Source organism: Bacteroidota bacterium, from assembly GCA_016715945.1.
GTDB lineage: Bacteria > Bacteroidota > Bacteroidia > Bacteroidales > F082 > JALNZU01.
Genome location: JADJXJ010000003.1, coordinates 346,029 through 403,699, shown reverse-complemented (window position 1 = coordinate 403,699; position 57,671 = coordinate 346,029). Strand labels below are relative to the sequence as shown.

General features: G+C 51.1%; 44 protein-coding genes and 1 tRNA gene (2 of these 45 cut by a window edge). 21 read left to right on the top strand and 24 right to left on the bottom strand.

Going from position 1 to position 57,671, the window contains the following annotated elements:
* The 3 genes from IPM52_11965 to IPM52_11955 all read right to left on the bottom strand — a co-directional run.
* On the bottom strand, positions 1 to 5,013 hold the 5' portion of the coding sequence (locus IPM52_11965; GenBank protein ID MBK9292325.1) for a fibrobacter succinogenes major paralogous domain-containing protein. It extends 2,310 nt beyond the left edge of the window; 5,013 of the gene's 7,323 nt are visible here — the first part of the coding sequence; it begins with the start codon at positions 5,011 to 5,013; the stop codon falls past the left edge of the window.
* 300 nt (positions 5,014 to 5,313) lie between these two features.
* Positions 5,314 to 5,928 (bottom strand): response regulator transcription factor, encoded by a 615-nt coding sequence (locus tag IPM52_11960; protein ID MBK9292324.1) that lies wholly within the window; start codon positions 5,926 to 5,928, stop codon positions 5,314 to 5,316.
* Positions 5,909 to 7,735 (bottom strand): tetratricopeptide repeat-containing sensor histidine kinase, encoded by a 1,827-nt coding sequence (locus IPM52_11955; protein ID MBK9292323.1) that lies wholly within the window; start codon positions 7,733 to 7,735, stop codon positions 5,909 to 5,911. Before IPM52_11955 ends, IPM52_11960 begins: the two co-directional genes overlap by 20 nt.
* A 992-nt stretch (positions 7,736 to 8,727) precedes the next feature.
* Here IPM52_11955 and IPM52_11950 point away from each other — a divergent pair.
* The gene (locus tag IPM52_11950) at positions 8,728 to 9,315 is read left to right on the top strand and encodes an aminodeoxychorismate/anthranilate synthase component II (GenBank protein ID MBK9292322.1); all 588 of its coding nucleotides are present in this window, start codon (positions 8,728 to 8,730) and stop codon (positions 9,313 to 9,315) included.
* A 12-nt stretch (positions 9,316 to 9,327) separates the two neighbouring features.
* On the opposite strand, the gene IPM52_11945 is transcribed toward IPM52_11950, so the two are convergent.
* Positions 9,328 to 9,714, bottom strand: coding sequence for a RidA family protein (locus IPM52_11945; GenBank protein ID MBK9292321.1), 387 nt, complete (start codon positions 9,712 to 9,714; stop codon positions 9,328 to 9,330).
* Between the two features lie 55 nt (positions 9,715 to 9,769).
* Complete coding sequence (locus IPM52_11940) at positions 9,770 to 12,460, bottom strand: LPS-assembly protein LptD (GenBank protein MBK9292320.1); 2,691 nt, start codon at positions 12,458 to 12,460, stop codon at positions 9,770 to 9,772.
* A gap of 23 nt (positions 12,461 to 12,483) precedes the next feature.
* Between IPM52_11940 and IPM52_11935 the strand changes: the two genes are divergently transcribed.
* The 6 genes from IPM52_11935 (at position 12,484) to IPM52_11910 (ending at position 18,583) form a co-directional block, all read left to right on the top strand.
* Entirely contained in the window at positions 12,484 to 13,782 is a 1,299-nt protein-coding gene (locus tag IPM52_11935; protein ID MBK9292319.1) for an N-acetylmuramoyl-L-alanine amidase, read from the top strand.
* A 97-nt stretch (positions 13,783 to 13,879) separates the two neighbouring features.
* Positions 13,880 to 14,827: an MCE family protein gene (locus tag IPM52_11930; GenBank protein ID MBK9292318.1), complete on the top strand. Its 948-nt coding sequence runs from the start codon at positions 13,880 to 13,882 to the stop codon at positions 14,825 to 14,827.
* A 943-nt stretch (positions 14,828 to 15,770) separates the two neighbouring features.
* On the top strand, positions 15,771 to 17,015 hold the full coding sequence (locus IPM52_11925) for a DUF4153 domain-containing protein (protein MBK9292317.1): 1,245 nt from the start codon (positions 15,771 to 15,773) through the stop codon (positions 17,013 to 17,015).
* Between the two features lie 2 nt (positions 17,016 to 17,017).
* Complete coding sequence (locus IPM52_11920; protein MBK9292316.1) at positions 17,018 to 17,356, top strand: hypothetical protein; 339 nt, start codon at positions 17,018 to 17,020, stop codon at positions 17,354 to 17,356.
* A 39-nt stretch (positions 17,357 to 17,395) separates the two neighbouring features.
* Positions 17,396 to 18,184 (top strand): DUF4349 domain-containing protein, encoded by a 789-nt coding sequence (locus IPM52_11915; GenBank protein ID MBK9292315.1) that lies wholly within the window; start codon positions 17,396 to 17,398, stop codon positions 18,182 to 18,184.
* 18 nt (positions 18,185 to 18,202) lie between these two features.
* Positions 18,203 to 18,583, top strand: a complete 381-nt coding sequence (locus IPM52_11910) for a hypothetical protein (GenBank protein MBK9292314.1) — start codon at positions 18,203 to 18,205, stop codon at positions 18,581 to 18,583.
* A 277-nt stretch (positions 18,584 to 18,860) separates the two neighbouring features.
* Here IPM52_11910 and IPM52_11905 read toward each other — a convergent pair whose 3' ends face one another.
* The 4 genes from IPM52_11905 to era are packed head-to-tail and all read right to left on the bottom strand — an operon-like array spanning position 18,861 to position 22,466.
* Complete coding sequence (locus IPM52_11905; GenBank protein MBK9292313.1) at positions 18,861 to 19,880, bottom strand: endonuclease/exonuclease/phosphatase family protein; 1,020 nt, start codon at positions 19,878 to 19,880, stop codon at positions 18,861 to 18,863.
* Complete coding sequence (locus tag IPM52_11900; GenBank protein ID MBK9292312.1) at positions 19,877 to 20,260, bottom strand: RNA-binding S4 domain-containing protein; 384 nt, start codon at positions 20,258 to 20,260, stop codon at positions 19,877 to 19,879. Before IPM52_11900 ends, IPM52_11905 begins: the two co-directional genes overlap by 4 nt.
* Positions 20,257 to 21,561 carry a ribosome biogenesis GTPase Der gene (gene der / locus IPM52_11895; GenBank protein ID MBK9292311.1) on the bottom strand — a complete coding sequence of 435 codons (1,305 nt, stop codon included), beginning with the start codon at positions 21,559 to 21,561 and terminating at the stop codon, positions 20,257 to 20,259. Before der ends, IPM52_11900 begins: the two co-directional genes overlap by 4 nt.
* Positions 21,562 to 21,578: 17 nt before the next feature.
* Positions 21,579 to 22,466, bottom strand: coding sequence for a GTPase Era (gene era, locus IPM52_11890; protein MBK9292310.1), 888 nt, complete (start codon positions 22,464 to 22,466; stop codon positions 21,579 to 21,581).
* A 78-nt stretch (positions 22,467 to 22,544) separates the two neighbouring features.
* On the opposite strand from era, the gene IPM52_11885 reads away from it, so the two are divergent.
* Positions 22,545 to 22,616: transfer RNA gene (locus IPM52_11885), tRNA-Met, on the top strand.
* 152 nt (positions 22,617 to 22,768) lie between these two features.
* Here IPM52_11885 and IPM52_11880 read toward each other — a convergent pair.
* The 6 genes from IPM52_11880 to fbp form a co-directional block, all read right to left on the bottom strand.
* The gene (locus IPM52_11880; protein ID MBK9292309.1) at positions 22,769 to 25,249 is read right to left on the bottom strand and encodes a S9 family peptidase; all 2,481 of its coding nucleotides are present in this window, start codon (positions 25,247 to 25,249) and stop codon (positions 22,769 to 22,771) included.
* A gap of 326 nt (positions 25,250 to 25,575) precedes the next feature.
* Positions 25,576 to 27,378, bottom strand: coding sequence for a hypothetical protein (locus IPM52_11875; protein ID MBK9292308.1), 1,803 nt, complete (start codon positions 27,376 to 27,378; stop codon positions 25,576 to 25,578).
* A 138-nt stretch (positions 27,379 to 27,516) separates the two neighbouring features.
* On the bottom strand, positions 27,517 to 31,215 hold the full coding sequence (locus IPM52_11870) for a molybdopterin-dependent oxidoreductase (GenBank protein ID MBK9292307.1): 3,699 nt from the start codon (positions 31,213 to 31,215) through the stop codon (positions 27,517 to 27,519).
* A 21-nt stretch (positions 31,216 to 31,236) separates the two neighbouring features.
* Complete coding sequence (locus IPM52_11865; protein MBK9292306.1) at positions 31,237 to 33,027, bottom strand: NADH-quinone oxidoreductase subunit NuoF; 1,791 nt, start codon at positions 33,025 to 33,027, stop codon at positions 31,237 to 31,239.
* 2 nt (positions 33,028 to 33,029) lie between these two features.
* Entirely contained in the window at positions 33,030 to 33,557 is a 528-nt protein-coding gene (gene nuoE, locus IPM52_11860) for an NADH-quinone oxidoreductase subunit NuoE (GenBank protein ID MBK9292305.1), read from the bottom strand.
* A gap of 236 nt (positions 33,558 to 33,793) precedes the next feature.
* A complete protein-coding gene (fbp, locus tag IPM52_11855) occupies positions 33,794 to 34,828 on the bottom strand; it encodes a class 1 fructose-bisphosphatase (GenBank protein ID MBK9292304.1) in 1,035 nt (344 codons plus the stop codon).
* A gap of 92 nt (positions 34,829 to 34,920) precedes the next feature.
* Between fbp and IPM52_11850 the strand changes: the two genes are divergently transcribed.
* Positions 34,921 to 36,186, top strand: a complete 1,266-nt coding sequence (locus IPM52_11850) for an aspartate kinase (GenBank protein ID MBK9292303.1) — start codon at positions 34,921 to 34,923, stop codon at positions 36,184 to 36,186.
* Here the strand turns inward: IPM52_11850 and IPM52_11845 are convergent.
* On the bottom strand, positions 36,176 to 37,702 hold the full coding sequence (locus IPM52_11845; protein MBK9292302.1) for a VCBS repeat-containing protein: 1,527 nt from the start codon (positions 37,700 to 37,702) through the stop codon (positions 36,176 to 36,178). The genes IPM52_11850 and IPM52_11845 overlap by 11 nt on opposite strands.
* Positions 37,703 to 37,859: 157 nt before the next feature.
* Here IPM52_11845 and mce point away from each other — a divergent pair, with 157 nt between their 5' ends.
* The 8 genes from mce (at position 37,860) to IPM52_11805 (ending at position 43,948) form a co-directional block, all read left to right on the top strand.
* On the top strand, positions 37,860 to 38,270 hold the full coding sequence (mce, locus tag IPM52_11840; protein MBK9292301.1) for a methylmalonyl-CoA epimerase: 411 nt from the start codon (positions 37,860 to 37,862) through the stop codon (positions 38,268 to 38,270).
* An 11-nt stretch (positions 38,271 to 38,281) separates the two neighbouring features.
* Entirely contained in the window at positions 38,282 to 39,841 is a 1,560-nt protein-coding gene (locus IPM52_11835; GenBank protein ID MBK9292300.1) for an acyl-CoA carboxylase subunit beta, read from the top strand.
* Between the two features lie 12 nt (positions 39,842 to 39,853).
* A complete protein-coding gene (locus IPM52_11830) occupies positions 39,854 to 40,222 on the top strand; it encodes an OadG family protein (GenBank protein ID MBK9292299.1) in 369 nt (122 codons plus the stop codon).
* Between the two features lie 10 nt (positions 40,223 to 40,232).
* Positions 40,233 to 40,664 (top strand): biotin/lipoyl-binding protein, encoded by a 432-nt coding sequence (locus tag IPM52_11825; GenBank protein MBK9292298.1) that lies wholly within the window; start codon positions 40,233 to 40,235, stop codon positions 40,662 to 40,664.
* 89 nt (positions 40,665 to 40,753) lie between these two features.
* Positions 40,754 to 42,025: a sodium ion-translocating decarboxylase subunit beta gene (locus IPM52_11820; protein MBK9292297.1), complete on the top strand. Its 1,272-nt coding sequence runs from the start codon at positions 40,754 to 40,756 to the stop codon at positions 42,023 to 42,025.
* Positions 42,026 to 42,120: 95 nt separating this feature from the next.
* Entirely contained in the window at positions 42,121 to 42,729 is a 609-nt protein-coding gene (gene udk / locus IPM52_11815; protein ID MBK9292296.1) for a uridine kinase, read from the top strand.
* A 10-nt stretch (positions 42,730 to 42,739) separates the two neighbouring features.
* Complete coding sequence (locus IPM52_11810) at positions 42,740 to 43,702, top strand: hypothetical protein (GenBank protein ID MBK9292295.1); 963 nt, start codon at positions 42,740 to 42,742, stop codon at positions 43,700 to 43,702.
* Positions 43,703 to 43,747: 45 nt separating this feature from the next.
* Positions 43,748 to 43,948, top strand: a complete 201-nt coding sequence (locus IPM52_11805) for a DUF1289 domain-containing protein (protein ID MBK9292294.1) — start codon at positions 43,748 to 43,750, stop codon at positions 43,946 to 43,948.
* Positions 43,949 to 44,032: 84 nt separating this feature from the next.
* Here the strand turns inward: IPM52_11805 and IPM52_11800 are convergent, their stop codons facing one another.
* The 4 genes from IPM52_11800 to IPM52_11785 form a co-directional block, all read right to left on the bottom strand.
* Complete coding sequence (locus IPM52_11800) at positions 44,033 to 44,794, bottom strand: hypothetical protein (protein MBK9292293.1); 762 nt, start codon at positions 44,792 to 44,794, stop codon at positions 44,033 to 44,035.
* 295 nt (positions 44,795 to 45,089) lie between these two features.
* On the bottom strand, positions 45,090 to 45,791 hold the full coding sequence (tsaB, locus tag IPM52_11795; protein ID MBK9292292.1) for a tRNA (adenosine(37)-N6)-threonylcarbamoyltransferase complex dimerization subunit type 1 TsaB: 702 nt from the start codon (positions 45,789 to 45,791) through the stop codon (positions 45,090 to 45,092).
* Positions 45,792 to 45,807: 16 nt separating this feature from the next.
* The gene (locus IPM52_11790) at positions 45,808 to 47,169 is read right to left on the bottom strand and encodes an efflux RND transporter periplasmic adaptor subunit (GenBank protein ID MBK9292291.1); all 1,362 of its coding nucleotides are present in this window, start codon (positions 47,167 to 47,169) and stop codon (positions 45,808 to 45,810) included.
* 114 nt (positions 47,170 to 47,283) lie between these two features.
* Positions 47,284 to 48,669, bottom strand: coding sequence for a TolC family protein (locus IPM52_11785; GenBank protein ID MBK9292290.1), 1,386 nt, complete (start codon positions 48,667 to 48,669; stop codon positions 47,284 to 47,286).
* Between the two features lie 378 nt (positions 48,670 to 49,047).
* Here IPM52_11785 and IPM52_11780 point away from each other — a divergent pair, with 378 nt between their 5' ends.
* Together IPM52_11780 and IPM52_11775 are read left to right on the top strand one after the other, a co-directional pair.
* Positions 49,048 to 51,333 carry a T9SS type A sorting domain-containing protein gene (locus tag IPM52_11780; protein ID MBK9292289.1) on the top strand — a complete coding sequence of 762 codons (2,286 nt, stop codon included), beginning with the start codon at positions 49,048 to 49,050 and terminating at the stop codon, positions 51,331 to 51,333.
* Between the two features lie 27 nt (positions 51,334 to 51,360).
* Positions 51,361 to 51,831 carry a hypothetical protein gene (locus tag IPM52_11775; GenBank protein MBK9292288.1) on the top strand — a complete coding sequence of 157 codons (471 nt, stop codon included), beginning with the start codon at positions 51,361 to 51,363 and terminating at the stop codon, positions 51,829 to 51,831.
* Here the strand turns inward: IPM52_11775 and IPM52_11770 are convergent.
* On the bottom strand, positions 51,828 to 52,931 hold the full coding sequence (locus IPM52_11770; GenBank protein ID MBK9292287.1) for an ROK family protein: 1,104 nt from the start codon (positions 52,929 to 52,931) through the stop codon (positions 51,828 to 51,830). The genes IPM52_11775 and IPM52_11770 overlap by 4 nt on opposite strands.
* A gap of 75 nt (positions 52,932 to 53,006) precedes the next feature.
* Here IPM52_11770 and IPM52_11765 point away from each other — a divergent pair, with 75 nt between their 5' ends.
* Positions 53,007 to 53,384 carry a RidA family protein gene (locus IPM52_11765; GenBank protein ID MBK9292286.1) on the top strand — a complete coding sequence of 126 codons (378 nt, stop codon included), beginning with the start codon at positions 53,007 to 53,009 and terminating at the stop codon, positions 53,382 to 53,384.
* Here IPM52_11765 and IPM52_11760 read toward each other — a convergent pair.
* The 3 genes from IPM52_11760 to IPM52_11750 all read right to left on the bottom strand — a co-directional run bounded on the left by IPM52_11760 (position 53,381) and on the right by IPM52_11750 (position 57,426).
* Positions 53,381 to 54,646, bottom strand: a complete 1,266-nt coding sequence (locus IPM52_11760; GenBank protein MBK9292285.1) for an MFS transporter — start codon at positions 54,644 to 54,646, stop codon at positions 53,381 to 53,383. The two genes, IPM52_11765 and IPM52_11760, sit on opposite strands and share 4 nt — an antisense overlap.
* Before the next feature lie 85 nt (positions 54,647 to 54,731).
* The gene (locus IPM52_11755) at positions 54,732 to 56,969 is read right to left on the bottom strand and encodes a TonB-dependent receptor (GenBank protein MBK9292284.1); all 2,238 of its coding nucleotides are present in this window, start codon (positions 56,967 to 56,969) and stop codon (positions 54,732 to 54,734) included.
* A gap of 79 nt (positions 56,970 to 57,048) precedes the next feature.
* Positions 57,049 to 57,426, bottom strand: a complete 378-nt coding sequence (locus IPM52_11750) for a hypothetical protein (GenBank protein MBK9292283.1) — start codon at positions 57,424 to 57,426, stop codon at positions 57,049 to 57,051.
* A gap of 146 nt (positions 57,427 to 57,572) precedes the next feature.
* Here IPM52_11750 and ade point away from each other — a divergent pair, with 146 nt between their 5' ends.
* A protein-coding gene (ade, locus tag IPM52_11745; protein MBK9292282.1) for an adenine deaminase crosses the window boundary here: on the top strand, positions 57,573 to 57,671 show its 5' end (the start). 1,554 nt of this gene lie beyond the right edge of the window; 99 of the gene's 1,653 nt are visible here — the first part of the coding sequence; the start codon lies at positions 57,573 to 57,575; its stop codon lies beyond the right edge, outside the window.

The window sequence follows — 57,671 nt, the reverse complement described above, 5'->3', positions numbered from 1 at the left end:
ACAACGAACGCTCAGGCCAAACCCTTTTAAGACATCATTAGCAAATACGGCATCTGAATCATACCACAAACGTAAAGCCATGGCATCGGAGGCATTAGTCGAAGTAGATGACCACCAGTAGCCTCCTGCACCCAATGCGAAATAGCCGTTGGATTGCCAACCTGCAACACCCCGTGCGCCACCCGGAAGGGCCGAAAAGCCGTAATCATTTGTGCCAACATACAGATCGCTGAAATAGTCCCAGCGTGGATGGGTTTCTGTGTCACAAGGTATACCATAAGGATTGTTTACCTGTCTGCACGATTTCAGTTGTTTGCCTCCGGCGCTGGTTCCACCGCTGATGTAGGTTGTGAGGGCAGTCCAGTCGGCCTGGCTTGGAACACGCCAACCATCGGGGCATAAGCCGGCAGGGTTGGTTACAGCATGGTAGTTGTACAAGTATCCATAGCGGCTTTCGAAAAACATATTGTTTTCATATACGGCATAAGCCCCGGAAGTATTGGTCTCCCATGCATCGAGGTCGGAGCATGGATAGTCAATGGGGCTGCCATTGGAATAAACTGTCGTGCGCAGGTTTTGCTGCATCCAGCACTGATTGCCGATTACGACGGTTTTGTAGGTGTTGCCATCAAGATCGGTGAATTCGGGCATGTCGGGGCAGGGTTGGCCATCAAGTGGGTTGGAGCCTGCTGCGAGTGTGGTAAATTGTAACTCATCCCCGTACGAAACGCCCTGACTGTTTATGGCAAATGCCCTCATATAATAAGTAGTTTCGTTGAGCAACCCGCTTATTTCGGCGGTGAAGGTGCCGGTTCCGTTGCCAACATGCACCACTTGCGCATTGATATCGGGATTGGGCGAAGTGCTGTAGCAAACACCCCTGCTGGTTACACGCGCACCACCGCTGCCAACTACCTCACCATGTGCTGTAGCCGTTGAAGAAGTTACATTTTCCACACCAACAGTTTCAACCACAGGCGTTGTAACAACAGTGGCATGTTTGCGCACACACCTTATACTGAATCCATAATTTCGGGACATCAATTCGAGTGATACTGCATCGCTGAACGAGCCCATCCTATAGGCGAGACCAGATGTATAACCCAACTGGGTTGAGTCGGACCGCGTCCACCAATATCCTAAGGCTCCCGATGCTTGCAAGGCATTGCCTGGATTGCCAACAAACACCCCATGAAAACCACCCGGAAGCGCACTAAAGTCATATGAATCAATACCGTAGTGGGTTGCGTCCTGATTCCACCGGGGATGTTCAGTGGTGCTGCAATCTCCGCCTAAGGGCGAATTTACCTGGCGGCACGACTTTAAAAAGTGTGCACCATTTACGTGGCCACCGTTGATATAATCCATAAGTTGGTAAAAGTCCTTTTTAGAAGGCACTTCCCAGCCCTCAGGGCATAGAAGTCCGCTGCTGGCAGCATACCAATTGTACAGGTAACCATAGCTTTCGTGTGCGTTGAAGGCAAAAGCGCCCGAAGCAATTGTATCCCAAAGGGCTACATCTGCGCCAGGTAAAGCCAGGGGTTGGCCGCTGCGGTATTTTGTAGAAGCCAGGTTTGCTGTTGTCCAGCATTGGTTGCCGATAACAGTGGTTGTGTATACATTGCCGCTACCATCAGTAACAGACTCAAAATCGGGGCATGGCGAGCCATCGGCCACCGGAATCCCCTGAAGTGTCGTGAAACTGAGGGTCTCGCCGAAAGAAGTTCCGAGGGCATTGGTGGCAAAAGCCCTCACAAAGTATGTGGTTCCGGCATCCAAGCCCGAAATGGTTTTTGTAAAGCTGCCATACCCCGAACCGCTGAACGACACATTGTCATTAAGGCCAGGGTTGTTGTGTGTTGCCCAAACAAAGCCGCGATCTGAAACCGGCAAGCTGCCGTCAACATTGACAACACCTTCGGCAAGCACCGAGAACGTGGTAGCATTGGTGAGGCTCACTGTGCTTACTCCGGGAAGGGTGTTTTGGCCAGTTGTTGTTTTGATGCACCTTACTGCCATGCCCTGGGCCTTTGGCAACGGGTTTTGAAAAGCACCCCCATAGCTATAACCCATGGTATATGCCCGTGCCTGGTCGTTGTTGCTTGTCTCGCTCGAGCTCCAGAAATAAGCATCCATTCCCAACACAAAGAAATTGCCCTGTTCATTGCGATGTCCACCCGGTAAAGCTGAATACCCATGGTCATCAGTTCCATAATGGGTAGCGTGGCTTTCCCAGCGGGGATGGGTGCTTGTGTTGCACTCCCCTCCCAGTGGTGAATTTACCTGACGGCACGATTTGAGCCTGTTTCCGGCCTGTGTGGTGGCATCTCTTACAAATGTGAGCAATGTGGTCCAGTCGTCGTTTGTGGGCACATGCCAGCCCTCGGGGCACAGTTTGTTGGCACTGTTCACAGCATGCCAGTTGTACAGGGCACCATAACTGTCTTTCCAGTTTGCATCATTGTTGTACCAGGCGTAAGCGCCAATGGTATTGTTTTCCCAGGCCCAATTGTTCGACCCGGGATAGTCAATCGGAACATTGTTATTATAAACAGTGGTTTTCAGGTTTTCTTTTGTCCAGCATTGTGTGCCAATTTCGATGGTATTATAAACATTGCCATCGGCATCCACGATAGTGGTAATCCCACCACATGGATTGGCACCTGCAACAGTTGTTGTAAACACAAGCTCAGATCCATAAGCTGTTCCTACGTTGTTTGTGGCATAAGCCCTTAAATAGTAAGTTGTTCCGGGCTCGAGGTTCTCAAGCTGGCTCTGGAAGCTTCCTGTTCCACTGCCATCAAAAGTCAGGTTATCAAGTACAGTTGGGTTGGGTGCGGTGCCGTAAACCACGCCGCGTTGGGTAACTGTTGCCCCACCCGAAGAGGTGACAGTACCACCGGATGTAGCGGTGGTTCCGGTGATGTTGGTGACGGTTGTTGTTTCAATTACAGGAACGCCAGCCTCACCGCTATGGTTGCGAACGCACCTCACACTCAAGCCTGCCGACTTGCCACGTGAAGGCCTCCAAATATTGGGATGATAGTCCATCGAACGGTGCCATGCTTCGCCGCTGGTGGATTCGGTTGACGACCACCACCAGCCGGTACTACCTAAAAATTGATAAGTGCCGCCGCTTTGGCGCTCACCACCGGGCAAGGCGCCAAACCCATAGTCATTGGTTCCGTAGGAGGTTTCGTGGTAATCCCAACGGGGATGGGCTGTGGTGTTGCAATCAGCACCAAGCGGTGAACCAACCTGACGGCACGATTTCAACTGGTTGCCACCATTTGTCTCTCCTCCGCTGATGTAATCGGTCAGGGCATACCAATCGTTATCGGTTGGCACGCGCCAGCCCTCCGGACAAAGCTGATTGGCATTCGACACTGCGTACCAGTTGTAAAGCGCACCATAAAGGTCTTTCCAGCTTTCATCGTTATTGTACCAGGCATACGCCCCATCGGTGTTGCTGCTCCATGCACTGTTGTCAGCCCCGGGATGTTGAATGTTGGTACCATTACGGTATTTGGTGGTTTTGAGGTTCTCTTTTGTCCAGCATTGGCCGCCAATAAGCACAGTATTGTAAATATTACCATCGGCATCGGTGATGGTTGGCATATTCGGGCAGGGTTCGCCATCAGCGGGCGTGCCACCGGCAACCTGTGTGGTAAAGCTTAGCTCATCGCCATAAACGGTTCCACTGCCATTGGTAGCATAGGCCCTGACATAATACAATGTGTTAGCCGAAAGGCCGGTAATGCTGCTGCTGAAACTTCCGGTTCCGCTGCCGTTAGTGGTGAAATTGTCATTAATTGTTGGGTTGGGCGTTGTGCTCCAGCATATGCCCCTGGCTGTAACCGCACTTCCACCATCATCTGTTACGTTTCCTCCGCCAACGGCCGAAGTGGATGTGATGGTGTGCACAGGTGATGTAATAATGGTGGCTGTGGTGGCAGGTGTAACTACCCTCATGCAACGCACTGAGGCCCCGGTTCTTTTTGGGCCTCCTGTTTCAAGGGCGTAGCCTGAGTTATAATTCAACGTAAGCGACAATCCACTCGTTGCATTTGATTCATCGCTGCTCCACCATTCACCACTAAGTCCCTGGCTGGAAAATGTTCCCCAGAAGTTGAGCACCCCACCCGGTAGCCCGCTAAAACCGCTGGCATTGGTTGCAAGGGCATTAGGTGGCATCCAGTACGTCGTGCCGACCGATTTCATTTTTCCGCCAGCGGCATTGATGCCGATTTCATCGCCCTCACCATCACCGCCAAGAAAACTTTTCAGCATAGCCCATTCCTGTTCGCCAGGCAGCTGCCATCCATTCGGGCAGAGGCCTCGTGGGTCGTTTGCTGCAAACCAGTTGTAAAATTTTCCATAAATTGCATTGTTGGACGGGTCATTGTTGTAGTACGAAAAGGCGCCTGTGGAAAGCCCTTCCCAAATGGTGTTATCGGTTACCTGTGGGATAGCGTCGCCATTTGCATAGGATGAGGTGGCAAGGTTTTCGGCCATCCATTCCGTAACAATGGTTGATCGTATCGTTGACAATTCCAAAATAATGGTGTTATAAAAATTACCATCTATGTCGGAAACGCCACCACCAACAGTAAAAAGTGGTATTACTTCAAGGGTAGTAAAATTCAATTCGTTGCCATAGGAAACACCCATTGCGTTTTCGGCAAATGCCCTTACATAGTAGGTGGTTGAAGGCGATAATCCGAGCAAAAAACCGGTAAATGAATCCGGGTCGCCGTTACCCATAACCACCATATCATCAAGCGTTGGATTGGGGGTTGTGGCATAGCAAAACCCATAATCCAACAAGGGATGGCCACCGTCGTCGGTCACACTTCCTTGCGCTTCTGCGGTTACCTCAGCTATGTTGTTGATGCCCAATGTTGTAACCACCGGCAAACCTGTCATAGCCTCCATAGCATATAGCGATGCTGTTGAAAGGCCAGGCAAGGCGATATACATACTGAGAACCGTTAAAAGAATCATTCGTTTCATGGCTGTTGTTTTATTGCGGTTAATACATTTCTTTCCTTTTGCTTAGTCCTTTACAATTGCAGGGAAAGGTTGTGGATGGCTGTAAAGCCAGGCATCCTTCCGGTTTAAAGTCTCCACGGATGTCGGCCTGAACTGTAGGATACAGACTCAGTCAACAGAATTTTGGTCTGTTTACCTTTAAATTTTCCATAACCATTACCCAGCTTGATTATTACCGCCAAAGGTCATACAAGCCTGATGCTGAGTCAATTCGGGAAAAAACAGAAATTCTGGTAGGGGATTTCCCCTATGGAAGCCGGATCAGATGAGGTGGTTTTTCAACGCAAAGCGCACAAGCTCAGTAACATTTGACAGGTTAAGCTTTTCGAGGATATGGTTACGGTGGGCTTCCACAGTGCGTGTGCTTATAAAAAGTTTCTCACCAATTTGCTTGTAGCTGTATCCTTGTGCAATGAGTCTGACGATTTCTATTTCGCGTTCGCTCAGTGTTTTGTTTTTAGGTGTGAGCAGCAATTCCCTGGCAAGCTTATCGAGGCTTTTGCCAATATAAAACGAGCCTTCTGTAACCGCTGCTATGGCTTCTTCAAGTTCTGATTGTTCACAGTCCTTGCCAATAAAACCATTTGCGCCTTCCTTAATGGCTTTGTTGAGGGTGAATGTAGTTGCGGTTCCTGTAAGCATGATTATTTTGCCGGTGTAGTTGTTTGTTTTGAGTTGGCGCAACACATCGAAGCCGTTATAATCCTCAAAGTGAATGTCGAGAAAAACGAGATCGAAGGAAAAGATGCTGCCGGACGACAGGAATTCGTGAGGGTTGTACCAGGCAACAACCTCATTTACAGATGGCAAGCTCTCCAGTTGGGCTTTGAGCGCCTGCAACACCAGCTTATGATCGTCAAGGAGTGCGATCTTCATGATACACAAAAATAGGGATATGGAGCTTTACTGTGGTGCCTTTTCCTTTTTCGCTTTCAATGTTGATGCCTATTCCGTTCTTATCGGCCAGCTCCTTGCAAAGCAGCAGTCCCAGTCCCGATTGGTGGTTGGCACCCAACTGGAATAAGGCGTTTAATTGTTGCCTGTCCATGCCTTTACCGGTATCATTAATGCTCACTTCCACCCGATCTTGCCCGGCTACACAATTGATGGCAACCCCGCCTTCATCGGTGAATTTTATGGCATTGTTCAACAGGTTACGGACGATAGTTTGAAGCGATTCCTTATCGGCAAAAACCAAAATATCCTTCGGGCAGGAGGCTTGCAGCTGTATGTTTTTAGTTGAAGCCAAGGGCTTGTAGAGTGTCACAGCCTCCTCGATTATCTGGTCAAGCAGCAAGGCTTGCGGCTTGATGACCAGTAATCCCTGTTCGTTTTTCGACCAAAGCAACAAGTTATTGAGCAGGCTGATGAGCTGTTTGGCGTAAGAATTCATTTGCTGCGCCACTTCAACATTGTTGCCTGCATTTGGTTTGGTCAACTGGTTGCTCAACCCCTCGAATGCCATCAGGGGATTACGCAGATTGTGGCTCAAAATACCAAAAAACCTATCCTTATCATGGTTAAGCCTTTGAAGCTGCTTTTCGGAAGCTTCAAGCTTTTTGTTAAGCTTACCTTTTTCGTAAAAGCGTATAACAACCAAAACCAGGATAACCAGGATAAACCCAGTGACCAACAGCATAAGATTGCGCCGGTAGGTTTCTTTTTTAGCTACCTCTTTTTGGATGGTAATGTCTTTTTCGAGCAGGCTTATCTGTTGTGCTTTTTTTTCGGCCTCATATTTCTGCGACAGTTCATTGATGGCAGCAACACGCTCAACTTTGAAAACACTGTCGTTGAGTTTGTAAAACCTTACGGCCGCCTCCCAGGCTTCCTTATAATTGCCCAGGCCTGCCAATGCAGTCGACATGAGGTCGAGCCGGTGAAGCCTCAGCATCACATCCACACCCTCGCATACTTGCTTCGAATTGTTTAAATGAACCAGGGCTGCTTTATAATCCTTTTCGCGAATATCCAACGAGGCCAGGTTTGTCTGTATGCGGCATGTTTCCAACGTATTTCCAAAATAAATCGTTAAATCAAGCGCACGTGTGTAGTATTCGCGGGCTTTGTCTATCTGCCCGCTTTTTTCATACAATACGCCCAGGTTGTTATAGTTTGAATACATTCCAACAGAATCCTGAAGCGCAAGGCTTAACTCGAGCGACTCCGTGTAGGCCTCAAGGGCTGCTTCGAAACCATCATCTTGCTTTTCGTACATGGTCCCAATATTGCCAAGTATGATGGAAAGCATAAACGGGTCCCCAACAATCCTGGCTTTTTCGACAGCTCTTTTTGTGAATTCCAAGGCAAGCTCTATCTCGGCCATGCCGTAATAAACGAAACCCAGGTTTAAATTGGTTTTAGCCATTCCGCTGACATCATTAATGGTCTCGAAAACATCTAAAGCCCTGATAAGGTACGCAATACTCTTTTCCCCATTCTCGAAATTGCTGTGATAAAGGCCCAATTGCCGATAGGCTTCACCGAGCAACGAATGATTGCCAACTGCTTCGGCAATCTCAATGACCTGCCACAAAAGAAGCGTATCGCCGGTTTCCTTAAATTTTGAAATTAAAGCATCAGGGTTATCATCGGATGAAGTGTCCGGCCCGGAATAAAGGTTGTTGATTGCCGCTAAGAAAAAAAACGCCACGAAAAACAAGAAAACAGCTTTATCTTTCATGGTATAAATATGTATATCAGGCCATTAAGCGTTTTTGTTTTTTTCAACGGGTATGATCGTCAAACATTTTTGTTCGCTGGATATATATTTCACAAAGATGCACTCTAAAAACAAAAACAATTTTATACGAAATCTTAAAATCGAAAAAATGAAAACATTACTATAGCACCACAACCAGCTTGGATTCAATTATTTATCTGTTTTACAATGTTTTAAAGCAGTTTGGAACATCTGATTTCAGTACTGCAGCGACCCCAGCATTCTGGCGACGGTAATCACCGGTGAGGGCAAAGCCATAGTGGCGGGCACTGATATAGCCAAAATAGCACATCAGGACAACACAATAGGCATAGCTATTCGCCGCCTGGTCAAAATTCCTTCAATTCACCGGAGCTGTTCCCTTTTCGGTGATTGCAGCCAATAACGGGTTGGCTTAGGGTGGAGGCCTCAAACTGGCTATGGCCTTCGATTTTGACATTGCACAGGCAAAGACCAGATTCGTCCAGCCCGATGTCAAACTTCTTCAATCTGATAATATCCTGATTGGGCTTAACATATGCCAAGTGGTCAAAACAAGAATCAACCTGAGATTATCAAAACTGTTTTTGCTAAGGGAGGAAATGGCAGTTGGTAAAGTTAGCAACGCTCAGGCATCAATTGTTTATCGAATCTAATGTAGTGAAATACTTGTGCGCATGTCAAGTCGGGGTAGAGAAGATTCATTCCAAGATTGCCTTTCGAAAATTAAAATCTGACAGACAGCGTTTTAAAAAAACTTTATTCGCCAAACGTTTGAAATGGACCAACGATTTTTTTTACGAGGATAGACGAATCCTTGCTTGCAACGGCCGGTCAGCAGCAACCAAACTTATTGACAGCCTATGCTCTCAGCCAGCCAGCAATGCGTGCAGCATAACCCCGCAGTCAACACGCACATCTCAATGCTGGCAGTTGATTGACTCCTGATACCTACTTTTGTAAAAATTTTCGGTATGCTTCGGGTGCTTCTGCTCGATAACCACGACTCGTTTACCTACAACCTGGTGCAATTGTTGCGCGAGTGCGATGTGCCTAATCAGCTGGATATCAGGCATTGCGAGGAAAACCCGGAGGAAGCCGTAGGCAGTTTCGACCGCCTGATTATTTCGCCCGGGCCGGGCTTGCCCTCCGAGTCGGGCCGGCTGATGCATTGGATAGCACATTACGCCACCAAGTTGCCCGTGCTTGGTGTTTGTCTTGGGCATCAGGCGCTTGGGCAGTTTTTTGGAGCCGAACTCAAACAACTCGCTCACAGTGCGCATGGCCAACGCAGCCCTGTTGAGGTGGAACAGACGGATCCCATTTTTTCCGGACTCCCGAAAGTGATTCATTGCGGCCGTTACCATTCGTGGGTAATTGCAAACGAAACCATGCCCGACATACTCAGGGTAACGGCCACCGATGCTGAAGGCCACATCATGGCTTTTTCGCACAGGCAATTACCGGTTTTCGGGCTGCAGTTTCACCCGGAGTCGTACATGACCGATTATGGAGCAGTCATTTTACGTAATTTCCTGACTGCAAACGGGATACATCACTAACAAGAGGCAAGGCTACGCCTTTTGCTTCACGGCAATGGTCTCGATTTCGATGCGCACGTTGAGCGGAAGCGTTTTCACAGCAAAGGCGGCACGTGCAGGCGGGTTTTCGGAGTAATACCGTGCGTAAACCTGGTTCATGGCAGCAAAGTCGGACATATCGGCCAGCAGGCAGGTCGATTTGACCACATCGGCAAAGGTGTAGCCGGCCGCCTCGAGTATGGCTCCGATGTTTTTCATCACCTGTTCGGTCTGGGCAGTGATGTCGCCTTCGACCACCTGACCTGTGTGCGGGTCGATGGGTATTTGTCCTGAAATGAACAACATGCCATTGATTTCAACAGCCTGACTGTATGGTCCTATGGCTTTGGGAGCCTGTTCGGTGTGAATTATTTTTTTCATCGAAAGATTTTTGGGACAATTTAGGCAAAAGGGCCGGATTGCCGGACAAACACACTTAAAAATCGCGGAAGTCTTTTTTGCGTGTCAGCTTGAGGTCCTGTAGCACCGACGATTTGGCATTGATGGTAAAGTTCCAGCTTTTGCGGAATCCCAGAGGTATCCAGTTGAACCGAATTTCCCAGCAGTGCAGGTCGCGATAAATATTTACTGAAGTGTACGAAAGGCCCTTTGCTTCGAAATCCCAGCCCGACTGTGCCTGGATTTTCCAACGTGGGGTAATGCTGATGTCGCCCGAGAAGCCTAAGGTTTGCACCACTTTATTCTGTCCCATGCGCACCTGACCGGCATAGTGCGGGGTATTGTTGTAACGCAGGGTATAATTGACCGATAGTGTCCAGGGGATGGACCAGTCGATAAACATGTCAGGGTTGCGGTCGATTTCGGTCAGCTCGGCCTCGGTGGCCATGCTCTGAGGCCTTTGTGGCGGGGGCTGATTTGTTTTTCGTTCAAAGTCTTTCTGGTTGAGGTTCCATTGTGCTCCCAGGCTCCAGGTGGCATTGGTTTTGCGCAGCAGGCGCCTGTTTACGTCCCATTCCCATTTGTTGATGTTCTTTCCGCTCGAATCGATGGCATAGGGGTCCCAGCTGCTGCTATATTGCACGCTCAGGTTTTTCAGCAGTCTGGTTCGGCCGTTCACACTGATCAGACTCATATTCAGCGAGTCGCGTGCAAGGTCGTAACCACCCGAAACGGAAAGGTCCTCAATAAGCACCACCTTGCGTACGCCAGTGATGGTGTCTTTGCGCGAACGCACTTTCATTTCGAGGTTGTTGCTGAACCCGAAATTGATTCGCCCCGATTTGTCGCGTGGCGGACTGCCAAACAGTGCACCTTCGTATTTTGAGTAGATCTGTTCTACGCCCTTTTCATCAATATACCGTCCGTAGTAGCCCCAGCGCGGGTCGGAAAAGGCCGGGGTGAAGCTGGCCCCAATACGGGGCGTGAACACATGCCTCACTGCCCTGACCGGACCTTTTTTGAAGCTGACCATACCAAAGACCTTGGTGCTCAGGTTGGACGACACATTGAAATCAAACACATTGTTGAAACGGTAAACCGTGTCTGTCTTCACGTAACCGATGATGGTGTCGTTGTTCCTGAAAAGGGTATCATCCACCCAGTATCGCTCAAGATGATTGAAATAGTTGCGGTTGGTGATGCTCAGCGAGTTACTCAGCGAAAAATATTTCAGGACCTTGATGGGCAGGCTCACCGGCACACTTTGCTGAATGCCGTTGCGCATCTGCCTGAGGGCATCGGGCTTGAAAAAGAGCGAATCGGGCAGGCTCAGCGTATTGCGCGCACTTAGGGTGTACCCAACGGTGAGCGCCTCGTACCAACGCGGAGTGCCGATGGCATTTTTGCGCTTGAGCGGGTAGAGGGTATTGGTATTGATGGTGAGCTCGGGCAGCGAAACCTCAACCATTTTTGTTTTGGTGTTTTGCCGGTGGCTGGCATTGGCAGTCAGAAAGACTTTGTTGTTGAAATTGGTCTGATAGGCCACCGACGACTTAAATTCGTTGCTCAGGTAGTCGGTCGAGGTGCTCGGGTTGAACGCATTGAAGTTGCTGCTGCTCACATTCACGTCGGCCGAAAAGCGCCCGACAGGCCTTGCCTTGGGGTCCTGACGGTGCGACCACCTGATCCTGAAGTCGCGCGAGCGGCGGTAGTCGGGATTTCCCTCCACGCCCAGGATGTTGATGGCATAATTGAGGTTGAGGTTGCCGTTATATTTGTAGCGTTTCACATACCTGAACACAGGCTTGATGGCCCAGCTGCCGCGGGTGTAGATGTCGCCCACCAGGTCGAGGTCCATGCGGTCGTTGATAGCCCAGTAAAATCCGCCGTTTTCGAAATAAAAGCCGCGGTTGTTCGATTCGCCGTAGGTGGGAATCCTGACGCCCGACTTGCGTGTGGTGCGGTTTGGAAACATGCCAAAAGGCAATGCCAAAGGCAGCGGCATGCCCTCGATAACCAACCAGGCCGGGCCAGTCACAATCTTGTTACCGGGAATTACCCTCGATTTGTTGAAGCGAAACTCGAAATGCGGGTGGTCGTGATCGCTGCAGGTGGTGTAAGCCCCCGAACGGATATTGATGGTGTTGTCGGCCATCTTTTTAACCTGTTGCCCGAGCAAATACCCCTGGCCGTCCTCGGTGACCACATTGCGGATGATGCCTTTCTTGCTGTCGAAATTGTAGTTCAGCTCATTCGACTCGAAAGTCTGATCCTTGTCAGTAAATCTAGGTCTTCCGATGAGCTTGCCGGTACTGTCCTGCATGCCGCGGGCAAACACCTGATTGGTCTCGAAATTGAAACGGATGTATGCCGCCTCGAGTTTGATGTCGCCATACACAACTACTGCATTTCCGTAGAGGTGCACCATACGGTTTTTCAGGTCCTGCACAATGCTGTCGGTCGCGGTGCGTTCAACTTTGGTTTCGAGCTTTTGCTTCACCGGTGCAGCCACAACCAGGGTATCCGTTGGGACAGTATCGGCAGCTTGTTGATAAGCCGAGGATAATACGTTGATTGATAAAGGATTGGCGACTGATGATGCAGAAATAGAAAGAAAAGTCACAATGAACAAAACCAGCCATGCGCACCGGCCGGATGCCGATACCCTTTTGGATGCAATCAGGCAGCTATGGCTGATATGCGTATATTTGTGCTGTGGTGCGTACAAAACTCCTGCAAATATAGCTTGTTATGAGGTATAGCCCCATGTCCGGTATCCAACGTTGGCACATCCTGTTTGTTGTGGCAATGCTCGTAGCTATTGGCTGTCCGGCATGGGCACAAAAGGGCAGCAGGATCACCACAGTGGTCATCGATCCGGGCCACGGAGGCCGTGATCCCGGTGCCATAGGCCGGAAAGCTAAAGAAAAGGATATCGTGCTCGACGTAGCCCTGAGCACAGGCCGTCTGATCCAGCAGAATCTGCCCGATGTCAAGGTGATCTATACCCGAACCCGGGACGAATTTGTGGAGCTGCATCGCAGGGCGGCCATAGCCAACCAGGCCGATGCCGACCTGTTCATCTCGATCCACTGCAATGCTTCAAAGGACACCAGAGTTTCGGGAGCCGAAACCTTTGTGATGGGTGAGCACCGCACAGCTGCCAACCTCGAAGTGGCCAAGCTCGAAAACGCATCCATTCTGCTTGAGGATAACTATAGCGCGGAGTATGGCGATTTCGACCCCAACAGTACGGCAGCCTACATCGCACTGTCGCTTTATCAGAGCGAAAACAAAAACCAGAGTATTCGTTTTGCCCAGAACGTGCAGGAACAGTTTACCAAAAGGCTTGGCCGCAAAGACCGAAGCGTGCAGCAAGCCGGTTTTCTGGTGCTCTTCCGTACCACCATGCCCAGCGTACTTGTCGAGCTGGGTTTTATCACCAATCCCGAGGAAGAGGCTTTTATGATGTCGGAGGAGGGCAAGACCTACCTTGCTTCGGCCATTTACCGGGCATTTCGCGACTACAAACTACAATTTGAACGCGAAAACGCCACCAGTGTCGTCACCCGCGAAATGCGCGAAGAAGCAGTAAGAGCCGAAAATGCTGGTACCCTCCCTGCCGGCCCGCGTGACGCAGCCAACAGCACCGGCACACCGGCCAGAAGCAGCTCTGGAAGTGCATCAGGCATTGCACCAGGCAAAAACAACAGCCAGAACGCCACGGCTTCGAAGGCCGAAACCTCACGCCCGGCAAGCCCTACCCGGAATACCAGTCAAAATAACAACGTGGTGTATAAAGTGCAGTTTGCCACCTTCCCACAGGATATTCCACTGAGCGACAAGCGTTTCAAAAACATAGAAAGCGCAGAAAAATACTTCCACAACGGCCTCTACAAATACACCTCAGGCAATTTTACGAGCTACCGCGAGGCCGTTAACCACCAGAACCGAATGCGCAGGAATGGTTATTCGGATGCTTTTGTGGTGGCCTTTCTCAATGGCCAGCGCATCGCCATAACCGATGCCCACAAATCCTCTTCGCCCTGAAACAAGTGCAAAACATTGCTCCCTGCAACGCTGTTGTATTACCTTTGCATCTGTAACGTAAGTTGACCTGCATTTAACAACCTAATACCTCCGGACCTTGAAAAGTATCAAACTCATCGTTGTAGGCATATCATTTGTTGCGGCCTTGTTTGTCCTTTTTTGGGGGTTCAACTTCCTGAAAGGACGCGACATCTTCAACCGCGAGCGCATCTTTTTTGTGGAATACACCAACGTTTCCGGACTCATCCCCTCCAACCCGGTGCTTATCAGCGGATTCAGGGTAGGACAGGTCAAGCGCATATATTTTCATCCCGCCATGAATGGACGCCTTATCGTGGAATTATCTGTGACCGAAGACGTTGCCATACCCTCCAACTCAATTGCCAAAATTATCAGTTCCGACCTGCTTGGTTCAAAAGCCATCGAACTCCTCCCCGGCAACAGTGCCTCCATGGCCAATCACAACGACACTTTACAATCGGCGGTGGAAGCCAGCCTCATGGAAGAAGTCAATGCCCAGGTGATCCCGCTGAAAAACAAAGCCGAAAGCCTCATCTCGTCGGTCGATTCGTTGGTAACCATCGTACAGGCGCTCATCTCCGAAAATGTGCAGCAAAACCTTAACCAAAGTCTGCAAAGCATCACGGGCACCATAAGGAATCTGGAAAGCGCCACCGGCAACATCGACAACCTTGTGGTGCAACAGCAGTCGCGCATTGCCTCCATCCTCTACAACATCGAGATGATCTCGCGCAATATTGAGCAAAACAACAGCCAGATCACACGCACCATCCAAAACCTTGCCACCTTGAGCGATTCGCTCGCCAAAGCCGACTTTGCCTCGGCCGTACGCCATGCCGACAGCTCGCTGGCGCAACTGAACAAACTGATGGAAGGCATCAACAGCGGCCAGGGAACCATGGGTCAGCTTATGCAAAACGACACCCTCTATCGCAAGCTGGAAAGCTCGGCCGAAGAACTCCGCAAATTGCTCGAAGACATCCGCCTGAATCCCAAAAGATACGTGAAGGTGAGTGTGTTCTGACAAATGGCTGATGGCCGACACTAACCGCGAAAAAGGATGGGGAGAAGCAATTGTTGGGGGATTCAAAGATTCAAAGATTCAATGGGTTACGGGTTACGGGTTGCGGGATGCGGGTAACGGGAGGTTGTCATAGTTATCATGGTTGTTGTGGTTGTCGGTGGTTGTCGGTGGTTGTATCCGCGCAAATCAGCCAGATCAGTGTCACCGTGTTCCGGCCTTAGACGGGATCAGCGTTCCATTGTTGACAGAACACAGGTGACGCAGATTGAACAGATGGTCACAGATTAGAAACAGCGAAAATCAGCCAGATCAGTGTCACCGTGTCCCGGCCTTAAACGGGATCAGCGTTCCATTGTTGACAGAACACAGGTGACGCAGATTGAACAGATGGTCACAGAATAGAAACAGCGAAAATCAGCCAGATCAGTGTCACCTGCGTTCCATTGATGAGGATAGTAAGATTCAGGAGTTTTGGGTTGCAGGATAGAGTGATTCAAAGATTCAAAGATTAGAGACGGGGCGAAATGAGCGAATTCAGCGATGGGGCGACCTGGCGTGGCCGTGTCTCGGAGGCGATGATAGGAGCTGACGAGAGGGCGACCTGGCGAGGGGTGTGGGTTGGTTTTGTTGTCATTGTTGTAGGTGCAGTCAATGGTTTGGGGTATTTGTTTGATTGTGAATGTTTTGCAATGAATTCAGCAGGGCCGGACGGGTTTATAATTTTTGTGTGAAAACTTGATTTTCGCTTGCTGAAACTTCGGGCTTGGGCTGCAATGCGTTTATGGGACTGATGCAGGGGTGCGTTAACTACGGGCAAATAGGGCTGGCTAGGTCTGATATAGTCTTTCTCAAAAAGCCCGTTTATATTTCACAAAGATTTCCGCATTTGAAATAATCAGCTCACTCTCAGCGTTTGATGGCCAAACAAAGAATAGCCAAAACCATGAAAGATCAGATTGTGTCTGCAATTGACCAAGCTGCCGAGCTTGAGCAACTTTACCGTTCGAACCGCAAAGCGTTTGAGCAGAGTTTCCGGCAGGTATTTCCACAACTGCAGGACAAACCGCTCGCCCAGGCCTGGTGGTATCGCCTCACCAAACCCGACAACAGCCTCAGCTTTGGCAAACAAAGCGAATGGGTTTTGCTGATTTTCCTGAGTTTGTTGGCGTGGCTGGTGGCAAAAGTTCCGGAATTTGCCGGCCTGTCCGAAGACCTCTATTTTACCAGAAATATCTCGTTTACCATTTTGCCTTTTCTGTCGGTATGGTTCTTTGTCCAAAGCAGACCTAAGCCAGCTTTTGTCCTTGCTTCAGCCCTGATTTTTGTGCTGTCGGCTGTTTATATAAACATGCTGCCCGCTAACGAGAGCAGCCAGACGCTCCATCTGGCCAACATCCACCTTGTGTTGTTTCTTTGGTTCATCACCGGAATTTCGTTTGCTCAGGATAGGTTTCGCAGCACTGCCACGCGGCTGGCATGGCTCAGGTTCAACGGCGACCTGGCTGTGATGGCTGCAGTACTTTTTATTGCAGGTGGAATACTATCGGTGGTTACCATCGGCTTGTTCGGGTCAGCAGGCATAAACATCGAGAAGTTTTACGGAAAATATATTGCCATATGGGGTGCTGTTTCGATACCACTGGCCGGGGCATGGCTGGTGCACAACAACCCACAGCTTGTTGGCAAGGTTTCTCCTGTGGTGGCACGGATCTTTATTCCGCTTGTAGTGCTCATGCTCGGAATTTATTTGCTTGCATTGCCTTTTTCAGGCAAAGACCCCTTCCATGACCGAGATTTCCTACTGGTTTTCAACCTCTTGCTGCTTGGCGTGATGGCACTGATATTTTTTGCCATCCCGGGCCGCGACGATCAAAAGGATGAAAAAGGGCAGGTGGTGGCTCTGCTCTTGCTGGCAGTGCTTACCCTGATTGTCAATGGAATTGCTTTGTCGGCCATACTGTATCGTATCAATGAATGGGGCATCACGCCAAACCGACTTGCGGTTTTGGTTAGCAATATACTGATTTTCTGCAATTTAATATTAATCACGTTAAAAATTTTCAAGGTTGTACGTCATCGCGCGTTGTTGGCTGAAGCCGGGCAAAGTATCGGCATTTTCCTACCCTTGTATGCAGGCTGGACGGCAGTGGTGGTATTTCTGTTTCCTTTGATTTTCAACTTCCGATAAGGATGAACATACTACTGGTTGACTTCTCCGGCAAGCAAACCCTCAGCAGCCTGCTCGAATTATGTCCGGAAATCAAATTGAAAACGGAAACCTCTGATGGGGCAATTGCTTACCAACTTGCATTTGCATGGCCTGCCGAGGTGGTTGTTTTCAATCTGGATGGCCGCCCTTCGCACATCCGACAAACCATGCAAGCCATTGCAGAGCGAAAAGCGGCTAAAAACATGATTTTGCTGGCAGTTTCAGCTCAACAAACCTCCCGAACCGAAAACCTACCAGAGGCTATCAGCTTTGTATCTGTTGAGCGGCTTATTGCCAAACTCTGCAACAACGACGAATAATTCTCAATCTTTATACATTTGGCAAAAACAACTCCAACCATGAAAAAACAGCTCATTCCCGCAATTTTCGCCTTGCTCATGCTGCTCAGCTGCGGTGGAGCAAACGATTACAGTAGCAGCACACCGATGTCAGGCTTAAGCTTTCAGGATGCCGGGGAGAACACAAAAGACCTGCCGGAGCCTAAAATCATCAAAGAAGGTTACCTGACACTTGAGACGCACAACATTGAGCTCACCTCGGCTTTCGTGAAGCAACAAACCGAGGCTTTAGGCGGCAGCATCTCATCCGAAGGAGCATACGACGAAAGTACGCGCACCTCGCGTAACATGGTGATCAGGGTGCCGGCAGATAATTTCGATACGCTGATAAGGGCGCTTGAACAGCATGCAAAAAGAGTGGTCAACAAAAACATCTCGCAACGCGATGTGGGTGAAGAATATGTGGATGTGGAAGCCAGGCTTGCCACCAAGAAAGAACTCGAGACGCGCTACAGGGAATTGCTCAAGCAGGCCCGTACAGTGGAAGAAATGCTCTCCATAGAACGTGAGCTGGCCAACGTGCGTGCCGAAATTGAGAGCATGACCGGCAGACTGCGCTACCTGAACGACAAGGTGGCCATGAGCACCCTGAACCTCGATTTTTATCAGACCCACAGTCCGGCAAGCCAGTTTGTTGCCAGGCTGGTCAATTCTGCGGTGAACGGTTGGTATGCTTTCCTGGGATTATTAGTCTGGTTTGCCGGTTTGTGGCCATTTGTGCTGCTGGCCATTGTGCTGGTTGGCATTTACAGGCTGCGCAAACGAGGCCGTAAAGGAGACACCAATTAACAACCGATTCCACCGGAGATGTTATTAAGCATTGCAAAATATCTGGCCCCGGCGCTTTTGGTTGTGGCGGCTGTTATCCACACCGGAGTGCTCACAGGATTGCTCCCAAAGGAAATTGTCTGGGGAAGCCGCATTCACAGCCGGCGACAGCTCTACAATCTGGGTGTGGTGTCGCTACTGGCCAATTTGTTTTTTCTGTGGGTGGTGTTGCAGACAGCACAATTCGTTCCGATGATCATCGGCGGGTTCTGGCTGAAACTACTGCTATGGTTCATGACTGGCCTCTTTGCCCTCAATGTGCTGGGCAACATCAGTTCGCCAAATAAGATAGAGAAACTGATTTTCACGCCTCTGGCATTGTTGCTTGCGGTTTCCTGCCTTGTGTTGGCAATCAGCTAGCTGGCAATGGTCATATCTTGATCAGCCTGTTCTTTTACACATTGATCAATGCACTTCAGCGCTATATGTCGCTGACAGGCGGTGGTTTTTTCACGCAAAGCACGCAAAGGAGCCGCAAAGCACGCAAAGAATCCAAGGTATTACGTTAAAGTGCTCATCCATTATTGTGGTACTTCTCTGCGATCCTTGCGAGCTATTCTCTGCGATCACTGCGTGAAAAAACTATTCACCCAAAGGAGGCGTAAAGAATATCGTTTATTACTGAGCGATCAGTTTGTTACTTGATACGACTTAACCTTAGCAAAACCGGCAGGTGATCGCTGTAGCCGCCGAAATATCTGGAGCCCGAGCGCGTGCGGTTTGGACGTTGTACGCCCCGGCTGTCGGTAAAGAGCATCCACGGACGGGTAAAGGGGCTAAAGCTTTCAACGCGCAGGCGTTTGCCATGCATCAGTTGTTGCGACACTATCATCTGGTCGAAAAAGTGCCAGCCGTCGTAGTAGAGCGTCCCTTGACCGGCTGCAAAAGCTTCCGAAGCCAGGTTGACCAGGGCCTCGGGCCGGCGCAGGGCCTCGTCGGAGGGTAAAGCCAGCAGATGTTGTACGATGCTCTCATCGGTGGGGTTGTCGTTAAAATCGCCCATGACCACAATCAGCGCTTTCGGTTTTTGTTGCAGGAGCGAGTCGTTATGCCTTCTCAGGGCGCTGGCTGCCCTGATGCGCCATGGGGCCGATATTTCCTGTCCGCCCCCACGCGAGCGCCAATGATTCACATACACATGCAGGGTATCGTTGTGCGCATTCACCAGCGCTGCATAAAGGATATGGCGTTCGGGCACACTATCCTGAAATTCAATGGCTTGATGCGAAACAGGCTTGAAATAACTGCCTCTGTAAAGCAAGGCCACCTCTATGCCACGGGGATCATCGTCGTCCTCGTGGATGATCTGGTAACCAGCTTTGGCAAGGTGTGGCTGCGCAACCAGGTCGTTAAGTACATTCTTGTTTTCCACTTCGGCCAGGCCGAGGATATGCGGAAAATCAAGGGTATCCATGGAGGCAATCACCTGCGCGATGTTGTTGAGTTTACGCATATATCGTTGTGTGTTCCAGGCCACTCGTGCGGCAGGCAGGAATTCCTCGTCGCGGGTGTGCAGGTCGTCGATGGTGTCGAAAAGGTTTTCGACATTGTAAAATGCCACGGTGTGAACGTCGGTTTTTCGCAGCCGCTTGTGCGTCTGGCACGACAACTCCAGCGTGGCCAGCACGAAAAGCAATGCAACTATTGCCCGGTTCATGATTCTGTGTCTTTGATGCGGTCGATAATGCGACGTTCTTTTTTAGTAGGTCTGCCGGTGCCCCGGGGCCGGTGTTCGGCTTTGAACTGGCGCATCAGCTCCAGGCGTTCGTATTCTTCCTTTGGGGTGAGGTCGGTCATAAAGTTTTCCACCAGGGCCGCTCCTACCCTGTTGGTTCCCAATTGTTTAACCTGTACCTTGCGGTTGATGTGGTTCCATTGGAGTTCGATGATGTCGCCCACCTTGATTTCGCGTGAGGGTTTCACCGACTGACCGCCAATTTTCACTTTACCACCGCGGCAGGCTTCGCCGGCCTGGGTGCGTGTTTTGAACAGCCTGACCACCCAGAGCCATTTATCAATACGTACATCGTCGTTCATTTCTCGCGGAAATAAATTTCAAGGGGCACGCCACAGAAGTCCCATTTTTCGCGCAACTTATTCTCAATGAATCGCTTGTAGCTTTCCTTGACTTCGCTGGGATAGTTGCAGAAAAAGGCAAACTGCGGGGTAGGGGTTTTCAGTTGGGTGACATATTTGATTTTGATGTACTGACCCCTACCGGTAGCCGGTGGAGGAGCAGCCTCAATCACGGGCAGCATGGCATCGTTGAGTTCGGAGGTAGGGATGCGCCGTTTGCGGTTTTCGTACACACGCATGGCCTCCTGCAAGGCTTTGAGCACACGTTGCTTTTCGATGACTGAGGTAAAGACCACCGGCACATCGGTAAACGGTGCCAGGCGTTCACGAATCTGATTTTCGTATTGTTTGAGCGTGTTCGACTCTTTTTCTACCAGGTCCCATTTGTTGGCCACCAGCACCAGTCCTTTGCGGTTTTTTACTACAAGTCGCAGGATGTTAAGGTCTTGTGCCTCGAGGCCGGCGGTGGCGTCAATCATCAGGATAACCACATCGCTGCTTTCGATGGCCCGGATGGAACGCATCACGGAGTAGAACTCGATATTTTCCGAAACCTTTGTCTTGCGCCGAATACCGGCAGTATCTACCAGAATGAAGTCCATTCCGAACTGCTTTACGCGGGTGTCGATGGCATCGCGGGTGGTGCCGGCTATGGGGGTTACGATATTGCGCTCGGTGCCCAGAAGGGTGTTCACCAGCGACGATTTACCCACATTGGGCCGACCTGCAACAGTTATTCTGGGAATTTCAGACAGGTCTTCCGGCTCGCCGGGTGGAAGCATCTCAACCAATTTGTCGAGCAACTCGCCCGTACCGCTTCCATTGATGGCCGAAACCGGAAATATCTCGCCCAGTCCGAGGGCATAAAACTCCTGTGCGTCGTTCAGTCGTGCACTGTTGTCGCTTTTATTTACCACCAGCATCACCGGTTTGGTAGTTTTGCGGAGCATGGTTGCCACATCTTCATCGAGTGGGTGGATGCCGGTTATGGCATCGACCACAAACAAAATCAGGTCGGCCTCGTCAATGGCCAGTTGCACCTGTTTGCGGATCTCGGCCTCAAAAATATCGTCGGAACCATGCACATAACCGCCGGTGTCGATAACCGAAAAGTTGCGCCCATTCCAGTCGCTGCTGCCGTAATGGCGGTCGCGGGTCACGCCTGCTGTTTCTTCCACTATAGCCCGGCGCGACTGCACCAGGCGGTTGAAAAGGGTTGACTTCCCGACATTGGGCCGGCCTACAATTGCTACAATACTCATATTCTCCTAACTTTCAATCACATATTGGGCTCGTAACCAAATCGCTTCAGGATTTTTTCGTTGTCGCGCCAGTCTTTCACCACTTTCACGCTGAGCTCCAGAAACACCTTTTTACCGACAAAAGCCTCAATATCCTGTCGGGCCTGAATACCCACTTTTTTGATGGCTTCGCCCCCTTTGCCTATGATGATGGCCTTTTGCGACTCGCGGGCCACAAACAGGAATGCCTTGATGCGGATGAGGCTTTCACTTTCTTCGTAGCTCTCCACAGCTACCTCAACCGCATAGGGAATCTCCTGCTTGTAGTTGAGCAACACTTTCTCGCGGATGATCTCCGACACAAAAAAGCGCATGCTTTTGTCGGTGAGTTCATCCTTTGGAAAATATGGGGGCGACTCGGGAAGGAGCTCCAGAATGTGCTGACGGATGGTCTCGATGTTGTAGCCATGTGCAGCGGCTACAGGCACAACGATTGCACCGGGCATGAGCTGCTGCCAGTGGGCGATGAGCTGTTGCACCTGCTCCTGTGTGATGAGATCCACTTTGTTGAGGGCAACAATTACCTTTACTCCTGTATCGGAAATGCGTTTAATGGTCTGGCTGTGGTCGGTCTTTTCGGTAACATCAACCACAAACAGGATGATGTCGGCATCGATGAGGGCGGTATTGACGAAGCTGTTCATCACTTCGTGCATCTTATAGGCCGGCTTGTGGATGATGCCCGGGGTGTCGGAAAAAACGATCTGGTAGTCGTCATCGTTAACAATCCCCAGGATGCGATGACGCGTGGTTTGTGCCTTTGAAGTGATTATCGACAGCTTTTCGCCAACCAGCATATTCATCAGGGTTGACTTTCCAACATTGGGATTTCCAATGATATTGACGTAGCCGGCTTTGTGACTCATGAAAAAATTTCTTAAAAAACTTGCTTTGCAAAGAAACGAAAATTAATTTTGCAGTCCCTTTTAAAAGAGGTTAAACACTGCGGGGTGGAGCAGAGGCAGCTCGTTGGGCTCATAACCCAAAGGTCGTAGGTTCGAATCCTGCCCCCGCTACAAGAAAGAAGCCCACTGCGAAAGCAGCGGGTTTTTTGTTTTTACCGGCGTTGGGATCATATCCGCCTAAGGCGGAGGTGCCCGCCAGGGGCGGTAGGTTTTCCTTCTCTTAAGCCCACCGGATCAGGATTGCGAGGGGTAATGTCCGGTTCTCAGGGAGTTGATTTTGTGCGGTTTTTCACGTACGTATCCAACCATTGCAGCCATTCCCAGTGCATATGCAATACCGATTCACGTGCGGCATAGCCATGGCTCTCGTGGGGCAGCATGACCAGGCGCACCGTGGCCCCATGTCCGCGGAGGGCATCGTAATACCTTTCGCTTTGAATGGGAAATGTGCCCGAATTGTTGTCGTCGGCACCATGAATCAGCAGAAGCGGAGTTTTCATTTTATCGGCAAACATAAATGGCGACATCTTATGATACGTCTCCATGGCCTGCCAGTAGGTGCGTTCCTCGCCTTGAAATCCAAATGGAGTGAGGGTGCGGTTGTATGCACCACTGCGGGCTATGCCTGCAGCAAAAAGGTTGCTGTGCGTGAGCAGGTTAGCTGTCATAAATGCACCGTAGGAATGCCCCGAAACGGCAATGCGGTCCCTGTCGGCCACCCCCATTTCAACCAGTTTGTTGATGGCGGCCTCGGCATTGGCCACCAGCTGCTCCACAAAGGTGTCGTTAGGTTCCTTATCGCCCTCGCCTACTATGGGAAAACTTGCATTATCGAGCACAGCATAGCCCTGGGTTGCCAACATTACCACTGAGGTGGCACCGATTCGTGTATAAGTATATGGCGAACCGCTCACCTGGCCAGCTGCATCGCCTGACTTAAATTCCTGAGGATATGCCCAAAGGATGGCGGGCAAAGGCTTGTCGGAACCGGGTTTGAAATCCGGGGGCAAATACAGCATGCCCGAAAGTGGCACCCCATCGGCTCGTTGGTAATGTATCATTTGTTTGTTCAAGCGTTTCAGTTGAGGCATAGGGTCGGAAAAGCTGGTGAGTTGCCTCAGTCTCCGGCTTTTTAGCTCGGTCAGGTAAAAATTTGGTTGCACCTCGTTCGACTCACGCCTGATTATCAGGCTACCCCTTGAGGGATTAACGATGGCTACCGGATTTTCGTACCATGGTGGCCGACTTTGCCATAACCGTTGCGATTGTCCGGTGCGCAAATCGTACTGGTCCACAAACGGACGGTCGCCCTCAGGTGAGGCTCCCTGGCCGAAAAGAAACATTTTGCCACCACTTTTATCGAGCATCAGCACCTGTTGTCCGAAAGGCCCCTGAATGGTTTGTGGTCGGCCGGGATTGTTGTACCTGTCCTCCGAACTGCGTTCCCAAATCAATCTCGGTTGCCTGGTGGGTTGCGAAGGATTGAAAGTCATCAGCCTAACCAGGCGTGTGCGTGGCCACATTTCGTTCACGAGAGCCAGGGTATCATGCCCCCAGATGATACCGCCAAAACGCCACTTTAGGGCAAAAGCCTTATATGCCTCGCCTTCAAATGGCGCTGAAAGAAAATAAACCTGATCCCTGAAATCCGTCTGGCGGGCCGGGTCACCCCCATCGAGGGCTTCTACCCAGTAAAGGCTGGCAGGTTGATCGGCACGCCACTGGTGACTGCGCGCACCGGTCCTAACAGCGCCAAAGCCAAGGGGCAGGTTGTCGGCCATCGGCACTTCGGCCAAAGTACGGACCAGATTTCCCTGTTTATCAATCAACACCACGCGCTGCGGAAAACGCTGATATGGCACAATGTAGGAGAATGGCTTTTGCAGGTATGTCAGCACAACATAGTTGCCGTCGGGAGAGGGGCTGAAACTGGTGATCAGACCTTCTTCGCCTAACTGATGTTTGTTGCCGTCAATGTCGCAAACCATCAAACGTGCGCTGGCATAATACTCAAAAATGGCTTCGTCGAACGCGTCGCGCAACATATCCTGAAAGGTGCGCACAGCAGCCTGGCGCCCGATGTTTTCCTGCACTACAGGCCCGGTGGCCACAGCCGGCCTCACTGGTGCCTCTCCCCGATTGGCAAGTGTGGCCGCGAAGAGCAACTTATTTTCGGACAACCATGTGTAAGTATCACCCATGGCGCCGTTGAGGCCATCGGCCAATCGGCGGGCAGTGGCTGTACTTACTTCAACCACCCAAAGCTCCAGCCCTGTGGAGGTTGTGTGTACAAAGGCAATGTATTGTCCGTCGCGACTCCACGAGATGTTGGTGATGCGCGCATTCTGTGGCAAACCGCCGACTGGCACCGGAGTGTTACCGGTCATATCGCCAAGCTCGAGACCGCTCGCAAAACGCGCCCTGCTGGCACCATTGGTGAGAGGATTAATACGTATGCCGGCCAGACGCAACTCCGGAGCCGCCAGCTCGTCAACCGACGCAAGCCCCGGATATTGAACAACTAGGAACCGATCGGCTTTTGGACTAAGCATTACACCCGGCGTGGCAGGTGCATCAACCAGATCAACAATTTCGTCCGGCGGCATCTGGTAAGTGATTTGTGCCCTTATCCCCCCACTTAAAAAAATGATTGCCATGGCCGCAACAAGTAAAGCATAAGGGTAAGCAAACGAGCTGGAATAAGTAGAGCTCAGAATTGTCTTTTGTTGTTCTGCTTGTGTCATGTCCCGAATCCTTTGATTAAAAGATCACTCTACAAAATGCAGCGCAAGGTAGCAGCTATATTTCACCTTGTAAATACTAAATCGTCAGAGATTGCAGATTGTTCAGTTTACGGAGGATCAGATCGTCCATATGAACACTGTTGGACTATTCTTCGGCAGCGGAAACATCAACATCGAAATATCTGGTACAGATTTAACCTGCAGCGCTCAGTAATAATTATTTCGTATGAACTTCTGCTACCGGAATCCGTCTCCTGACAAAATCAGCCATAGCCAGCTGCGAATAGTGCGGCGGCGGTGCAACCGCTGCCCGACAGATGGGGAAATTACTGATTCTTTAGCTTCCTGATGACCAGGTCGTCCATATAAACAGTGTCGGTCTCGTTGTTCCAGAGGTAAACACGGAATACTTTATTGTCGGTTTCCGGGATGGTTATTTCGAGGCGCATCCTCCCCCAGCCCTGCTGGTCAACGCTATCGGTCAGTGCCTGCAAGCGGTAAAGCGCATCTACATTCTTGCCGGCAATTACCACCACACCACTGCCAAAGGCAGGTTTCTTCCAGACGGTGATTTCGAAACGATCATCCGGATTTGCAAAAAAATCAATACCCGAAGCAAACGGATTGTCAGGATGCAAACGGGCCGAAAATCTTCCACTGCGTGCCTTGGCGCTGTCGCGGCTTTCAAAGGCCAGAAACTCGTAAAAGCGATCCGGTGAAACGTAGTGGGTTCCGGCTTCGTTGAGTTGCTCAAAATCGTTGTGAGCGCTGTCGTAAATCCAATTTCTGAGTTTCACCTTTGTGGCATACTCCCCCTTGATCAGCCGGGAATAATCAAGCGGCTCCATGAGGTCGTAATAAGTTGGATCCACCTTCAGTTTTCCGAAACTCGCCCAATAGGCCCTGCCCGACATTTCAGCAAAATGGAGGATTCCATATTTGTACTGCAAGGTCTGAAAAAGGTTGAGTCCGACCAACAGCAACATCACCATCAGTACCCCTCTGAAATACAGCATATTTCTGCGCAGCCACCACAACAGGGCAGCCAGGGGCAGGCTGAGCAGCGTATAAAACTCAATCATAGGTCGGGCGCCAAAGCTGCCCCCATATGAAAAATCCCACCAGCTGAAAATGATATAAATGTGCAAAGGCAGCATGATGACAATCGGCCAGAAGAATTCGCCGGCTTTTTTACGCAACAGTGGGATGCCGGCCAGTGCAAAAAGCATCAGGGGGGTGTAGATCAGCCAGCCTTTGCGGTAGCTGAACAGGCCGAGCCAAATGCGCGGCCGGTCGAAGAAAAAGCCTTCCTCCCCGTAAGAGTAAAAGAGCCAGCTGCCGGTGTTGGCTTTCCAGAAAAACAGCTGTGGAAGTAATACAATGAAAGCCGCGAGAAGGATGATGAGGATATGCTGCCAGTAGGACAGAAACAGCCGGATACGCGCCATCAGGCCGGCCTCCTGCACATTCCAGAGAATGAAAAACAGGGCAATGATGCCGTTGGTGGGCCGGATGAGTACTATCAGCCCGGAAACAATGCCCAGCCAGAGCGCGGCAACAGGTTCGGGCCGGCGGTGCCATCGAATGCCAAGCAGAATGAACAAACTGAACAAACTGAAATTGTAGGCATGCGACATGGCCGCCTCCAGCGTGGAATAATGAAACAGATTGGTACCCAGCACAATAAGAAGCAAAACCAGGGCTGTAATTTTCTCGTCGAAAAAATCGAGCAGCACTTTTCGCAGGGCAAACAATCCGGCCAGCAGATAAAACAATGCACTAAACTGCAGCCAAAACATGTAGGGTGGCGAGAATCCGTCCATGGGCCAGCCGCCCAGCCATGCGGTCAGGTGACCAATCAGAAAAAAAGGAAGATAAAGCAAAGCCAACCCCATGGTCATCTTGATGTAACGTCCTCCGGTGGGCGACTCGTGCACGTGAATCTTGCCGATCCAGCTTTCAGGGTCGTGACCCACAAACGAAAAGCTCAGATCGTGATGAACGAAAGCGGCCGGCAGGTAGCAATAGTAGCCAATCACATCGTGCGCCACCACGTCTTCGTGTTTCTTCCAGCGGCCGTTGTTCAGGTTGGTCAGGGTGATGGCAAATGCAATAAAGCCAATGGCCACCAAGGAAAATGGTGGGATTTTGCCGGCAATCCGGGATGATATTGTGCGGTAAAGATTTTTAAGCATAGTCAGTTCAGGCCTCCTAAGCCGAAGCGCATTTCAGCTGTTTGCCGGGCACAAAATTCCCGAATTTTTGGCTTATGACCAACCCAGCTTTTCTTGAAACATTTCGTCCACCATCTTGCTCAGCAGGTCGCAGCCATGATCGTACATGCGGTTGGTGTTGTCGGCCTTTTTATACACAAAGTGAAGGTCTTTGTATTCGCCCCGCCTGGGCACAAGCGCCATAGCCTCGGTGAAGGCTTGTTCGGAAGTACGTATGTCATTGAGGCCAAAGCGTTTGTGCAGTTGTACCAATTGCTCAAAGGCGTTGTGTAGCAGCGGGCCTTGCAGTTGTTTGCGTATGGGCTGCATACGTTTCTGCGAATTGGTAAACGTGCCTCCCATTTCCCATGGCAAGGATGCGGGCAGCACCAGATGGGCAAGCCTGGCCGTTTCGCTCATGTAGAGGTCCTGCACTGCGATGAAATCGATGCGTCCGAGGGCATCGTGCACCCGGCCTTTGTCGTATGCACAACCTGCAGGGTCTTCGCCAAAGATGAAGGCATTGCGGATGCGCCCGCTTTCGAAGTGCTTATACACACTGTTGATGGCAAAGGGCAGGTCGTCCACTTTCCAAAGCCGCCGCATGCGGTATTGCAGGTCTTCGTCAAGTATGGGCTGTGCATCCACTCCAATTTTGTGGCAAACGCCCATGCTGAAAATGCCGTGGCTGTTGGCCTTTTCTTTCAGGGCAATGAGGCCGCTGGCGGTTTTGCCCAGCTTTCCGCAAAGCATGGCCATGTTGTGCATGGCCATGCTGGCATTGGCCGACAATTCCTTTTCCTCGAAGATGAGCAGGCTGCTCATCTCGTCGTGATACTCCCTGGCGAATTTAATCACGGTTTCTTCGGTCGTTCCGGCAAAGTGTACCAGTCGGGCAAAATCGTCGGTCAGCATGCTGTCGCGATATTCTTCCCAGCCTTCGGTTCTGGTTTCGATGAACTGCCTGTCGATGAGGTTTTCGCGAATCAGATAGTGGTTCACAGCCTTGATGAACCAGAAGTAGCTTTCCACGGCCACCACCTTATCGGCTTTGGAGGCAAACCAGCAGTCGGGTTTTGTGGTAAGGAGCACAACCTCGAGTCCTTCGGTGTATTTTGTATTGAATATCAGATGGTTAATCACCGGATGATCGAGATTCAGGTTGGCTCCGGCCACAAATATTTTCGAGGCGCCGCGTATGTCGCAATACACGGCATTTTCGTTGGAATTGTGGAAGTAGCCTTCGCCCCTGCCCATGTAGTGGAAGCTGGATACATTATTGGTTTTAGCGCCGCCACGTGCGAGCTTCTGAATCATGTAGAGCTCTTCGTTGGTGAGGCGTGCACCACCGAAAAAGGCATTATCGTCGGGCCTGACTGCCCTGATTTTTTCCGCAATCAGGTCATAGGCTTCCTCAAAACTGATGGCTTTCCAGCTGTCGCCCTGTCGGAGGAGGGGAGCGGTGAGCCTGTCGGGAAGGCTAAAGAACTTATAGCCAAACATTTGCCTTCGGTTGATCAGATTCATCCTGTTGAGTGCACCCTGCCTGGGCGAAGCGCCGTAGAAACGTCCTCTGTAGTGATGAAGGTTGACTTCGTAGCCTTCGGAGCCGAACATGTCGATGGCTTCGATGGTTTCGAGGGGCAAGGGGCCGGGTTTGTAGTCGTAATTTTCCATGATGGCTCCGGTCGGACAGGCCGTAATGCACAGGCCGCAACTGTCGCAGTCAGTTTCCTGAAGCGGCTTTTCCAATGCCGGGGCCACATAGCTTTTAAATCCCCTGTTGACCAGACCCAATGCCCCGGCGCCGTTCACCTCGCGGCAGATGCGGATGCAACGCGAACAGAGGATGCATTTGTTGTTGTCGATTTCGATGAAAGGATGGCGAAAGTCCACCTCAAACTCATGAAAGTCGCCTGCAAAGCGCTTCTGGTCAGCCTGATAGGTGGTAGAATGTTTTTTCAGGTCGCAGCTGTAAAGGGCTGTGCATCCGCATTCGAGGCAGCGGCTGGCCTCCATCTGGGCAACAAACTCATTGGCATAGCCAAGCTCTACTTCGGCAAACCCATCGCGCTGATGGGCTTCGAGCACAGGCATTTCCTGCCGTTTCTGATGCGGAAAGCGGTGTTTGTAATCATCAGGCTTTTGGGTTCTGAAGTTATCCTTTTTGCTCAGGAACTCCCTGGGAGCAGGCTCCACTGGCAGTCCCATGAGGTATTGATGGCACGAGCGGGCGGCGATTCTGGCCTGGGCTATGGCCTCGATGATGGTGGCCGGTCCGCTTACGCCGTCGCCTGCAGCAAAAACCGAGGGGATGCCGGTCCGGAGGGTACGCTTGTCGGCATCAATATCGCCCCAACGGTTGATTTTGAGCTGACCCTCAGCTGCATGGGCATTGATGTCGTCGATAAAGTTGACATCGGTTTTTTGTCCGATGGCAGCCAGCACGATGTCGGCTTTTATTTCGAATTCCGAGCCGGGCACAGGCACCGGGCGGCGGCGTCCGCTGGCATCGGGTTCGCCCAGCTCCATGCGGATGAGGCGCACTGCAGCCACCTCACCCTGTTCGTTTTTGAGGATCTCCACCGGATTGGTCAGAAAGAGATACTCCACGCCTTCAATTTTCGACTCATGTATCTCGATGGGGTTGGCGGGCATCTCTTTTTCTGTACGTCTGTACACCACGTACACCTTATCGGCCTTGCAACGCACCGAGGTACGGCAGCAGTCCATGGCAGTGTTTCCTCCACCCACCACCACCACTGTTTTGCCCCGGAAATCATATTTCTGGCCGGTCATCTCCATATTGCGGAGGAACTCGATGCCCGGAAACACATTGCCGGCATCGTCGCCCGGACAGCCCACGCTGAGTCCTTTTTGCGAACCTATGGTGAGTATGGTGGCATCGAAATCATCCCGCAACTTCTTGTAGCTCAGATCGCTTCCCAGCCTTGTGTTGCAATGGATGCGCACCCCGAGGTCGGTAATATTTTTTACTTCCTTGTCGAGGATGTCGTTGGGCAGCCTGTATTCCGGAATACCGTAGCGCAGCCAGCCACCAGGGGCAGGTGCAGCCTCAAAAATATCCACCTCGTGACCTTCGAGCCTGAGGTAATATGCGGCCGACAAACCTCCGGGACCGGCGCCTATGACAGCTACTTTTTTGCCGGTTGGCGGTTGGAGTGCAGGCACAAACTTTTCAGGCGATTCGAGGTCGCGGTCGGCGGCAAAACGTTTGAGGTAGTCAATACCCACGGCAGCACCTTCGTCCATCAGGTTGCGTCGGCAGGCTGCTTCGCACGGACGCACACACACGCGTCCGCAAATGGCGGGCAGGGGATTGGTTTCTTTTATCAACGCAATGGCATCGCTGTAGCGCCCCTTGTCGATGAGCGAGATATAACCCTGCACATCCACCCCGGCCGGACAGGTTTGCCTGCACGGCCCAAGGCAATCGGCGTAGTGGTTGCTGAGCAGCAATTCAAGGGCCGTCCTGCGGGCCTCTTTTACAGCTTGTGTTTCGGTATTCACTTCCATGCCCGGAGTGATGTAGGTGGAGCAGGAAGGCTGGTGCCCGCGCATGCCAACCACCTCAACCACACACACATAGCATGAGGAGTAAGGCTCCAGACGCGGATCGTGGCACAGGGTGGGAATTTCGATGCCATGACGGGTGGCACATTCGTAAATGGTCTCGCCTTCGAAACCACTGACGGTTTGTCCGTTGAGCTTGATGTTGATATATTGACTCATAGGTAGATTGCTTTGGGTTGGTTATTCGACCACAACAGCTTCGAAACGGCACACCTGGTAGCACTCGCCGCATTGAATGCAGGCTTCCTGGTTGATATGATGCACGGTTTTGCGACCTCCGCTGATGGCCTCGGCCGGACATTTGGCGGCACATACCGTGCAGCCGGTACATCTGGCGGGGTCGATGCGATAGTGCAGCAAAGGTTTGCACACCCTGGCTGGACAACGGTGGTCGTGTATGTGGGCTTCATACTCTTCGCGGAAATACCTCAGTGTGGTCAGCACGGGGTTGGGTGCAGTTTGTCCCAGCCCGCAAAGTGAGTTGTTTTTGATCTGCACCGCAAGGGTTTCGAGGGTTTCAATGTCCCCGGCCTGGCCTTTGCCTTCGGTGATGCGCTCCAGAATCTCGAGCATGCGTTTGGTGCCCACCCTGCAAAAGGTACACTTGCCGCACGATTCCTCCTGGGTAAAATGCAGGAAAAACTTGGCCAGGTCAACCATACAGGTGGTTTCGTCCATCACCACCATGCCACCCGATCCCATAATGGCGCCGGTGGCATTCACCGAGTCGTAGTCCACAGGAGTGTGGCCAAGGCTGGCAGGAATGCAGCCGCCCGAAGGGCCGCCAAGTTGCACGGCCTTGAACGCCTTGCCGCTTTTGATACCACCGCCCAACTTGAAAATGATGTCGTTGATGGTGACGCCCATAGGCACTTCCACCAGACCTCCATTACGTATCTTGCCGGTAAGCGCAAACACTTTGGTGCCTTTGCTCTTTTCGGTGCCATAAGCGGCGTAGGCCGCCGGGCCGTGGTTGATGATCCAGGGCACATTGGCCCAGGTTTCCACGTTGTTGATGTTGGTAGGTTTTCCCCATAGGCCCGAAACAGCCGGAAATGGAGGTCGCTTGCGTGGCATGCCTCGCCTGCCCTCAATCGAGGCAATCAGGGCAGTTTCCTCGCCGCACACAAATGCTCCTGCGCCTTCCTTGACTACAATGTCGAAGCTGAAGCCGTTGCTGCCTTCGAGCGGACGGCCCAGATAACCTTTGTCGCGTGCCTGTACAATGGCAATATTGAGGCGTTTGATGGCCAGCGGATATTCGGCCCGGCAATAGATGTACCCTTTGGAAGCGCCAATGGCATACCCGCCAATCATCATCCCCTCGAGCACCGCATGGGGGTCGCCCTCAAGCAGGCTGCGATCCATGAATGCACCGGGGTCGCCTTCGTCGGCATTGCAGATGATGTATTTTTCATCCGATTCGCTCTGGGCCGCAAACTTCCATTTCAATCCGGTGGGGAATCCTCCTCCTCCCCTGCCCCGCAGTCCCGACTCGGTGACCATGCGGATCACCTCGGCCGGACTAATGCCCTCGCGCACAATCTTTTTTATAGCCGCGTATGCGCCGGCCTGTTCCGAAGCTTCGAGCGATTCTGGGTCAATCATGCCACAATTGCGAAGGGCGATTTTTACCTGTCCGGCGAAAAAATAGTCTTCGCTGCCGTCGAATTTTTCGGCACTCACCGCATTCTCTCTATCTATCTCATTCTCCAGGAAGTGTTTGCGAATCGTTGCCTCTACTTTCTCTGCCGTCATATCGCCATAAATCACGCGGCCGTGGCTATCGCATATTTCTACCAGAGGCTCCTTGTAGCACATGCCCACACAACTGGTGCGCTCGAGGCTGAAATCGAATTCGGGCGACGAAAGCAATTGCTGCAATTTGTCGTAGGTTTTGGCGGCTCCGGCAGCAATGCCGCAGCTTCCCAGGCCCACTATCACCCTTGGTTTCTGAACTGAGGTTTCCATAACTATTGTTGTTTGCGGCAGGTGTCGTTTTTCATGTCCTTGATGATGCGCGTGGCCGTTTTTCCGGTCAGTTTGCCGTGGGTTTCATCCCCAACCATCATCACAGGGGCAAGCGAACAGCATCCCAGGCAGGCCACCGATTCGAGGGTGAACATGCCGTCGGGCGTGGTTTCATTCTCTTCTATCTGCAAAGCCTCCTTGAGCGCATCGGTAATGGCATTGGCATTTTGCACATGGCAGGCAGTGCCATGACATACTTTCACAATGTGCTTTCCGACAGGCTTGAGCCTGAACTGTGCATAAAAAGTAGCCACACCGTAAATATCGGATACCGGAACCCCTGTGGCCTCCGAGATCATCGCAAAAGCTTGCCCGGGGATATAACCATACATCTGTTGGGTGGCCTGCAACAGGGGGATAAGCTTGCTGCTGTCGGTGGGCTGATCCGCCAGCAGTTGCCTGAGCTGCTCCAGGTCGGGCGAATCACCCGGCTGAGGCCGGGTTCTGGTCAATTGCCTCTGAATGCGCATAAATTGTGGCTTTTAGACGTTGAGTAGCCTAAATTATTGGTTAATACCCTACACTGACCCAGGCAACAGCCTGTGCAACAAAATTTATACGCAATCTAAATAAGGAATGAACCCAAAACACTGAAAACCAGCTGTTTGCTCAGTATTTTGTTGCGGAAATAATGAATCTGAATGCAAACAACTTCCTGTTTGCGACAGGCTAAGCAAAACCCGTACTCACCGGACTTTCTTAAGCACTAACTCTTTTCGGCTTTTTCGTAAGCTTCAATAAATTCGGGACTGTAGGTGGCCATAAACTCCTCGGCCTTTTCGACCATCGACTTGGAGCCGATAAAAAGGGGCGTACGCTGGTGGATGTGTTCGGGTTTGATGTCGAGGATGCGGCGGTAGCCATCGGAGGCTTTGGCGCCGGCCTGCTCCGCAATGAAAGCCATTGGAATACATTCATAAAGCAGGCGCAGTTTGCCGGCCGGGTTTTTCTTTGTGCCGGGGTAGATGTAAATACCGCCCCGGAGCAGGTTGCGATGAAAGTCGGAAATGAGCGATCCGATGTAGCGTGTGGTATAGGGCCTACCGGTGGCAGGATCGTCTTCTTGACAGTATTTGATATAACGTTTTACACCTTCGGGAAAGTAAATATAGTTGGCTTCGTTGATGCTGTAAATATTACCAGGGTCTTTGATTTTCATGTTTTCGTGCGATAGAATGAAGATGCCACAGGTGGGGTCGTAGGTAAAACCATTGACGCCGTTGCCTGTGGTGTAAACCATCATGGTCGAAGAGCCATAAATGACATAGCCGCCACACACCAGCTCGGTGCCAGCCTGAAGCACATCTTCCATGGTGATGGTGCTGCCTACCGATTTGCGGCGGTAAATGGCAAAGATCGTTCCGATGGGCACATTCACTTCAATATTCGAAGAGCCGTCGAGGGGATCAATTGCCACAATATATTTTGCATTGCGGGTAGTCGTCTCGTCGAATACCACCACTTCCTCGTTTTCTTCGGAGATGATGCCGGCACACTGCTTGCCATTGCGCAATGCTTTGATAAACTCGTTGTTGGCCAGCACGTCGAGCTTTTTCTGGCTTTCGCCCTGCACATTGGTAGTACCTTCCAGACCAAGCACACCGGCCAGGCCGGCCCTGTTGACGTCGCGGTTCACAATTTTGGCAGCAATGCCGATATCGTTGAGCAATCGTGAAAATTCGCCCGTGGCCTGCCCGAAATTGCTTTGCTGTTCCCAGATAAATTCTACAAGTGTTTTCATGATGTATGTGTTTTGGTTGTTGTGTGCGTGACCGGAAAAAGGCTCAAAACAAATGTAGTACTTTTGGCAGCCAAAAAACAAAGTAGGACAAGGTGATCAAAGTTTTCAAATTCGGAGGTGCATCCGTTAAAGACGCCTGCGCGGTGCGCAATATGACCGATATCCTGAGCGCCAACACAAACCACAGGCTTATCGTGGTTGTTTCGGCCATGGGCAAAACCACCAATGCACTGGAAAAGATATTGCGTCTGGCAAGGGAGGGATCACCCGATACGTCTCAGGTGTTCGAACAACTGACAAATTACCATAAGGTTATTGCCGGCGAGCTTTTCAGAGGAGCTACCAATACCGCATCCGCAGCGCTGTCCAGGCTCTGGAATGAGCTTTGGGACAAACTGCAACTCATTCATCTTCCATACGATACGCATTACGACCTCACGGTGAGCTATGGCGAATTGATATCCACCACCATCATCAGCCACTACCTGCACCATATTGGCATTGCGCACAAGCATGCCGATGCCCGCAAACTGATTATCACCAACGGGCGCTTCAGGGCTGCCGAACCCGATTGGGACGCCACCTCCGCCAAGGTCAGGGAAGCTTTTGAAAGTGCAGGAGATCAATTGTTGCTGGTGCAGGGATTCATTGGGGCCACCCCCGACCGTCAACCAACCACCCTGGGGCGCGAGGGCTCCGACTTCACAGCTGCCATCCTGGGCTGGTGTGTGGATGCCGACGAGGTCGTCATCTGGAAAGATGTTCCCGGCCTGCTCAATGCCGATCCGAAACGATTTCCCGAAGCCCGAAAACTCGAAAAAATTTCCTACTCCGAGGCCATCGAACTGGCCTATTACGGCGCCACGGTGATTCACCCCAAAACCATCAAACCACTCGAAAACAAACAGATACCTTTAAAGGTACAATCCTTTGTCAATCCACTCGACCCGCCCAGCCTCATCTCGGCCGACCGCACTTCCGATGGGGCCATGCCCTGTTTCATTGTCAAGGAAAACCAGATACTGATGAGCATCCGGCCACGCGATTTTTCGCTCATGAACGAATGGCACCTGCATCAGCTTTTTGGTACTTTTCACCAATTGGGTATCAATATCAATGTGATGCAAACTTCGGCCCGCAGCCTGACGGTTTGCTTGGATACGGACCTCCTGAAAACCGGAGATTTGTTCAGATTGCTCGGTCCCACCTATGAGATACGTTACAATGAGGGACTGACGCTTTTCACCATCAGGCATTACAACGAGCAGCTTGCCGTTGAGTTTTCGCACAAAGGTCAGGTGCTGCTCGAGCAGCGCAGCCGGGCCACCTTACAGCTGGTGATGCGGGTTAATAGTTGATTTCCACCACATTAAACCCTTTTGTGCGGTATTCGTGCATCATCCGGGTTCTTGACTTGTCGGCTTCGCTTTTTGTCAGAAAACCATTCTGGATGATATTGCCCTGATCGATGCGCCCCCATGTGGGATAGGTGCGGATAATCGTTTCGTTGAATTTCTCTTCAAGAATGTATGATCCCGGCCATTTTTTCACCGGTCCCATAAAGAGGTAATAGTCTTTTTTGCCCGTCTGGTGCACATCGGCATATGCCGAGCTGTACACGTAGAAGTATTCGGCCCGTGGCCTGGATGGCGGTGGTCCGGGATCGACAAATGCCGGTGTAGTGATGGTTTCGCGACGCACCACCCTGGCTGTCTGTTGTATTTCGATGGCATTGTTGCGGTAAACCCTGGCGATGGGCTGTCCGTTTTCGCTCAGGCCTGCAATCAGGATATCGAGGTCGCCGTCGAGGTCGTAGTCGCCCCATTGGCCCGAACTGTTGTAGAGCGGGATGATGCCTGAGTTGATTTCGGTGAACCTGTTGTTTCGGTCGTTGCGATAAACTTTTGAAACAGGCCCGTTGCTGCTTCGTCCGCTGATCAGCAGGTCGAGGTCGCCATCGAGGTCAAAGTCGCCCCAGTCGGCAAATCCATCCCACACTCCCACAATGCCGGCAGATACCACAGCAAAGCCTCCCTGTCGGTTGGTATTGTTGTACAGGATGGTACGTCCGTTTCCGGAAGCATCACGTCCCATGAGCAGGATATCCGGATCGCCATCATTATCGTAATCACCCACGGCAATATGGCTCTGTGAAAGTCCGACAAAACTGGTGGCAACCTGCGTGAAACTGAATTTGCCATTGTTACGAAACAACATGCTTACAGGTGCGCCATTGGCAGCTGTGCCACTGATCATGATATCCGGCAGGCCATCAATGTTAAAGTCAATCCATTTGGCATCGCCCCCCATCAGCCCGGGTATGCGGTGATCAATGCCTGTGAACCTTCCGCCACGGTCGTTGCGATAGATGAGGGTCAAGGGTCCGTTGGGTCCCATACCACTCAGCAGCAGGTCGGGGTCGCCATCGCCATCGGCATCAGCAAAAGCTACCGAACTGTGCTTCAGCGGCACAAAGTTGTTGCTGAGCAATTCAAATTTACCGTTGGGCAGGCCGCGGTAAATGGCAGTAAAACTTCGACTATCGGCCAGTTCGCCTGTGATGGCCAGGTCTTCAATCCCATCAAGGTCCACATCAGCACGGGCAATGCCCCCCTTGTTGAAATCGGGCAAGCCCGAGGCCGCCGCTTCGAAGCGGTCGTTGCGCTCATTGCGGTAATAAAGCGTGCGGGTCTGTTGCCTGTTTTGCCCGGCCTGGCCCGAAACAACAATATCCAGGTCACCATCGCGGTCGGCATCAATCCACATGGAAGAGCTGTGTGCAATTCCGACCAGACCGGCACGCACATCGGTAAACTGCTGTGCACCGGCTAACAATGGCAACAAGCTGAATAACAATAGAGTACTCCTAATCATGCTCCGAAGTTCGTTCAAATTGCCGCCCTATCGTATGTAGAAATATTCTAAATTTCAACACAGGCCTGTTGAAAACGCCGAATGGGCTGTAATAATACACCTCAAATAAAGAATAAAACCCTACTTTTGTGAAAAATTTCACAAATACACATATAATATGAAACCCACTCACATTGAACACATTGGAATAGCAGTGAAGAGCCTGAGCGAGGCCATTCCGTTTTATGAGACCCTGTTGGGCACGCCATGCTACGCAATAGAAGAAGTGAAGGATCAGAAAGTGAAAACGGCCTTTTTCATGGTTGGGCAGACGAAAATAGAGCTGCTTGAGAGCACCGACCCTGAGGGGCCTGTGGGAAAGTTTATTGAAAAGAAAGGCGAAGGCATACATCACATTGCATTTGCTGTGCAAGGCATCGAGCAGGCGCTCGACGAGGCACGCAATGCAGGCATCAGGCTGATTGACGAGCAGCCCCGCAAAGGTGCCGAAGGCCTGCACATTGCCTTTTTGCATCCCAAATCGACCTTCGGGGTGCTAACGGAATTGTGTGAAGATAAAAACAAATAATCCCCCATATCATGTCAATTGAATCGAAGATTCAGGAGCTGCTCGATAAGCGCGTTGAGGCACGCAAAGGCGGCGGCGAGAAACGCATTGCTGCACAGCATGCCAAGGGAAAACTCACTGCCAGGGAGCGCATTGAGCTGCTGCTCGATGAGGGCAGTTTTGAAGAGTTTGATATGTTTGTGACGCATCGCACCGAGGACTTTGGGTTGGGCGATCAGAAATATCTTGGCGACGGGGTGGTCACCGGGCACGGCACCATAGACGGGCGTGTGGTATATGTGTTTTCGCAGGATTTCACCGTGTTTGGGGGTTCGCTTAGCGAGACCTTTGCGGCTAAAATCTGCAAGGTGATGGATCAGGCCATGAAAGTGGGTGCGCCCATCATCGGCATCAACGACAGCGGCGGAGCTCGCATTCAGGAAGGGGTGCGCAGTTTGGCCGGATATGCCGAAATTTTTCAGCGCAACATCATGGCTTCAGGCGTTGTGCCTCAGATCTCGGCCATTTTTGGCCCCTGTGCCGGAGGCGCAGTGTATTCGCCCGCTTTGACCGATTTTGTGATGATGAGCGAAAGCTCGAGCTATATGTTTGTCACCGGTCCTAAAGTGACAAAAACCGTTACCGGCGAAGACATCTCGGTCGAAGACCTTGGCGGGGCATGGGTGCATGGCACCAAGTCGGGCGTGACGCACTTTGTGGTCGAGAACGAGCAGGAAGGCCTGATGCTCATTCGCAAGCTGTTGCAATATATCCCACAGAATAATCTGGAAGACCCGCCACTGTCGGAGTGCACCGACCCCATCAATCGCCTCGAAGATTCGCTCAACCAGATCATCCCCGACAATCCCAACAAACCCTATGATGTGAAAGATGTAATCCACGCTATTGTGGATTATGGGGAATTCCTTGAAATACAGCGCAACTTTGCCCGCAATATCGTCATAGGATTCGCCAAATTCAACGGGATGCCCGTGGGCATTGTGGCTAATCAGCCCAATTACCTGGCCGGCGTACTCGACATTGATGCTTCGCGCAAGGCGGCCCGTTTTGTCAGGTTCTGCGATGCCTTCAACATCCCCATTGTGACGCTGGTTGACGTACCCGGATTTTTGCCCGGCAGCGCACAGGAATACGGCGGCATCATCATACATGGCGCAAAACTGCTCTTTGCCTACGGTGAGGCCACAGTGCCAAAAGTCACCGTGACCCTGCGCAAATCGTATGGCGGTGCCCACGACGTGATGGGCTCAAAACAACTGCGGGGCGACATCAACTACGCCTGGCCTTCGGCCGAAATTGCCGTGATGGGGCCGGCAGGCGCCATCGAGGTACTCGAGGGACGTACCATACTCGAAATCAAAGACCCCGAAGAACGCGCTGCTTTTATCCGTAAAAAAGAGGAAGAATACCGCGAGAAATTTGCCAATCCGTACGAAGCTGCCCGATATGGCTATATCGACGATGTGATTGAACCCCGCAATACACGCTTCCGCGTGATCCGTGCCCTGCAGGCCCTGGCAACCAAAAAGGATACCAATCCGCCAAAAAAACACTCCAACATCCCACTCTAACCTGTCCAGGCCATGCTGACACTCACCGAATTTAATGTTGTGCCCGAAACCACCATTATCGAAAGCATTGTGGTTTCGATTGTGGGTTACCTCATTGTGTTTGTAGCCCTGCTGCTGCTTTACTGGTTTTTCGAGCTGCTGTCGAAAGTGCTCAACATGCGCATCAAAGATAAGCTCAAACGCCAGGGAAAACTTGCAAAAGGAGAAGAAAACAAAGACCTGCGCATCCCGGGCGACGTGATTGCAGCCATCGGTCTTGCTTTGTATCTGTCAACACAACTGCACGACGACGAGAGCAATGTGCTCACCATCAGAAAAGTTTCCAGAACCTATTCACCTTGGAGTTCTAAGATTTACGGATTAAGAAACCTCCCCAGATAATCAAAAGAATATGCGTAATTTCAAATTCACCATACGCGGAAACGAGTACGAGGTAGAAGTGCTCCGCATCGAAGGCAACCTGGCTGAGATTGAAGTTAATGGCACACCATACCAGGTGGAAATCGAGCGAAAAAAGGTTGAATCGAAAACACCCATCCTGGTACGCTCGGCCATTACAAACAATCCGAACGCTGAAAATGTAAAAATAAAGGCCGGGGCCGAGGCCCGCCTTTCTAAGATCGTAGCTCCGCTCCCGGGACAAATCATCCAGATTCTGGTTAAGCCGGGAGACCAGGTAAAACGCGGCCAGAAACTGCTCGTTTACGAAGCTATGAAGATGGAAAACAACCTGTTGGCCGAGAAAGACGGGATCATTAAAGTTGTTAAAGTAAATCTGGGCGACAACGTACTGCAGGGCGACCTGCTCATTGAAATGGAGTAAGACTTATGACAACAAAACGTGCTTTTGTCGTGCTGGCAGTACTATTTGTGCTCACCATGCTCAATCTTGTGGTCACACAGGTACCTGGCATGGCCGAGAATGCCTTCACACAGTCGTCGGCATCCGTTGCTGCACAAAGCAACAAAACCGAAAGCGTCTCTTTCCTCCGTTTTGCCCTGGACAAGACCGTGGAAGGAGTGAGCAAATTCATCACTTTTACAGGATTTCGCAATGCGACTAGGGGCAACCTCCTGATGATTGTGGTGGGGTTATTCTTTATTTACCTTGCCATAAGGTATGATTACGAACCCTTGCTCCTGGTGCCCATAGGCACTGGCATCATTATTGGTAATATCCCTTTTTATCAGGACGGAGGAATCAATCTTCAGCTGGGTATCTATCAGGAAGGAAGTGTACTCAATTATTTGTATTACGGTGTAACCAAAGGCATTTATCCGCCCCTTATTTTCCTGGGTATCGGTGCCATGACCGATTTTTCATCCCTGATTTCCAGTCCAAGGCTCATGCTTTTGGGAGCTGCTGCACAATTGGGTATCTTTCTCACGTTTATAGGCGCATTATATGTAGGCTTCAACCTGCCTGAGGCCGGTTCAATAGGCATCATCGGAGGTGCCGATGGCCCCACAGCTATTTTTCTTTCGTCAAAACTGGCCAATGGCGGCATAGTGCATGGATATGAAACAAAAAACCTGATCGGACCCATCGCCATTGCAGCCTATTCCTACATGGCACTGGTACCTGTCATCCAACCGCCCATCATGCGGTTGCTCACCACCAAAAAAGAACGGTTGATTCGCATGAAACCCCCACGCTCGGTAAGCAAGCTCGAAAAGATCATGTTTCCTATTGTCGGACTCATCCTCACCACCTTTATTTCGCCTGGTGCACTGCCGTTGCTGGGCATGTTGTTCTTCGGTAACATCCTGAAAGAAAGCGGGGTGACCAAGCGACTGGCCGACACGGCCCGTACTTCGCTCATCGACATCATCACCATATTGCTGGGCGTAACTGTGGGTGCCTCGACACAGGCCGACATATTTCTCACGTCCGATTCCATTCTGATTTTCACCCTTGGCGCAGTCTCGTTTATGGTTGCCACAGCCGGTGGCGTATTGTTTGCCAAGGTAATGAACCTGTTTTTACCCGCCGACAACCGCATCAATCCCCTCGTGGGTGCGGCAGGTGTGTCGGCCGTGCCCGACAGCGCCAGGGTGGTGCAGATGGAAGGGCTGAAAAACGATCCTTCCAATCACCTGCTCATGCATGCCATGGCGCCCAATGTGGCCGGCGTAATAGGCTCTGCGGTGGCCGCAGGTATTATGATGAGTTTTCTGCTCTGAACCAAAAACCCCGGCTTACCGGGGTTTTTAATTTTCCGTTTGCCAGAGCGTTAATCTATGTTTAACTTTACCCTCCGAATTGTAACAACCCTTCTATGCTTGTTATCGGGATTGCGGGCGGCTCGGGTTCGGGCAAAACTACTGTGGTCAAAAAAATCATCAGAGCACTTCCAAATAGCTCAGTTTCTGTAATTTCACAGGATTCTTATTACAAAGACAACGGCCACCTGAGCGCTGAGGAACGCAAAAAAATCAATTTCGACCATCCCTCTTCCATCGAATTTGAACTGCTCATCGAACACCTCGACCAGCTCAGGCAAGGGCATACCATCCAAATGCCTATTTACTCCTATGTGACCTGCGCCCGTTCGAAAGAAACAATTCCTGTACAACCCACAAAAGTTGTGATCGTCGAAGGCATACTCATATTGACCAACGAACAGCTGCGCCAGAGAATGGATATCAAAATTTACGTGGACGCCGATGGCGACGACCGCCTGATGCGCATTATCCAGCGCGATATCGAAGAACGCGGACGATCTTTTATGGATGTGCTGCGACATTATGAAACTTTTGTAAAGCCCATGCACCTGCAGTTTATTGATCCCACAAAGCGTTTTGCCGACATCATCATACCGCAGGGAGGTGCAAACCAGGTAGCCATAGATATTGTAGCTTCGCGTATCCGCATGAACCTCGATTAACTCCTTATTTATGAAGACTTTACGCCTTACCATATTGCTTGCGCTGCCGTTGTTGTTCACACGGTGCGGCCCCAAAGAACCCTTGCAGTCCACACTGCAACTTACCTATTATGCCGCCAAAGACGGGCTGGTGAGCAACAATGTCAACGATCTGGCCTTTGGCCCCGACGGAGCATTATGGGTGGCCACCGAGTTTGGCGTTTCGCGTTTCGACGGGCAAAACTGGCAAAGCTTCAATACCCCGCAGGGATTGATTCACCACGAAGTGACCTCGGTGGCTATTGGCAGCGACAATGTGGTCTGGTTCGGGACGCCTTTCGGCGTGAGCAGGTACAGCAATGGTAACTGGCAAAACTTTAACACCAGCAACGGTCTTGCATACAACTACGTGTACGATATTGCCGTGGATGCCAACAATAAACCCTGGGTGGCCACGGGCTTTGGCGTGAATCATTTCGACGGGCAAACATGGATTCATTTGCAGAAGGTTAATGGCAGCGCGCTGGTGCACAACATTGTACGCAGTGTAATCGTAGATAATGAACAAAACAAATGGTTTGGCACCGAATTCGGCGTAAGTCGCTACAAGGCAGGCAACTGGCTCACCTTCCTGGTCAACGACAACCTGGCCTCGTTTGTGGTCAGCATGTACAACGACGCACTTTCGCGCATTTGGTTCGGGCATTTGGCGGGTGTGACAGTGTTCAACGGACAATCCTACGTCAATTACTCCATGAACGACGGGCTGGCTTTTAACCGTGTAAACGCCATTACCGAAGACAAAAATCAACGCATTTTTTTTGGTACACCCAACGGGCTTTCGGTATTCGATGGCACCAAGTGGATAACCTATACCACCAAGGAGCGTCTTCCTGAGAACTGGATAACCTGCTTGGCCACGGATAAAGACGGTAAGATCTGGATTGGCACGAAAAGCAAAGGAATAGCTGTATTAACAATCAACCGTTTTTGAACAAAGCCTCTGAGCGCTTGTTTAGCGTTAACTAAACGAAAAAAGATGAATAAAAAGAAAATAAAATCACCTTGCCAGTTGATCTGCACCTACGACGAAGAAATGATCTGTGTAGGTTGTTACCGATCGGCGGAAGAAGTGGCAAACTGGGACAGTTATACTGACGATCAGAAGCTCAAAATACTCGAAATCATTGCCAAACGCCGCGAGGAAAAAGGTGGCGGAGGGTATTACGGCTTTGGTTGATCCTGCTCCATAAGAAAGGACGCAATCCATAGAAAAAGGCTGCCCCGCAAGCGAGGCAGCCTTTTTCAATACCCTGAAATATTGTTATTCTGCCACTTCGGCCGGTGATTCCGGAGCAGGCTCGGGCTGAATTTTTGGCTTGCGTCCACGCCGCTTACCTTCCGTTGCCGGTCTGGCTTTCTTTTCGGCCTTGGCTTTCTTTTTCCTGCCCGGTTTTTTGGCCTTCTTTTCTTTCTCGAACATAAATTCCTTGAGCAGTTTGCCCTTTTCGTTCAGCCATTCCGGAAGGGCGTAGGCGAACCCTCGGCCGGGATAAGCTACTTTGGCAAGTTCGGAGCGCCTTCCGGTGAGCTTCACAAGAATCTGATTGAGTTTGAACCGAAGCTTTTCCTCCGACTCAAACATGCCTGCTTCTTGCACCTTGGCCTCCAGGAGCGTGTAGAGCTCACCGCTGGCCATTGCTTTGCCTTTTTCACGAAGGCTGTCGATCACCATCATGTCCCAGGCTGAAAGCTCACGCTGGCGTCGCTGCTTCGGCTGTGTCTCTGTCTGATTTGTATCGGCTTCGGGCGCCTCTTTAACCTTGGGCTTGCGGCCGCGTTTCTTAGGAGCCTCCATCTGAACGTCAGAAGCCGGAGCTGTCGCATCCATGTCCGTATCTTCGTCCTCAGCAGCTTCGGCCTTCCTGCCCTTTGATTTGGCTTTGATGCCCTCGAGCATACTTTCCAGTTCAGCAATCTTTGTTTTTACAAATACCATTTTCTGCTTCAGCTTGCGCAGCTCGGAGTGGTATTCATTCAGTAAGTCGATGATGTCTAACTCGTTTAATTTTGTCGGGAACTTCATAGCGTAAAAATTTTGCACAAAAATAATATGCAAAACAAATAAATCAACATTATCAAAATAAAAATTACAAAATAAAACTTAAATAAATGCGCTAATATCTTTCCCTTAGAAACAGGAGAACTGATGTTTAGTGCTGTTTATCAGTTGATTGGTATGTAAATAATGGCAGGAAAACTGTTTTTTTCAAAATTAAATATATCAAACCAGGTTCAACTTTAGAGGATGCCATTCAGGCATTTTTTGCGAAAATAATTTACATTGCTCTCTGGTTGACTGCCAAACAACTAGCTTGAGGCTATTTCAGCCCCTTCACTTTTGGTATGCCGGCCACAAAATCTTTCAGATAAAAAGGCTCGAAGTAAGCCAGGTCGGTAAATTGATTGTTAGAAAAAGCAAAATCGGCCGGAACTGCAAGATGGGCTGCAGATGGCAGGAAGTTGGGCTGGATGTGAATGAAATTGTGGTCGCGGAACAGTTCTTGAGTTTTGGCTGCACCATCGCCGAAAAGCCATATTATGCGATTGCTTTGGTCATCGAAGCTATTTGCATTGAGCACTTTGGCGGTGGTTTCGGTCATACGCTTTCCTGTTGAATCGAAAAGGGCAGCGTACACTTCCATCCGGCGGGCATCAGTCATGGGTATCAGGATGTCGCCCGGACCGATATTTTGCCGGTAAGTGTATGCAAATGCTGTGGCCATTGACTGAAGGGTATCCACTGCAATCAATGGAATATCCAGGGCGTAGCAAAGCCCTTTTGCAGCCGAAACCCCGATGCGCAAACCGGTGTAAGAACCCGGACCGGAGCTTACGGCCACAGCCGAAAGCATACGGGGTACAACGCCCGCCTCGGCCAAAACTTCCTTGATAAAGACAGCCAGGCGCGATGCATGCGACTTTTGGTCGCGCACCTCCCTGAGCGAAATCAGCTGCCCCCCGACAGCCAGGCCTACAGAACAGGTCTCCGTTGTCGTTTCAACAAGCAGTATCGTGGTCACAGCAAATTAAGTACGGCTATTTTTTATTGTTTCCAAACAGTTTGCTCTCTTCCACCCGCTTCACAGATTCGCCATTGCGCAAGGTTTTCGATACAACGCGGTACGGTCCTGTAACGACTTCTTCTCCTTCTTCGAGACCTTCTGTTACTTCTATAAAGGTATTGTCCTGAATACCCGTTTTGATGGCACGGATCCGCGCTTTATCCCCTTCAACCACAAAGACATACTCCTGGAGTTGGGCTGTTTTGTTATTGGAATTGCTTTTTTCGGCAACTGCGGCCGGTTTCTTTCCGGTTTTTTGTACCGAGCTGGTATCGTCCCTTGTGGTAACAGCCTGAATCGGGACAGAAAGCACATTTTCGGCCCGGCGGGTTTGAATATCTACGGTGGCAGTCATTCCCGGGCGAAAGGGCGACTGGATTTTGCCTGCCTGGTTGATCAGATCGGCGTAAGAGTCTTTGAGCATCATCACCTTAACCTCAAAATTAGTCACCTGATCTACTGACAAACCGGATGAGATGGCCGAAGTGGCTATTTCGGTGATATATCCTTTGAATTTGCGGCCCAGGTAGGCATCCACTTCGATGATGCAGGTGTCGTTGAGTTTTACCCTCGGGATATCATTTTCGCTTACTTCCACCCTGACTTCCATATTGTTAAGGTTGGCCAGCCTCATAATTTCGGTACCCGACGAAAACTGTGAAGCGCCGGTAACGCGTTCACCAACTTCGACATTAAGCCGGGATACTGTGCCGTTGGCTGGCGCATAAATGCTTGTGCGACGGAGGTTTTCGCGTGCTTCACGGAGCGCAGCTTCGGCATTCTGCACCTGAAACTGTGTGGCACGCAGGCTTTCTTTGGCGGCCTCAAACTCGGCGCTGATCACCTGATAGTTGGCTTTGATGGCATCCCAGTCGGCATCGGAAATTACCTTCTGTTTCCAAAGCTGCTCGTTGCGGTTGTAATCGAGCCGGGCTTTGTTGAGTTGTGCCTCGGTCTGTGCAACCCGCGCACGGGTGTTGGCCATATTGGCTTTCGCCGAGTTGTAGCTGGCCTCTACCTGTTCAAAATTCGATTGATAAATAGTTGGGTCGATGCGGGCCAGGATATCGCCTTTGCGCACCGAATCGCCTTCGCGCACAAAGAGTTCAACCACTTCGCCCGAGATATACGGGCTGATCTTGATCTCGAGTGCTGGTTGGATTTTGCCGTTGGCTGCCACGGTTTCGGTAATGGTACGGCGGATTACTTTTTCGGTGCTCACCTCCGTAGCCTTGTGGCTGCGCTGCCGGGCAACAACAACCACAACAACGAGGATGACTACCACCAGGGCCAGCAGGATGTACCAGGTCTTTGCAGATTTTTTATTCGATTTCATGGGCATGTGTTGGTTTTGCGTGTTGAAGTAAGGTTATTTCGTGCTAAAGCCCGCCGGCAGAATTGCGCAACGGGCTGAGGTTATGTGGTGATCACAATTGACTGTTTTTCATGTTTATTCCTGCAAGTCGGCCAGTGTAAGCGAGCGTCCGAGATAGAAATCAAGTATTTTGAGCTTGAAGATGTAGTCATATTTTGCTGACAGCAGCTCTGATTCGGCGCGATTGAGTTGCGTTTTGGCAATGTTGTAATCCACTGCGTTGACCATCCCCACATTAAACCGCTGTTCGGTATAGTTAAACGATTCGCGCAGGCTGATCAGCGATTTCTCGCGGGCTTTGTATGTGGAGAGGCTGGCCATGGCATCGGCATAGGCTGTTTCAACGCTTTTGCGCAAGGTGTTCTGGCTGAGCTGCAGGTTGTAGTCCGCATTGAGCACATTGATTTTTGATCGTCCGATGTAGGAACTGATCTGATACCCGTTGAAAATCGGGACGCTCAGGCGCAGCGAGAGTGTAGCGCTGCGGTTGTCTTTCCACTGATCCTCAAAAGATTTGATGCGATTGTAATCGGGGTCGAGCGGGTTATTGCTCAACCGTATCTGGTCGGAATAATTGGTTCCGAGGCTGGCCGAGAGTCCCAGGCTGGGATAGCGGTTTGCTTTTGCGATATTGTAGGCATGCCGGGCACTTTTGAGTCGCATCTCTGCAGTTTTGATCTCCGGCATCACATCAAGGGCTTTGTTGAAAATCATCTGAATGGGCAGCACCTCAGGCGCAGTGTCCACTTTGAGCACAGGCACCTCAATCTCGATTGGTGTTCCGGCTTCGATTTCAAGCAATTGAAGCAGATCGAGATAGGCCAGGTTGAGCTGGTTCTCAGCCTGCACAATTGTCACTTCCTCGTTTGCTCCCTGTGCCTGCACCTCAAGCAGGGCACCCCTGGCGAGGGTTCCGGCTTCGACCAAACTTCTGGTGCGTTCGATCTGCTGGCGGGTGACTTCGGCCTGGGCACGGGCATTGGCCAGCAGCTCGCGGTTGAAAAGAATCTGCAAATAATAGCTTGCTACAGTGAGGGCAATATCATTCTGCATTTTGTCGTGTCCATACATGGCAGCAAGGTAGTCGGCCCTGCGCTGTTTGATGGTTTCGTGCTTCTGCAGGCCTCCGAACAGCGAAACCTCCGAGCCCAGATTAAAATAGCTCGACTGGGTTTGCTGATCAACATACCTGTATGTGGCCAAATCCACCGAACGTCCCCAACCGAAGGAGTGCGAAACACTGCCGTTGAGCGAGGGCAGCAAGCTCAGCCTGCTCTCGGTATTGCTGATTGCAGCAGCTTCCACTTCGAGCCTGGCCTGTTTGATCCGGATATTGTGCTCCAAGGCATGGTTGATGCAATCTTCGAGGCTCATGTGCTTCTGGGCTATCAATCCGCCAGAGGCAAACAGCAAGGCCACCATCAGCACAGTCAGAATAGTTTCGGGACGCGATGTTCTCACAACTTTAAAACTTTTCATTGTTCAATTCAATTTTGTTTCCGACTGGCCAAAAGCGTGCCATATTATTAAAACACTAAAGATCAACGATATATCCCCTCACATTCTTCAAAAACCAAGGTGTGGTGTCCATATGAATACATCAATTGTTCGTTTTCGCACACACCGTTCGATCCAATACTAACAAACAATCCGAAAGTAATTTTGATTGCACTACCTGGCTAAAAAAGCTTCTGTCATAAAGCAGAAGAGCAAAAGTAGGGCTTTTGCTCCACAAATCAATGAAGCATCGGGTACGGCACAGTGGATTGCTGTAATTTTGACAAGAATGTAAAAGCCGATATAATGTACAGGTATATCAAAAATATTTTGCCGTTTCTTATGATGTGTCTGTTTGCAGATCGCATTGCACTGCAAGCTTCTCCGGCATCCGACACTGTGGATGTGCTCCACTACCGCATCCACATCCGGCAGATCAATTTTGTGCAGAAAAGTATACACGCATCGGCAAGGCTGAACCTGGTGACCAAGCTTCCAACAACAGTTATTCCTTTGGAGCTGAAGCAATTGAGCGTGGATTCGGTGCGGCTAAACGGAAGCCAATCAAGCTTTTCGCACACTGGCGAACGACTGGCAATCGAGGCAGGATTTCAGGCCCAGCCATCGGATACGCTGACTATTGATATCCATTATCATGGTGTGCCTTTCAGCGAGCAATGGGGTGGGTTTCATTTCAGCGGCAATTATGCCTTCAACCTCGGTGTTGGTTTTGTGAGCATTCCGCATAATCTGGGCAAGGCATGGTTTCCGTGCATTGACGATTTTACCGACAGGGCCTCTTACGAAGTGCTGGCCACCGTGCCAGCAGGCATGAAAGCCTCATCGGGGGGCGCATTGTATTCGGTTACAAGTCATCCCGATGGAAGCTCTACCTGGCACTGGCATCTGCAGAAACCTATTCCCACCTACCTGGCCTCCGTGGCCATTGGTGCCTATGCCTTTCATCAATGGGAATATCAGGGCATGAATGGCATCATCCCGGTCACCATTTTTTCGCGACCGCAGGATTCGCTCAAGGTTGCTGGTACATTCCAGACCCTGGGGCAGATCATGGATAGTTTCGAAAGCCGCTATGGCCCCTATCCTTTCGACCGCATCGGATACACCAGCACAGCCATCGGCGCCATGGAACATGTGGAAAATATCGCACTACCACACTCTTCATTCTCGGGCAACCTGAACAATGAATATCTGATTGCGCACGAGCTGTCGCATATGTGGTTTGGCAATTCCACCACCTGTGCCTCGGCAGGCGAGATGTGGCTCAACGAAGGCTGGGCCACTTTTTGCCACCATTTCTACAAGCACGACCTATATAGCCCCCAGCTTTACCGTACCGAAATGAACAACACGCATTACGAGGTGCTCCGCAATGCCCACCTGAGCGATGGAGGCTACTGGGCGCTCAACAATGTGCCCGAACAATACACCTATGGCAACACTTCGTACGACAAAGGGGCCACAGTGATTCATACCTTGATGAACTACATGGGGCAGGACAAGTTTTTTCCTGCGGTGCGGGCCTATCTGGATGCCTTTCGTTTCAGCCATGCCTCCAGCTACGACCTTCGCAATGCCCTGTCGGCACACTCAGGCATCAACCTCAATGATTTCTTTGAAGCCTGGGTGTTTACCCCCGGCACACCTCATTTTTGGTACGATTCGCTACGCGTGACGCAGGAAGGTGCACTTTTCAAAACAGAGGTGTATTTGCGGCAAAAGTACAAAGGTGTTGATTTTCTGGCCAATAGCAATATTCTCGAGCTTACCTTTGTCGGCCCGCAGTGGCAGATGCACACCGATACCGTACACTTTAGCGGACGCACAGGCCATTCAGTGAAATTTCTGCCCTTCGAACCGGTGGTGGTTTTTCCGGATTATTATGACAAGACTGCCGATGCCACCACCGATGTGAGCGGGGTGATCCGTGCTCCGGGAACATTTAATTTTTCGAAACTCAGTTTCACGTTGTATGCGGATGCAGTGCCCGATTCGTCGCTCTACCGCATCACACACCATTGGGTGGCGCCCGACAGCCTGAAATCGCCCATACCGGGTCTCAGGTTGTCGCCCTACAGGCATTGGGAGATCAGCGGCATTTTCAGGCCCGGAACACAATTGCGCGGAAGGTTTTTTTACAGTAATGCCGCCAACCTTGATGCCGGCCTGATCCGCTCGGCTGCCGACTCGGTGGTTATACTCTACCGTCCATCACCTGCGCACGACTGGCAGGCCATTCCTCACACGCGCACAGGGCTGTGGTCGATCGGATACCTCAATGTGGATAACCTCCAGCCCGGACAATACACCCTGGCAGCATGGGACACACAATTAGTAGGTCTGGACAAGAATCTGGATATCAGATCATTGCAGCTCAAGGTCAAGCCCAATCCTGCAAACGACAGCCTCAGCCTGAATTGGGGCCGGAGCCTGAACGGCACGTTGACCATAAACGATATGTCGGGAAAGATTCTCAGCGAAATGGTGCTGCTCGGGCAGGCCTCCGTCGTCCTGAATGTGCAATCGTGGCCATCGGGCGCCTATTTTGCAACCATTATGGATGAATCGGGAAAAACTACGGGCAGCATCAAATTCATCAGGCAATAATTCAGGTTTCAACCCAAACTCAGAAAAATGACTGAAACAACTTCCCGACACTTGAAAATTGGCACAGCCATATTTGCCATTGCCCTGATTATCATTACTTTGTCGTGCAAGAAAGAGGTTGAAAACAACTGGGAGCTTTGCAGCAATTGCCCGACCGAGCTGCTGGTTGGAACCTACGCCGGCAAAGCCGAACATGTGAAAAGGCTGGACACATTAAATTATGTAACCACCAAAGACCAGGATGCTTACCTGACGATCAGTGCCACTTCTTCGGGTATTTCGGTGCAATGCGGGGTAGTAAACCTTTTTGGCGCCACATTTTCAGGAAGTTATCAGAACAGCTATTTCATTTCGATGACCGGATTCTCGTCGAGCCTGAACTGCAGGGTATGGCGCGACGGCGACAAGGTGAAGATTGTTGGCACAGCCAAGAAGCTTCTCTCTTCCGGAGAGACTTCCGAGTTGCTTGATTTTGAGGTATATAAGATAACTGATTAAAACCCTAGCTGCTGGGCAGCATAAGCATAAGCCCCTACAGCCACAGCGCTCGAAGTGCCGAGTTTGCTGATGCCCACACCGGTTTTCTTGACAGGATCGTACCAAAGCCACACTTCGCGGTCAATCTTGGGCACTTTGACCATATGGCCGGTTTTTTCGGTGAAAGCAATCACCTGCTCATCATCCTGCAGGTTGTAAGTTTTTATTTCGAGGCGGTCCACGGCCTTGCCCTGCAGGTCGGCAAAAGCCTCGTTCATGTATCTCACAAGCGGCTTCATGAACACTGGCCATGCGCCGGAAAGTCCACCGCCGATAACTACCAATCCGTCGATGAGCGTAACCGCATTGGCCAGGGCGTCGGCCAGCGCTTTTGCCATTTCGTCCCACGCCTTGAGTGCTGCCTCGCGGTGGCCATCCTTACGGCCCATAGCAATTTCATAAATACCAAAAGGTTCGGGGCAGGCGGCAGGGTCGATGCCGGCTTCGCGGGCAAAAACGCGTTTTATTCCCCTGATGGAGATGCTGTCTTCGGCGCTGGTTTGCGGATAAAGCAAGTTGCGCATGCGGTTGATCTCGCCTCCGGCCGAGTTGTCGCCACGAAGCAGGTTGCCATTGAGCACGATGCCCCCGCCGAAACCGGTGCCGAGCGTTACGCCAAGCAGGTTTTGATAGCGTTTGGGATTGCCCTGTTGCTCGAGCAGGCGGTTCACCTCGGGTAAAAAGCCCTGCAAAGCTTCGCCATAGGCAAAGAGGTCGCCATCGTTATTGATAAAAACGGGGCAGCGGAAAATTTCCTCGAGCATAGGTCCCAGGGCTACTCCGCCACGAAAATGCGGCAGATTCTCGAGATCGCCTATAATCCCCGAAGCGTAATCGGCCGGTCCGGGAAAGCTGAAGCTCAGGGCAGCAGGCTGGCAACCGCAACGCTCCCCTATCATCGTGAAACCTGCAATGATCTTGTCTAAAACCTCATTCAGGCTTTGGCCTGCTGCGGGAATGGTGAAGGGCTCAACCACTTCCAACCCGCTTCTGACCGCCGAAAACTTAAATCCTGTACCTCCTGCATCAAGCACAAAAACGGTACTTGTATCCCTGCTCATCCCAATAATGTTATTTTGCGTAAAAATAGAAAATCACCCCTTAAGTAATCCCCATTAAAAGCAAGTTTGACACAAATGCAGCACATCAGCACTACATTCGCACCTGCACCGGCCGGCCATTACAGCCAGGCCATCGTGCACAACGGACTTATTTTTGTTTCCGGACAGCTGGCCATCGACCCGGTATCGCGGCAACCCCTGCATCTCCCCGCCGGCGAGCAGCTTGTCATTGCTCTGACCAATCTGGAAAACATCCTGAAAGCAGCAGGAAGCAACCGGAACAAAATCGTGAAATGTACTGTATTTATTGCCGACATCAGCCTATGGCCCGAAGCCAATCAGGCATATGCCGGCTTTTTTGGCGAACACAGGCCGGCTCGCTCCATAGTGCCTACCGGGCCATTGCACCATGGTTTGCTGGTCGAGGTGGAGGCCATTGCCGCAATTGACTAAGCCGGACTGCCGAAAAGTATGCTCCTGATCTTATTCAGCTGGCGGCGATAGAGCAATCCGGCAACTAACAACACCAATCCTGCCAGCAGAAAGGTTGTTTGCACGCCGGCATATTCCGCAGCCGCGCCAAGAAGCAGGCTTCCCAAAGGCGTAAAGCCCATGAACGACATGCTGTAGAACGAAAGCACCCGACCTTTTTTATCTTCCTCCACCAAAGTTTGCAGCAGGGTATTGGTGGCCACAAACTGGGTTATCATGCCGAAACCGCTGAGGTATAAGATGAGCAGCGAAAACCATGCAAGCTGCGATTGGCTGAAGATGGCCAATCCGATGCCAAAAGTGAGGGCACTTATGGCAATAATGCCGGGCAGTGGGCGCATGCTTTGCCGCGATGCCAGATAAAATGCCCCGGTGAGGGCACCCGCGCCAACAGCACCTGTCAGAAAACCAAGCAATTGCGATCCACCCTGCAAAATATCGCGCGCAAACACCGGCAGAAAACCCTGGAAGGGAAGCCCAAACAAACTGGTGGTGGTGACCAGCAGGATCATATACCGGGCTGGAATGAATCGCCATGTGTAGCCAAACCCTTCTTTAAGGTCCTGGATAACAGTCCGATTCCTTACCTGAGGCTTGAAACCGGGGGTCTTCATCATCAGGAGGGCAACCACAACCCCGATAAAGGAGATGCCGTTGAGTAAAAAACAAAAACCTTCGCCATAAAGCGCCACCAGTAGCCCCCCAAGCGTCGGGCCGATAAACCTGGCCGTGTTTACGAGGGTGGAATTGAGTGCCACCGCATTGGGAATGAGCTTTTTGTCGCCCACCATCTCAAGCAGAAAGGCATGCCTGAACGGGGTGTCGAAGGCCAGAGCAAAACCGTTGACCAGCACGATACCGAGCACGATATGCACATTTAATGTATTGGTATAAAGCAAGATAGCCAACAGAAAGGCAAGCAGCATTGGGATTGTTTGGGTAATGACCAGTACATTGCGCCGGTTCATCCTGTCGGCATAAACCCCTGCCACAGGGGTAAGCAGCAAGGCTGGTATTTGCCCCATAAATCCGGTAAGTCCCAGGTATGCGGCCGAATCGGTGAGCCTATACACCAGCCAGCCGATGGCAAGGTTTTGCATCCAGGTGCCCAGCAACGAAAACAGGTTGGCAAAAAAGAACATCCTGAAGTTTCGGCTTTCGAGTGCCCTAAAGACAAAGGTGAGCCTTTCGAGGTAGGAGCGGATGTCGAGGTAACGGTTCATGCCTATTTCCGGTGCAAAGGTCGTCAAAACACTGCGCCGGGCACAAACAGGTCAAGTTAGCGTTGCACCGGAAACGGTGCACGGTTCAGAAATACCAGCGGTAGGTAACCGACAGGTTGCGGCCGGGCATGGGATAACCGCGGTCTTCCACACGCGAGAGGTGGTCGCGGTAGCTGGTATTGAGGGCGTTGTCGAGGCGAAAAGCCAGCACATGGCGGCCGGCCCGGCTCAAGCGCCATCCCCCATGTAAACCCAGCAAAGTGTAGCCATCGGTGACCTCCTCGCCGGGAGCTACCCTGTGTTGAGCGGATGCAAGCTGCACCTTTGCTCCTGCCCACCACCGTTGGCGCTCATAATCCAATGTGGCAGCGAAACGAAACGGAGGAATCGATGGCAGAGGCTGCCAACTGAGCCGATCAGGTTTCATGCGGCCATACACAAAGTCGGCCACAAGCCCAGCTTCGAAACCTCCGCCGATTTTGCGGGAATATTGCAACTCACCCCCACTCAGGCTGGCCTCGCGACCCTGGTAAGTAAACACAGGGTAGCCCGAAACAGGATCGTTTGTTCCCGAGGGTTCAAAGCTGATAAAATTGCGGAAATAGGTGTGAAACAAGGCAAACTCCGCCTTTTGGACTTTATTTTCAAAGCGGACGAACATATCGGCCCCATGTCCGACCTCGTCGTCAAGCTGAGGGTTACCGATCTCGAACGTGCCAGCCCCAAGATGTGGACCATTGGCATAAAGTTCTGTCACCGAGGGATTTCGGTGCGAGCGTGCCAGCTGAGCGCCCACTTCCCAACCGGGCAATGGTCGGTGATTGAAACCTGCCGAGGCAGTTACATTTAACCGGAATCGCTTGTCGTTCACCTGCGTAAACACATCGTTGGGCATGGCACGCAGGTATTGCAGGTCGCTGCGCAATCCGGCCTGCAGCCTGAACTTATCCGAAAGCGGAATTTCCTGAAAAGTGAACAATCCCAGGTTATTCCGGATCTCGCCTGGTGTAAATGCCTCAGGACCAGAAATATCAAGTTGGCGCAGCTGAAGGGTCATCCCCAGGGCACCCCGGTCGAAAAACCGGAAAGCCTTATGCTGGGCTGTAAGGGTGCCGCTGAAACTTTGCTGATTGTAGGTCAGGCCGACAAATTCCTCAAAAGGTCCTGCAGGCGGCTCGGTGATTTCCACTTCCTTTTGCCTGAAACTTGCAGCATTAAAACGCAATTGCCAGCGATCGAAAAAGCCTTTTCTGCCTGCATTCCAGCGGCCCTGCAGGTTTTGTCGTGAGGTGCGAATTTCAACACGCTCACCCTCAATGTCAATCTTGTCGGGAATTTCGTACTGCTGCTTGTTGGCCGACAAGCTGAATCCGCCGATGCCATAGCGGTTTTCGGTGGCCCAGCCTGCTGATGCATCAAAGTTGTTCATCGAAGTGCCGGGCAGCTCACCTTCGGGTGTGGTAATATTTCCTGCCTGCCGCAAGGCGACACGTGCGGTGAATGCCGAAGTGCCCCGGGCATAGGTATATCGTCCGAATCCAGAACCCATTCGGTTCATGCTTGCCCCGTGCAATGCGATGAGTCCGCCCCCGCTTCCACCCTGCTGATCGGGAATATCGGAGGTGAGCACGTTGACCACCCCGCCGATAGCACTTGGTCCGTAGAGCAGCCCCGCCGGCCCGCGGATAATTTCGATGCGGCTGGCAGCCAACGGATCGAGGCTGATGGCATGATCGGCCGAAGTCTCAGAAACATCGCCCATGCGCTCGCCGTTTTCGAGCATCAGCACCCGGTCGCCACCCAAACCACGTATGACCGGCCGACCCGGTGCCGAACCCATGCTGCGCATGGCCAGTCCCGCCTGACCATTGAGCATCTCGCCAAAACTGACTTCCGATTTGCGCTGAAGCATCTCGCCCAGCAAAACGGCATCGGGCTGATACCTGAACCCGCTGGCTGTGGGACTGGCCGACAGAACCACTTCCTGAAGATTGATCGCTTCCGGCTCAAGCATCACATTGACCTCCAACGTATTACCTGCCTGAGCAACAAACAGCGCCTGCCCTTGCCTGTAGCCAAGCGCCGAAACCAGCAAAACCTGCTCGCCAACAGGTACGTTAGCCAGAAAATAATGACCTGAAGCATCGGTAGTAGTACCCAGCCTTGTTCCTTTGATCAGGATGTTGACAAATGGCAGGTGTTCGCCGGTTTTCGCATCCAGCACATGTCCAAAAATATTGGCATCAGTGGCCGGTCGCTGATGATTAGCCCAAAGCTGTGGCATGCCTGCAACAAGATATAGCAATAGACATAAATATCTCATGTTCATAAGAAGAATTGAATTGTTCGTAAAAAGTCTTGGAAATCAGAAAATTAACAAGTCAGCCAAAGCTGATTGTTCATCAAACGAACATGAGAAAAGGCGGAGCGCGAAGGCCCAATGCAGCATGAAGTTCTGATGGAGGCACTTCATCGCCGAGATCTTCAGCATAATGAAAATTGACGAACCCGCCGCCGGTAAGCAAAGGTTGCGTCTGTTGGGTTGCTGCATGACCAATGCTGAACTGGGCGAGAAATGCGAGCTGCTGCGTGCTGTGCTGGTGTTGCTGAAACGGGCTGGGGTTATCGCTTTTAAATGGATGGGCATGGCCTATGAGGCTGCCGTCGGGCAGACGATGCCAGTGCCACCAGGCAGCCTGCGCGTAAAAAAACAACAACAGCGCTGCGGCCGAGGGCCACATCACGATCAAACCCAATGTGCGTAAGCGTTTTAGCATCATTTCAGGCGCGAAAATAGAACATACTGAACAACTGCAACTTAAATTAACTATTTTTTAAAAGCTTAGCTTCCTCATGATGCCCGAGCCCCACAGTTTGACACGGCTGACTACTAAGGTGTATCTTTACAGTTTTAAATGACATTTTAATGAAACCAATCAATTCCAGCTTTTCGGTAGAGGGTAAAATAATCGATGTGGTCGCCGGACGGATTTTTCCCGGCCGGATTGAGGTTGAGCATGGAAAA

Excerpts from the sequence above, each read along its gene's own strand:
- IPM52_11960 (MBK9292324.1), bottom strand. The coding sequence starts at position 5,928 with ATGAAGATCGCACTCCTTGACGATCATAAGCTGGTGTTGCAGGCGCTC.
- IPM52_11955 (MBK9292323.1), bottom strand. The coding sequence starts at position 7,735 with ATGAAAGATAAAGCTGTTTTCTTGTTTTTCGTGGCGTTTTTTTTCTTA.
- IPM52_11950 (MBK9292322.1), top strand. The coding sequence starts at position 8,728 with ATGCTTCGGGTGCTTCTGCTCGATAACCACGACTCGTTTACCTACAAC.
- IPM52_11945 (MBK9292321.1), bottom strand. The coding sequence starts at position 9,714 with ATGAAAAAAATAATTCACACCGAACAGGCTCCCAAAGCCATAGGACCA.
- IPM52_11935 (MBK9292319.1), top strand. The coding sequence starts at position 12,484 with ATGAGGTATAGCCCCATGTCCGGTATCCAACGTTGGCACATCCTGTTT.
- IPM52_11925 (MBK9292317.1), top strand. The coding sequence starts at position 15,771 with ATGAAAGATCAGATTGTGTCTGCAATTGACCAAGCTGCCGAGCTTGAG.
- IPM52_11920 (MBK9292316.1), top strand. The coding sequence starts at position 17,018 with ATGAACATACTACTGGTTGACTTCTCCGGCAAGCAAACCCTCAGCAGC.
- IPM52_11915 (MBK9292315.1), top strand. The coding sequence starts at position 17,396 with ATGAAAAAACAGCTCATTCCCGCAATTTTCGCCTTGCTCATGCTGCTC.
- IPM52_11910 (MBK9292314.1), top strand. The coding sequence starts at position 18,203 with ATGTTATTAAGCATTGCAAAATATCTGGCCCCGGCGCTTTTGGTTGTG.
- IPM52_11905 (MBK9292313.1), bottom strand. The coding sequence starts at position 19,880 with ATGAACCGGGCAATAGTTGCATTGCTTTTCGTGCTGGCCACGCTGGAG.
- IPM52_11900 (MBK9292312.1), bottom strand. The coding sequence starts at position 20,260 with ATGAACGACGATGTACGTATTGATAAATGGCTCTGGGTGGTCAGGCTG.
- der (MBK9292311.1), bottom strand. The coding sequence starts at position 21,561 with ATGAGTATTGTAGCAATTGTAGGCCGGCCCAATGTCGGGAAGTCAACC.
- era (MBK9292310.1), bottom strand. The coding sequence starts at position 22,466 with ATGAGTCACAAAGCCGGCTACGTCAATATCATTGGAAATCCCAATGTT.
- IPM52_11880 (MBK9292309.1), bottom strand. The coding sequence starts at position 25,249 with ATGACACAAGCAGAACAACAAAAGACAATTCTGAGCTCTACTTATTCC.
- IPM52_11870 (MBK9292307.1), bottom strand. The coding sequence starts at position 31,215 with ATGAGTCAATATATCAACATCAAGCTCAACGGACAAACCGTCAGTGGT.
- IPM52_11865 (MBK9292306.1), bottom strand. The coding sequence starts at position 33,027 with ATGGAAACCTCAGTTCAGAAACCAAGGGTGATAGTGGGCCTGGGAAGC.
- nuoE (MBK9292305.1), bottom strand. The coding sequence starts at position 33,557 with ATGCGCATTCAGAGGCAATTGACCAGAACCCGGCCTCAGCCGGGTGAT.
- fbp (MBK9292304.1), bottom strand. The coding sequence starts at position 34,828 with ATGAAAACACTTGTAGAATTTATCTGGGAACAGCAAAGCAATTTCGGG.
- IPM52_11845 (MBK9292302.1), bottom strand. The coding sequence starts at position 37,702 with ATGATTAGGAGTACTCTATTGTTATTCAGCTTGTTGCCATTGTTAGCC.
- mce (MBK9292301.1), top strand. The coding sequence starts at position 37,860 with ATGAAACCCACTCACATTGAACACATTGGAATAGCAGTGAAGAGCCTG.
- IPM52_11835 (MBK9292300.1), top strand. The coding sequence starts at position 38,282 with ATGTCAATTGAATCGAAGATTCAGGAGCTGCTCGATAAGCGCGTTGAG.
- IPM52_11830 (MBK9292299.1), top strand. The coding sequence starts at position 39,854 with ATGCTGACACTCACCGAATTTAATGTTGTGCCCGAAACCACCATTATC.
- IPM52_11825 (MBK9292298.1), top strand. The coding sequence starts at position 40,233 with ATGCGTAATTTCAAATTCACCATACGCGGAAACGAGTACGAGGTAGAA.
- IPM52_11820 (MBK9292297.1), top strand. The coding sequence starts at position 40,754 with ATGGCCGAGAATGCCTTCACACAGTCGTCGGCATCCGTTGCTGCACAA.
- udk (MBK9292296.1), top strand. The coding sequence starts at position 42,121 with ATGCTTGTTATCGGGATTGCGGGCGGCTCGGGTTCGGGCAAAACTACT.
- IPM52_11810 (MBK9292295.1), top strand. The coding sequence starts at position 42,740 with ATGAAGACTTTACGCCTTACCATATTGCTTGCGCTGCCGTTGTTGTTC.
- IPM52_11805 (MBK9292294.1), top strand. The coding sequence starts at position 43,748 with ATGAATAAAAAGAAAATAAAATCACCTTGCCAGTTGATCTGCACCTAC.
- IPM52_11800 (MBK9292293.1), bottom strand. The coding sequence starts at position 44,794 with ATGAAGTTCCCGACAAAATTAAACGAGTTAGACATCATCGACTTACTG.
- IPM52_11790 (MBK9292291.1), bottom strand. The coding sequence starts at position 47,169 with ATGAAATCGAATAAAAAATCTGCAAAGACCTGGTACATCCTGCTGGCC.
- IPM52_11780 (MBK9292289.1), top strand. The coding sequence starts at position 49,048 with ATGATGTGTCTGTTTGCAGATCGCATTGCACTGCAAGCTTCTCCGGCA.
- IPM52_11775 (MBK9292288.1), top strand. The coding sequence starts at position 51,361 with ATGACTGAAACAACTTCCCGACACTTGAAAATTGGCACAGCCATATTT.
- IPM52_11770 (MBK9292287.1), bottom strand. The coding sequence starts at position 52,931 with ATGAGCAGGGATACAAGTACCGTTTTTGTGCTTGATGCAGGAGGTACA.
- IPM52_11765 (MBK9292286.1), top strand. The coding sequence starts at position 53,007 with ATGCAGCACATCAGCACTACATTCGCACCTGCACCGGCCGGCCATTAC.
- IPM52_11760 (MBK9292285.1), bottom strand. The coding sequence starts at position 54,646 with ATGAACCGTTACCTCGACATCCGCTCCTACCTCGAAAGGCTCACCTTT.
- IPM52_11755 (MBK9292284.1), bottom strand. The coding sequence starts at position 56,969 with ATGAGATATTTATGTCTATTGCTATATCTTGTTGCAGGCATGCCACAG.
- IPM52_11750 (MBK9292283.1), bottom strand. The coding sequence starts at position 57,426 with ATGATGCTAAAACGCTTACGCACATTGGGTTTGATCGTGATGTGGCCC.